The 57,671-nt window shown below is 25.8% G+C and carries 48 protein-coding genes and 3 tRNA genes (2 of these 51 cut by a window edge); 17 read left to right on the top strand and 34 right to left on the bottom strand.

Annotated features, from left to right (window positions below; all coding sequences use genetic code 11):
* A protein-coding gene (locus H0H68_RS00290; protein WP_202983693.1) for a M16 family metallopeptidase crosses the window boundary here: on the top strand, window positions 1-5 show its end. 1,294 nt of this gene lie to the left of the window's left edge; only the last 5 of its 1,299 coding nucleotides appear in the window; its start codon lies beyond the left edge, outside the window; the stop codon is at window positions 3-5.
* Window positions 1-1,440: the 3' portion of a M16 family metallopeptidase gene (locus tag H0H68_RS00285; protein ID WP_185853385.1), read on the top strand. The gene continues 15 nt to the left of window position 1, outside the view; 1,440 of the gene's 1,455 nt are visible here — the last part of the coding sequence; its start codon lies beyond the left edge, outside the window; it ends in the stop codon at window positions 1,438-1,440. The genes H0H68_RS00290 and H0H68_RS00285 overlap by 20 nt, the downstream gene beginning before the upstream one ends.
* Complete coding sequence (locus tag H0H68_RS00280; protein WP_185853384.1) at window positions 1,437-1,751, top strand: iron-sulfur cluster assembly protein; 315 nt, start codon at window positions 1,437-1,439, stop codon at window positions 1,749-1,751. The genes H0H68_RS00285 and H0H68_RS00280 overlap by 4 nt, the downstream gene beginning before the upstream one ends.
* 14 nt (window positions 1,752-1,765) lie before the next feature.
* Window positions 1,766-2,707 carry an SPFH domain-containing protein gene (locus tag H0H68_RS00275; protein WP_185853383.1) on the top strand — a complete coding sequence of 314 codons (942 nt, stop codon included), beginning with the start codon at window positions 1,766-1,768 and terminating at the stop codon, window positions 2,705-2,707.
* 6 nt (window positions 2,708-2,713) lie between these two features.
* A complete protein-coding gene (locus H0H68_RS00270; protein ID WP_185853382.1) occupies window positions 2,714-3,064 on the top strand; it encodes a DUF3127 domain-containing protein in 351 nt (116 codons plus the stop codon).
* A 7-nt stretch (window positions 3,065-3,071) separates the two neighbouring features.
* On the opposite strand, the gene H0H68_RS00265 is transcribed toward H0H68_RS00270, so the two are convergent.
* The 4 genes from H0H68_RS00265 to sucC all read right to left on the bottom strand — a co-directional run bounded on the left by H0H68_RS00265 (window position 3,072) and on the right by sucC (window position 8,624).
* Window positions 3,072-3,707 carry an endonuclease III domain-containing protein gene (locus tag H0H68_RS00265; protein WP_394366743.1) on the bottom strand — a complete coding sequence of 212 codons (636 nt, stop codon included), beginning with the start codon at window positions 3,705-3,707 and terminating at the stop codon, window positions 3,072-3,074.
* On the bottom strand, window positions 3,704-5,821 hold the full coding sequence (locus H0H68_RS00260) for an ATP-dependent Clp protease ATP-binding subunit (protein ID WP_185853380.1): 2,118 nt from the start codon (window positions 5,819-5,821) through the stop codon (window positions 3,704-3,706). Before H0H68_RS00260 ends, H0H68_RS00265 begins: the two co-directional genes overlap by 4 nt.
* Window positions 5,822-5,924: 103 nt before the next feature.
* Complete coding sequence (locus H0H68_RS00255) at window positions 5,925-7,418, bottom strand: AAA family ATPase (protein ID WP_185853379.1); 1,494 nt, start codon at window positions 7,416-7,418, stop codon at window positions 5,925-5,927.
* Window positions 7,419-7,424: 6 nt separating this feature from the next.
* Window positions 7,425-8,624, bottom strand: a complete 1,200-nt coding sequence (gene sucC, locus H0H68_RS00250; RefSeq protein WP_185853378.1) for an ADP-forming succinate--CoA ligase subunit beta — start codon at window positions 8,622-8,624, stop codon at window positions 7,425-7,427.
* A gap of 136 nt (window positions 8,625-8,760) precedes the next feature.
* On the opposite strand from sucC, the gene H0H68_RS00245 reads away from it, so the two are divergent.
* The 3 genes from H0H68_RS00245 to H0H68_RS00235 are packed head-to-tail and all read left to right on the top strand — an operon-like array spanning window position 8,761 to window position 10,678.
* Window positions 8,761-9,438, top strand: coding sequence for an ABC transporter ATP-binding protein (locus H0H68_RS00245; RefSeq protein ID WP_185853377.1), 678 nt, complete (start codon window positions 8,761-8,763; stop codon window positions 9,436-9,438).
* Between the two features lie 8 nt (window positions 9,439-9,446).
* A complete protein-coding gene (locus tag H0H68_RS00240) occupies window positions 9,447-10,118 on the top strand; it encodes an alpha/beta hydrolase (protein ID WP_185853376.1) in 672 nt (223 codons plus the stop codon).
* An 11-nt stretch (window positions 10,119-10,129) separates the two neighbouring features.
* Complete coding sequence (locus H0H68_RS00235; RefSeq protein ID WP_185853375.1) at window positions 10,130-10,678, top strand: hypothetical protein; 549 nt, start codon at window positions 10,130-10,132, stop codon at window positions 10,676-10,678.
* Here the strand turns inward: H0H68_RS00235 and H0H68_RS03175 are convergent.
* The 14 genes from H0H68_RS03175 to H0H68_RS00170 form a co-directional block, all read right to left on the bottom strand.
* Window positions 10,675-11,196 (bottom strand): hypothetical protein, encoded by a 522-nt coding sequence (locus H0H68_RS03175; RefSeq protein ID WP_238783959.1) that lies wholly within the window; start codon window positions 11,194-11,196, stop codon window positions 10,675-10,677. The two genes, H0H68_RS00235 and H0H68_RS03175, sit on opposite strands and share 4 nt — an antisense overlap.
* Window positions 11,197-11,513: 317 nt before the next feature.
* A complete protein-coding gene (locus H0H68_RS03170; RefSeq protein WP_238783958.1) occupies window positions 11,514-11,783 on the bottom strand; it encodes a hypothetical protein in 270 nt (89 codons plus the stop codon).
* A 16-nt stretch (window positions 11,784-11,799) separates the two neighbouring features.
* Window positions 11,800-12,993 carry a 2-oxoglutarate dehydrogenase complex dihydrolipoyllysine-residue succinyltransferase gene (odhB, locus tag H0H68_RS00225; protein ID WP_185853374.1) on the bottom strand — a complete coding sequence of 398 codons (1,194 nt, stop codon included), beginning with the start codon at window positions 12,991-12,993 and terminating at the stop codon, window positions 11,800-11,802.
* 25 nt (window positions 12,994-13,018) lie between these two features.
* On the bottom strand, window positions 13,019-15,790 hold the full coding sequence (locus tag H0H68_RS00220; RefSeq protein ID WP_185853373.1) for a 2-oxoglutarate dehydrogenase E1 component: 2,772 nt from the start codon (window positions 15,788-15,790) through the stop codon (window positions 13,019-13,021).
* Window positions 15,791-15,800: 10 nt separating this feature from the next.
* On the bottom strand, window positions 15,801-18,497 hold the full coding sequence (gene alaS, locus H0H68_RS00215; RefSeq protein WP_185853372.1) for an alanine--tRNA ligase: 2,697 nt from the start codon (window positions 18,495-18,497) through the stop codon (window positions 15,801-15,803).
* 20 nt (window positions 18,498-18,517) lie between these two features.
* On the bottom strand, window positions 18,518-19,321 hold the full coding sequence (locus H0H68_RS00210; RefSeq protein WP_185853371.1) for a lysophospholipid acyltransferase family protein: 804 nt from the start codon (window positions 19,319-19,321) through the stop codon (window positions 18,518-18,520).
* 3 nt (window positions 19,322-19,324) lie between these two features.
* Window positions 19,325-22,492 (bottom strand): cytochrome c biogenesis protein CcsA, encoded by a 3,168-nt coding sequence (ccsA, locus tag H0H68_RS00205; protein WP_185853370.1) that lies wholly within the window; start codon window positions 22,490-22,492, stop codon window positions 19,325-19,327.
* Between the two features lie 102 nt (window positions 22,493-22,594).
* Window positions 22,595-23,368, bottom strand: coding sequence for an MBL fold metallo-hydrolase (locus H0H68_RS00200; RefSeq protein ID WP_185853369.1), 774 nt, complete (start codon window positions 23,366-23,368; stop codon window positions 22,595-22,597).
* A gap of 8 nt (window positions 23,369-23,376) precedes the next feature.
* Window positions 23,377-24,372, bottom strand: coding sequence for a recombinase RecA (gene recA, locus H0H68_RS00195; protein WP_185853368.1), 996 nt, complete (start codon window positions 24,370-24,372; stop codon window positions 23,377-23,379).
* A 54-nt stretch (window positions 24,373-24,426) separates the two neighbouring features.
* Window positions 24,427-25,497, bottom strand: coding sequence for a lytic transglycosylase domain-containing protein (locus tag H0H68_RS00190; RefSeq protein ID WP_185853367.1), 1,071 nt, complete (start codon window positions 25,495-25,497; stop codon window positions 24,427-24,429).
* A gap of 104 nt (window positions 25,498-25,601) precedes the next feature.
* On the bottom strand, window positions 25,602-25,793 hold the full coding sequence (locus H0H68_RS00185) for a Sec-independent protein translocase subunit TatA/TatB (protein ID WP_185853366.1): 192 nt from the start codon (window positions 25,791-25,793) through the stop codon (window positions 25,602-25,604).
* Between the two features lie 52 nt (window positions 25,794-25,845).
* On the bottom strand, window positions 25,846-26,865 hold the full coding sequence (locus tag H0H68_RS00180) for a sugar phosphate nucleotidyltransferase (protein ID WP_185853365.1): 1,020 nt from the start codon (window positions 26,863-26,865) through the stop codon (window positions 25,846-25,848).
* Window positions 26,866-26,883: 18 nt separating this feature from the next.
* Window positions 26,884-27,198 carry a dCTP deaminase/dUTPase family protein gene (locus H0H68_RS00175; RefSeq protein WP_238783956.1) on the bottom strand — a complete coding sequence of 105 codons (315 nt, stop codon included), beginning with the start codon at window positions 27,196-27,198 and terminating at the stop codon, window positions 26,884-26,886.
* Between the two features lie 80 nt (window positions 27,199-27,278).
* Window positions 27,279-28,739 (bottom strand): lipopolysaccharide biosynthesis protein, encoded by a 1,461-nt coding sequence (locus H0H68_RS00170; RefSeq protein WP_394366741.1) that lies wholly within the window; start codon window positions 28,737-28,739, stop codon window positions 27,279-27,281.
* A 136-nt stretch (window positions 28,740-28,875) separates the two neighbouring features.
* Between H0H68_RS00170 and clpP the strand changes: the two genes are divergently transcribed.
* Window positions 28,876-29,559, top strand: coding sequence for an ATP-dependent Clp endopeptidase proteolytic subunit ClpP (gene clpP, locus H0H68_RS00165; RefSeq protein WP_185853605.1), 684 nt, complete (start codon window positions 28,876-28,878; stop codon window positions 29,557-29,559).
* Here clpP and H0H68_RS00160 read toward each other — a convergent pair.
* The 6 genes from H0H68_RS00160 to H0H68_RS00135 form a co-directional block, all read right to left on the bottom strand.
* Window positions 29,557-29,630, bottom strand: a tRNA-Arg gene (locus tag H0H68_RS00160). The genes clpP and H0H68_RS00160 overlap by 3 nt on opposite strands.
* Before the next feature lie 10 nt (window positions 29,631-29,640).
* A tRNA-Pro gene (locus H0H68_RS00155) sits at window positions 29,641-29,715 on the bottom strand.
* Window positions 29,716-29,721: 6 nt separating this feature from the next.
* Window positions 29,722-29,806 (bottom strand) — tRNA-Ser (locus H0H68_RS00150).
* A 44-nt stretch (window positions 29,807-29,850) separates the two neighbouring features.
* On the bottom strand, window positions 29,851-31,869 hold the full coding sequence (locus H0H68_RS00145) for an HD family phosphohydrolase (RefSeq protein ID WP_185853362.1): 2,019 nt from the start codon (window positions 31,867-31,869) through the stop codon (window positions 29,851-29,853).
* Window positions 31,870-31,987: 118 nt separating this feature from the next.
* Window positions 31,988-32,506: an Lrp/AsnC family transcriptional regulator gene (locus H0H68_RS00140; RefSeq protein WP_185853361.1), complete on the bottom strand. Its 519-nt coding sequence runs from the start codon at window positions 32,504-32,506 to the stop codon at window positions 31,988-31,990.
* A 130-nt stretch (window positions 32,507-32,636) separates the two neighbouring features.
* Window positions 32,637-36,587 (bottom strand): translocation/assembly module TamB domain-containing protein, encoded by a 3,951-nt coding sequence (locus tag H0H68_RS00135; RefSeq protein WP_185853360.1) that lies wholly within the window; start codon window positions 36,585-36,587, stop codon window positions 32,637-32,639.
* A 28-nt stretch (window positions 36,588-36,615) separates the two neighbouring features.
* Between H0H68_RS00135 and tsaD the strand changes: the two genes are divergently transcribed.
* Complete coding sequence (gene tsaD / locus H0H68_RS00130; protein WP_185853604.1) at window positions 36,616-37,647, top strand: tRNA (adenosine(37)-N6)-threonylcarbamoyltransferase complex transferase subunit TsaD; 1,032 nt, start codon at window positions 36,616-36,618, stop codon at window positions 37,645-37,647.
* A 10-nt stretch (window positions 37,648-37,657) separates the two neighbouring features.
* Here the strand turns inward: tsaD and gcvP are convergent, their stop codons facing one another.
* Complete coding sequence (gene gcvP / locus H0H68_RS00125) at window positions 37,658-40,531, bottom strand: aminomethyl-transferring glycine dehydrogenase (protein WP_185853359.1); 2,874 nt, start codon at window positions 40,529-40,531, stop codon at window positions 37,658-37,660.
* A gap of 74 nt (window positions 40,532-40,605) precedes the next feature.
* Here gcvP and mdh point away from each other — a divergent pair, with 74 nt between their 5' ends.
* Window positions 40,606-41,526 carry a malate dehydrogenase gene (gene mdh / locus H0H68_RS00120; protein WP_185853358.1) on the top strand — a complete coding sequence of 307 codons (921 nt, stop codon included), beginning with the start codon at window positions 40,606-40,608 and terminating at the stop codon, window positions 41,524-41,526.
* 26 nt (window positions 41,527-41,552) lie between these two features.
* On the opposite strand, the gene H0H68_RS00115 is transcribed toward mdh, so the two are convergent.
* Window positions 41,553-42,179, bottom strand: a complete 627-nt coding sequence (locus H0H68_RS00115; RefSeq protein ID WP_185853357.1) for a thiamine diphosphokinase — start codon at window positions 42,177-42,179, stop codon at window positions 41,553-41,555.
* A gap of 12 nt (window positions 42,180-42,191) precedes the next feature.
* Window positions 42,192-42,908: an LPS export ABC transporter ATP-binding protein gene (gene lptB / locus H0H68_RS00110; RefSeq protein WP_185853356.1), complete on the bottom strand. Its 717-nt coding sequence runs from the start codon at window positions 42,906-42,908 to the stop codon at window positions 42,192-42,194.
* 54 nt (window positions 42,909-42,962) lie between these two features.
* Here lptB and H0H68_RS00105 point away from each other — a divergent pair, with 54 nt between their 5' ends.
* Window positions 42,963-44,195 carry a peptidylprolyl isomerase gene (locus tag H0H68_RS00105; protein WP_185853355.1) on the top strand — a complete coding sequence of 411 codons (1,233 nt, stop codon included), beginning with the start codon at window positions 42,963-42,965 and terminating at the stop codon, window positions 44,193-44,195.
* Here H0H68_RS00105 and H0H68_RS00100 read toward each other — a convergent pair.
* The 7 genes from H0H68_RS00100 to folK all read right to left on the bottom strand — a co-directional run bounded on the left by H0H68_RS00100 (window position 44,192) and on the right by folK (window position 52,780).
* Window positions 44,192-45,943 (bottom strand): ABC transporter ATP-binding protein, encoded by a 1,752-nt coding sequence (locus H0H68_RS00100; protein WP_185853354.1) that lies wholly within the window; start codon window positions 45,941-45,943, stop codon window positions 44,192-44,194. The genes H0H68_RS00105 and H0H68_RS00100 overlap by 4 nt on opposite strands.
* Complete coding sequence (truA, locus tag H0H68_RS00095) at window positions 45,940-46,683, bottom strand: tRNA pseudouridine(38-40) synthase TruA (RefSeq protein WP_185853353.1); 744 nt, start codon at window positions 46,681-46,683, stop codon at window positions 45,940-45,942. Before truA ends, H0H68_RS00100 begins: the two co-directional genes overlap by 4 nt.
* A 5-nt stretch (window positions 46,684-46,688) precedes the next feature.
* Window positions 46,689-47,885: an aspartate aminotransferase family protein gene (locus H0H68_RS00090; protein ID WP_185853352.1), complete on the bottom strand. Its 1,197-nt coding sequence runs from the start codon at window positions 47,883-47,885 to the stop codon at window positions 46,689-46,691.
* A gap of 12 nt (window positions 47,886-47,897) precedes the next feature.
* A complete protein-coding gene (locus tag H0H68_RS00085) occupies window positions 47,898-49,544 on the bottom strand; it encodes an OstA-like protein (protein WP_238783954.1) in 1,647 nt (548 codons plus the stop codon).
* A gap of 22 nt (window positions 49,545-49,566) precedes the next feature.
* Window positions 49,567-49,950, bottom strand: coding sequence for a Rid family detoxifying hydrolase (locus H0H68_RS00080; protein ID WP_185853351.1), 384 nt, complete (start codon window positions 49,948-49,950; stop codon window positions 49,567-49,569).
* Window positions 49,951-49,962: 12 nt separating this feature from the next.
* Window positions 49,963-52,206, bottom strand: coding sequence for a putative LPS assembly protein LptD (locus tag H0H68_RS00075; RefSeq protein ID WP_238783952.1), 2,244 nt, complete (start codon window positions 52,204-52,206; stop codon window positions 49,963-49,965).
* A gap of 64 nt (window positions 52,207-52,270) precedes the next feature.
* Window positions 52,271-52,780, bottom strand: coding sequence for a 2-amino-4-hydroxy-6-hydroxymethyldihydropteridine diphosphokinase (folK, locus tag H0H68_RS00070; RefSeq protein WP_185853350.1), 510 nt, complete (start codon window positions 52,778-52,780; stop codon window positions 52,271-52,273).
* 80 nt (window positions 52,781-52,860) lie between these two features.
* On the opposite strand from folK, the gene H0H68_RS00065 reads away from it, so the two are divergent.
* The 5 genes from H0H68_RS00065 to H0H68_RS03165 all read left to right on the top strand — a co-directional run.
* Window positions 52,861-53,901, top strand: a complete 1,041-nt coding sequence (locus H0H68_RS00065) for a rod shape-determining protein (protein WP_185853349.1) — start codon at window positions 52,861-52,863, stop codon at window positions 53,899-53,901.
* Window positions 53,902-53,920: 19 nt separating this feature from the next.
* Window positions 53,921-54,754, top strand: coding sequence for a rod shape-determining protein MreC (gene mreC, locus H0H68_RS00060; RefSeq protein WP_185853348.1), 834 nt, complete (start codon window positions 53,921-53,923; stop codon window positions 54,752-54,754).
* The gene (locus H0H68_RS00055) at window positions 54,754-55,263 is read left to right on the top strand and encodes a hypothetical protein (protein WP_185853347.1); all 510 of its coding nucleotides are present in this window, start codon (window positions 54,754-54,756) and stop codon (window positions 55,261-55,263) included. Before mreC ends, H0H68_RS00055 begins: the two co-directional genes overlap by 1 nt.
* The gene (gene mrdA, locus H0H68_RS00050) at window positions 55,260-57,170 is read left to right on the top strand and encodes a penicillin-binding protein 2 (RefSeq protein WP_185853346.1); all 1,911 of its coding nucleotides are present in this window, start codon (window positions 55,260-55,262) and stop codon (window positions 57,168-57,170) included. Before H0H68_RS00055 ends, mrdA begins: the two co-directional genes overlap by 4 nt.
* Window positions 57,154-57,671: FtsW/RodA/SpoVE family cell cycle protein (locus H0H68_RS03165; RefSeq protein ID WP_238783950.1), on the top strand; the 518-nt coding region annotated here is incomplete at its 3' end. The genes mrdA and H0H68_RS03165, both read left to right, overlap by 17 nt.

Here is a 57,671-nt window from a genome sequence, read left to right as displayed (position 1 = left end):
AATAAATTTTTAAAAAAAATTATTCTTATTGCAACAATTTTTTTTTATACAACAATTATGTTTGCTCATACTGTTAATCGTAATATTCCCCCTAAATCTTTAAAAAGAAAAACTACTATCAATATTGAACAACCTGAATTTTTCCAAATGGAAAATGGATTGAAAGTTTTGGTTGTAGAAAATCATAAACTTCCTTTGGTTAGAGTTGGTTTAGAATTTGACTGTAAACCTTTTTTGGAAAAAGATAAAGCTGGAATAAAAAAAGTTTTTGGTCAAATGCTTCGTTCTGGGACAAAGAATTATTCCAAGGAAGAATTAGATGAAATGATTGATTATATGGGTTCTAATTTATACACTTCTTTTTTTGAAATATCTATTTCTACTTTAAAAAAGTATTTGAATAAATCCGTTTTTATCGTGAATGATATTTTAATGAATAGTAAATTTGATAATTCCAAAGAATTAGAAAAAATAATAAAACAAAGAATTATAGATCTTCATCTTTCAGAAAAAGATCCTAATTCTATTTTACAACGTGTTAAAAATGTTTTATACTTTGGAAAAGATCATCCTTATGGAGAGTATGAAACTTATGACACCATTAAAAATATAACTCTTGATGATTTAAAAAAATTATACGAAAAATATTATATTCCAAATATATCTTATCTTTCTTTTATAGGAGATATTTCAAAAAAAGAAGCAGAAAAATTATGTAATCTTTATTTTTCCAAATGGAAGAAAAAATCATATTTGGATGAATTCTCTAAAGAAAAATATTCAGTTCCTTCTGAAACTGAAATTGATATAGTGGATCTTCCAACTCTCACACAATCTACTATTTGTTTTGGTGCACCTGTTTGTTTTAAGAAAAATGATCCTTTATATTTTTCTTCTGTATTAGCAAACGGAATTTTAGGTGGAGGAGCTCAAAGTCGTTTGTTTTTAAATCTTAGAGAGAAAAAAGCTTATACATATGGAGCATATTCTGTTTTAAAATCTGATAGAAGTATAGGTTATTTTTCAGTTTATACTCAGGTGAGAAATGAAGTGACAGAAGAAGCAATCAAAGATATTTTAAAAGAAATTGTAAAAATAAAAAAGTATAAAGTTCCTTATGAAGAATTAAATATTAAGAAAAAAGAAATAAATGGCCAATTTATTCTTGATTTAGAAGATCCAAACAGAATTAGTGATCTTTTTATCTGCGAATTAATAAATAATCTTCCAAGTGGATTTTATAGAAATTACTTAAAAAAAATACAATCAGTTACTACAGATGATATCCATCAATCATGTAAAAAATTCTTTCCTATTAAGAATAGTAGAATTATAATTGTTGGAAATGCTAATGATATTTTACCCAGTCTAAAGAAGTTAGGTTATCCTATTCGTTATTTTGATCAATTTGGATCTTTATTAAAAAAAAATGAAAAATGAGTAAAGATCATTCTTTGGAAGATCGTATTGTTTTCGTGTTGAAAAGTATATATGATCCGGAAATTTCAGTAGATATTTATGAACTAGGTCTTATTTATGACATTCAAGTTAATGATGAAAAAGAGGTTAAAATTGTAATGACTTTAACTTCGCCAAATTGTCCAGTAGCAGAGAGTTTACCTATAGAAGTAAAAAACAAAATAGAGTCTTTAAAAGAAATAAAAAATGTAGATGTAGTTTTAACATTTGATCCTCCTTGGAGTAGAGAATTTATGAGTGAGGAAGCTCGTTTAGAACTAGGTTTATTATAAAAAATTTTTTAATTATGAGTATTTTTAGTTTACTATTTTATGGAATATTAACTCTTTTAATTCTATCTCTTTTTTCCAGTTTCATCTTCATTGTTAATCAAGAAACGGCATCCATTATTGAAAGAATGGGAAAATTTCATAGTGTCCGTTATGCTGGATTAAATTTTAAAATTCCTATTTTGGATCATATAGTAGGAAAACTCACTTTAAAAATTCAACAACTAGATATTTTAGTAGACACAAAAACTAAAGATAATGTTTTTGTAAAAGTCAAAATATCAGTTCAATTTAAAGTGATTAAAGAAAAAGTATACGAAGCTTTTTATAAATTAGATAATTCTCATGCTCAAATTACTTCTTACATTTTTGATGTTGTTAGAGCAGAGGTACCAAAAATGCGTTTGGATGATGTTTTTGAGAGAAAAGATAACATTGCTCTTGCAGTAAAAGGAGAATTAGAAGGATCCATGTTAGATTATGGATATTCCATCATTAAAGCGTTAGTTACAGATCTTGACCCAGATGAACAAGTGAAACAAGCTATGAATCGTATCAATACAGCAGAAAGAGAAAAAGTAGCGGCTGAGTATAAAGCAGAAGCTGAAAGAATTAAAATTGTTGCTAAAGCTAAGGCAGAAGCTGAAAGCAAAAAATTACAGGGAAAAGGAACAGCCGATCAACGTAGAGAGATAGCTAGAGGGATATTGGAGTCCGTTGAAGTATTGAATAATGCAGGAATCAATTCACAAGAAGCATCTGCTTTGATTGTGGTCACACAACATTATGATACTCTTCAGTCTATGGGAGAAGGAAGTAATACCAATTTAATTTTATTGCCTAATTCACCAGGAGCAGCTAGTGAAATGTTAAATAATATGATTACTTCATTTAATATTTCTAATCAAATTGGAGAAACACTTAAAAAGAAAATCAATAGCAAAAAAAATAAATCATAAAATTTCATGGAAATTATAGGAAAAGTTAAAAAGATGTTTGAAACTCAGAAATTTGACAGTGGATTTAGAAAAAGAGAAATTGTTATCACTACTGAAGAGGCATATCCTCAAAATATATTAATTGAATTTATTCAAGATAAAGTAGATTTATTAGAAAATGTAAGACCAAAAAATAAAATAAAAGTTTTTATCAATATTCGTGGAAGAGAATGGACTAATCCTGAAGGAGTGATTAAATATTTTAATTCTATCCAAGGATGGAAAATAGAAGATTCCTCTACAGGTTATTCAAAAAAAACTTCTGCTGCTATATCTCCATCTTTATCCTCTGATGATTTTGATGATTTACCTTTCTGATCTAAAATTATAACAAATTGTTTCTTAATAATTCTTGATAAATTATGTCCTTCTTGACATTCCACTTTTGGGAAGGTGAATATTCTTTGGCATAAGAAATAATTTGAAGATGTAACTTTCTCCAATTTATTTTATTGAAAATATGTCTAGCATCTTTTTCCGTTTTTTTAACACTTTTTCCATCACTTAATTTCCAACGATACATCATTCTGTGGATATGAGTGTCTACAGGAAATACAGGAATGTCTGATACATGAGATAAAAAAACAGATGCTGTTTTATGTCCTACTCCTGGTAAAGACTTTAATTCTGAAATGTTTTTAGGAATAATACTATTGTATTTATTTATCAAAATAGTAGATAAATCATAAATATTCTTAGATTTCTTATTATAAAGTCCTATATTTTTTATATAGTTTTTTATTTTTCCAATAGAAAGATGAATCACATCTTTAGGATTTTGAATCTTTTTAAATAAATATTTTGTTACTTCATTTACTTTTTTTTCCTTACTTTTTGCAGTAAGAATAACAGCAATGAGGAGAGTATATTCATTGATATAATATAAAGTGCTAATTGGATTTGGATATAAAAAATCCAATATTTTTTCAATTATTTTTATTTTTTTAATCATAAAATTCATATTCTTTGAATAGAAACTTTCACATCGTTGTTTTTTTCATTCATCTTTAATAAGATTTGATTTCCTTTTTTTAACTTTTCACTAATTATACATTCTGATATAGGATTTTTAATAAATTTTTCTATTACTCTTTTTAAAGGACGAGCTCCATATTCATGATCAAATCCTTTATTTTTAATAAAATCTTCTACTTCAGGAAGAAAAATTAATTTATACCCTAGATTAGATACATGAAGTATTATTTTTTCTAATTCTATATGAGTGATTTTTGATATATCTTTTTGTGTTAGAGAATTAAAGATGATAACATCATCTATTCTATTTAAAAATTCTGGAGAAAAAGTTCTTTTTAAAGCTTTTTCTAACACATTTTTAATATAATTATTTGATTGTCTTGCTTGAGTATGGAATCCTATTCCTTGACCAAATTCTTTTAATTGTTGTGTCCCTGTATTTGACGTAAAAATAATTACGGTATTTTTAAAATTAATTTTTCTTCCAATACTATCTGTTACACATCCGTAATCTAAGATTTGCAACAAAATATTAAAGACTTCATGATGTGCTTTTTCTATTTCATCTAATAATATGACAGAATAAGGTCTACGACGTATAATTTCTGTTAATTGTCCTCCCTCTTCATAACCAACATAACCTGGAGGAGCTCCTATTAACCTAGAAATAGAGAATTTTTCCATATATTCACTCATGTCTAGACGTATTAATGATTCTTCTGAATCAAATAGTTCTCTTGTAAAAATTTTTGCTAAATAAGTTTTTCCAACACCTGTTTGTCCTAAAAACATAAAAGAACCTATTGGTGAATTAGGATCTTTTAATCCAGTTCGGTTTCTTTGAACTGATTTCACTATTTTTTCTACTGCTTCATCTTGCCCTACTATTTTTTCTTTTAATATATCTATCATTTTATTTAACTTATTCATTTCAGCTTGAGCTATTCTGTTGACTGGAACTCCACTCATCATAGATACCACTTCTTCAACATTTTCTTCGGATACGATTTCTTTATTTTCCTTAGAAGATTCTTCCCACTCTTTTTGAGCTTTTATTAATTGTTTTTCTATACGTTTTTCCGTATCACGCAAACGTGCAGCTTCTTCGTATTTTTGGCTTTTGACTACTTTGGATTTTTCTTCACGAATATTTTCCAATTCTTTTTCTAGAAAAACTATTTCTTGTGGCACTTTTATATTTTTGATATAAACGCGAGATCCTGCTTCATCTAAAGCATCAATTGCTTTGTCTGGCAAATAACGATCGACTATGTATCGTACAGTAAGATTTACGCAAGCTTTTATAGCTTCTTCTGTATAAAGTACATTGTGATGACTTTCATATTTTCCTTTTATTTTTTTTAAAATTTCTATAGTCTCTTCTTCAGAAGAAGGTTGCACTATAATTTTTTGAAATCTTCGCTCTAAAGCTCCATCTTTTTCTATATATTGTCTATATTCGTTTAACGTAGTAGCACCAATACATTGAATATCTCCTCTTGCTAAAGCAGGTTTAAATATGTTAGACGCATCTAATGATCCAGTGGTTCCTCCTGCACCAATTATAGTGTGAATTTCATCTATAAAAAGGATTAAATCTGCATTTTTTTCTGATTCATTTATAATTGCCTTAATTCTTTCTTCAAATTGACCTCTATATTTAGTTCCAGCAACTAAGCTGGCTAAATCCAAAACAACTACTCTTTTATTGTATAGGACTCTAGAAACTTTTTTTTGCACAATACGTAATGATAATCCTTCAGCTATGGCAGACTTTCCTACTCCAGGTTCTCCTATGAGTAAAGGATTATTTTTTTTCCTTCTACTCAATATTTGAGAAACTCGTTCTACTTCTTTGTCTCTCCCTACTACAGGATCTAATTTTCCTTTTATTGCTATAGCATTCAAATCTCTCCCAAAATTATCCAAAACAGGAGTTTTGCTTCTGATTGAAGCTCCTCCATAATAACCGGAACCTGTTCCACTTCCTCCAGATCCGTAAGGAGATGAAGTAGAACTATCATTTTCAATGTCTTCATCTGAATAAGCAGAAGATAAAAAAATTTTTTTTCTACTGTTTGACGAGTAATGATGAATCATAAATTAAAATCATTAAAAGTGTTTAGTATTCATATTATCGATTTTCTTAGAAAATGAATAGAAATTTTTTTCTAAAAATTTTAACATAAAGTTTGTTAATTAATTATAAAAGATTTTTTTCTTCTTGTGAAGAAGATATTCTTAAATTTAATCGTTCTATTAATGTTTTTACTAATTTATTTTTTTGAGACAAGAAATTGTACTTTTCTATTGGATATTCTTTTGATTCTTTTTTTATTACTTTAAATTCCAAATGTGGATTATTTAATTTTTTCTTGAAATATTTTTCAAAATTGGTTTGAATGAATAAAAAATCTCTATTTTCCAATTTACAAGGAATCATAAAAAATATTTTATTTTTTATAATTTTAAATTGTATTTCATTTTTCAAAAAATCTAAATAAATAGGATTTATCTTTTCTGAAAATTTTTGTACAAATTTGATCCAATTTTTTTGTAAGAAATTAATTTTTTCATTCTCTTTATAAGAGGAAAATTCTTTACTCTTTTTTAGAAAGTTTTCATGATTTTTTTTATGAATGAAAAAAAAATGTGCTAATTGAATTAAATGTATTTCTATTGACAATCTGAAATTTTGATTGTTTAATCTGTATTCTTTTTCCAAACGATGAAAAATGCTCAAAGCATGAATTAAAAAAAAGAAAGATATTTTTTTTGATTGTTCGATATAAGATTGTATGATTTCCTTTTTAAATTTCAAAATGGAAATTGTTTCATTATTTTTAGAAAAAAATAAATTTCTGAAATGTTTGGTTAATCCAACTACCAAATTATGAGAGTCAATTTTTTTTTGTAAAATTTGATTTAACAGAGTTAATGTTTTATAAACATTTTTATCTAAAAGAGAATCTACTATTTCAAAATAAAACTTGACATCAATTATTCCCAATTTATTCATTATATAACATTTGGATATTTTTATTCCATTGGATATGAATCTATCAAATAAATGAATCGCTTTGCTAAGAGATCCTTCTACATGCTTAGAAATAATCAATAAAGCTTCATTTTCTACTTCTATATTTTCTTTTTCCGCAATCATTTTTAAATGAAAAAAAATGTCTTTTACAGAAAGACTTTTAAATTCAAAAATTTGACAACGTGACAGAATAAATTCCGGAACTATTTTTTCTTCTATTCCGAAAAAAATGAATAATATATGCGTATTTTTTTCTTCTATAAATTTTAAGAAAAAATCAAAAAAATCTTTAGAAAATTTATGTATTTCCTTAATAATAAGAATATTGTACTTCCCTTTTTTAGGGAAAGAGCGAGATTTATGAATAATTTTATAAATATCCTCCAAGGAATTGTGAAAAAAACCATTAATCTCAAATGTATTTAAAGAAAAATCTTTGAATTCTGAAAAAGAATTCAATTCATTCGCTAAAATATGTGCACATGCATTTTTTCCTACTCCTTTTGGTCCAAAAAAAAATAAAACTTTAGATAAACGATTTTCTTGTATTGCCTTTTTTAAAGTTCTAGAAATATTATCTTGTCCCACTAAATCATTCCATTTTAATGGTTTATATTTATCGGTTAATACAATTTTATTAGAAAAAACTTTATTCATAAGCATCTATCTTATCTGCAAAATTTCTTGAATTTTATCAGCAGCATCTTTCAATGTATCTGTCGAATAAATGGGCAATAAACTCTTTTGAAGGATTTTTTTTGCAATTTCCTCATTTGTACCTTGTAAACGAACAACCACCGGAATTTTAATATCATGATTAATTTTAGAATATGAATTAATTATTCCTTTTGCTACTGTATCACAACGGACTATTCCACCAAATATATTGATTAATATTGTTTTAACAGATTGATCTTTCAATATAAGATAAAAAGCTTTTTCTACACGTTCTTTATCCGCAGAACCTCCTATATCTAAAAAGTTAGCAGGTTCTCCACCACAAAATTTAATCATATCCATAGTTGCCATAGCTAATCCAGCTCCGTTGACCATACATCCTACGTTTCCTTCCAATTTCAAAAAATTTAACTTAGCTTCATTCGCTTCTTTTTCAATGAGATCAAGATCTTCTTGATCATACATCATGGCATATTTCTTATGACGAAACAAAGCATTATCATCTAATACAATTTTTATATCTACAGGAATAATTTTGTTATCAAATGTTTTTATTAAAGGGTTGATTTCTAATAGTAAAGCATCGCAAGTTTTATAAGCTTCATAAAGAGAAATCAAAAAAGAACTAAAATTTTTTAAGGAATCATTATTCATCCCCAGATTAAAAGCTATTTTTCTAGTTTGAAATAATTGTAATCCAAATATTGGATCTATTTCTTCTGTATATATTTTATCTGGTTTTTTTTTTGAAAGATCTTCTATATTGACTCCTCCTTCTTTGGAATAGATTATCATATTTTTTTCTATGTCACGATTAAGTAATATAGATAGATAATATTCTCTAGGAGGATTAAACTCGTAAGAATAAATATCTTCAGATAATAATATTTTTCTAACTAATTTTCCTTTTTTAGAAGTTTGTGGAGTGACTAAAAATTTTCCTAATATATTTTTCGATTTTTCATAAACTTCATCTAAAGTTTTCGCTATTTGAATACCACCAGCTTTTCCACGTCCACCTGCATGGATTTGAGCTTTAATCACCAAAGATTTTCTTCCAGTTCTTTTAAAAATAATTTTTGCTGCTTCCACAGCTTCTTCTGAAGAAGAAGCAAGTATTCCATATGGAACTTGAATTGAAAAAGAATTCAATATTTCTCGACCTTGGTATTCATGTAAATTCATTGAAAATAATTTTATTTACAAGTAAATTTAAACTAAAATTCGTTTATTTTTGAAATGTTCCTTTAACTTGTTGATTTGGTTTATTAAGAGTTTTAAATTTACGGAAAAGAGTTTTAAATTTACGGAAAACGGAAAGATGATTCAGGCTGAAAATATTTACAAGTCTTTTGGAAAAGACGAAGTGATCAAAGGAGTGAATCTTTTTGTGAAAGAAGGGAAGATGGTGTGTATTCTGGGGGAATCTGGCGCAGGAAAAAGTACACTTTTACATATATTAGGAACTTTGGAAAAACCTACTCCAAAGAAAAAAATAAAAACTGTCCTAAAAATCAATGGAAAAGAAGTCTTATCTCTTTCAGACAAAGAACTTTCTATTTTAAGAAATCAAACAATAGGTTTTATTTTTCAAACACCTCAACTTCTTCCTGAATTTACTGCATTAGAAAACATTTGTTTGCCGGGTTTTATAAACAGGAAAAATAAAAACGATGTGAAAAAAAAGGCTAAAAATTTATTAAATCAATTAAATCTTTCTAAATATGAAGATTCAAAACCAGAAGAACTATCTGGAGGACAAAAACAAAGACTAGCTGTAGCAAGAGCTTTAATTAACAATCCTAAAATCATTTTTGCAGATGAACCTTCTGGAAATTTAGATAAAAAAAATGCGGAAAAATTACATAATTTTTTTTTCTTTAGAAAGAAACTAAAACAAACTTTTTTAATTGTCACTCACAATATGCAATTAGCAGATATGGCTGATGAAAAACTAAAAATAGAAAATGGAATAGTATATCAAATGAATAAAAAATAAAATATTTTATGCTTTTAAAAAATCAACTTTCTATTAAACATATTATAAAAAAACCGAACAATGAAAAAGAAACTGCTCTTTTTTTGATGATTCACGGATATGGAAGCAATGAAAGAGATCTTTTTTTTCTCAAAAAAGATCTTCCTGAAAATTTTTTCATAATTAGTATTCAAGGAATTTATTCCATTGGAATAGATAAATATTCTTGGTATGATATTGATTTTTCTAATGAAAAAAAATTTATTAATATTTTGCAAGCTCAAAAAACTATTGAAAAAATATCTTTTTTTATAGATGAAGCTATTCAAGAGTATCAATTAAAAGAAAATCAAGTTTGGTTATGTGGTTTTAGTCAAGGTGCTATTTTGAGTTATGTTTTAGCCTTAAAAAAACCTAATAAGATAAAAAAAGTAATTGCTTTAAGTGGATATTTGGAAAAAAGTCTTTTGCCGGAAAAAATGAATACAAATCTTTATACTGATTTAGAATTTTTTATATCTCATGGAAAATATGATACAGTAATTCCTTTGAATTGGACAAAAAGAGGATTAAAATTTCTTAAGAAAAAGAAAATACTTTCTTTACATTACAAAGAATATGAATCTGGACATACTTTAAATAGTTTAAATTACCAAGATCTTATGAATTGGATTAAAGAAAAACATATTTATTCTGAATAAAAAATTAAATCATGAGTAAATATTCGAAAGTAATATTATTTTTATTAATTTTTTTGGGATCTATTTTTCTCCTTTTTAAGGAGAATTATTTTTATGGAAGTATTCTAATTTTATTAAGTTTGATTCCTATTTTTTTTATTTTTAGAAATGAATTTTTATTATTGGCTTTTTTAAAAATACGTAAAAAAGATATGAAGGGATTAAAAAAGTATTTAGAATATGTCAAAAACCCTGAATTACAACTTACTAAAAATCAAATAGCTTATTATTATTTCTTAAATGGAATTTTGTATTCAGAAAAGAATATACTTCAATCAGAAAATTATATGCAGAAGGCTTTAGATTTTGGACTTAAATTTAAACAAAACATAGCCATTGCAAAATTAAACCTTGCAATAGCCTCTTTATCAAAAGGAGATAAAAAGAGAGCTGATCTTTTACTCTTGGAAGCAAAAAAAACGGATATTTCTGGATTGTTACATGATCAAATTCAAATTATAAAAATGCAAATGAAAAAAATGAATATTGGAAACAGACAAAATCCTTACATTAGAAATTAAAAACGTATAACCCACAAACCCTTATTTATATATCCTCCTTTATCAGATATTTTATGATATTTATATTTTCTGACTAATCCTGAAAAAGATTTTTGGTCTATTGTTTTAAATAAATTTTTGTTTTCAAAAAGTTTTTCTAATATGTCATAAGTTAAATCAAATCCCAATAATTGGTATTTATTTAAGTGATTTACAAATTTACTTTTCATAAAAGAAAACATTTCCCTTTTATTTTCATCGTTTTTATTTAAATGATATTTTGTTGTGAATAGAAATTTATATTTTCTGAATAAGGAAATATTTTTATAATAAATATTATGATAACCTACTCCAAAAGGGATTATTTTTTCATTTTTATTAATAAAATCAATAAACTCTTTTCCTAGGAAAGAATTTCCTCCTAAGAAAATAGCAAAAAAAGGAAGATGTTGACTGATATGAACAAAATTATTTCTAAAATAATAAATTTGAAAATGAATATTCCATTGCAATAGCTTTTTTCTTATAAAACTTATCATTTTTTTAGATGGATTCTCACCTAGCAAATACAAAGTTTTTATTTTATTTTTTTGATAAATAAATTTTATTTCTTCTAAAATAGGCTCTACAAGATAAACATCTTTCGTTTCGGCTTGAATAACATTTGGATAAACATTTAAAGAATCAGAAGCAGTCAGTGGAGAAATAATAGGCGTATTTTTGTTATTTTTAGCAATTTCTTCTAAAGAAGAACGAAAAAAAGGACCTATAATAGCATGAGTATTGGATAAATTATATGAATGGATAAAATTTGTTATCCTCTTTTTTTCATTTTTTGTATCAAAAACTTGAAAAGTTATTTTTTTTTTTTAAATAAAAGAAAATCAATAGCACTTTTAGCTCCAAGATAAAAATATAAAGCATTAACACTCAATCTTTTACTTTCTTGATTTATTTTTTCTTCTTTGACGAAATTAAAAAACAAAGGCAACATAAAAATTATATGAATGGAAGCTGTAGAGTTATATGTTTGATCTTCTTTTTTTTTTGTGATAACCGGATTATTGATTCCTTCTGAAAAAAACAAAATAACAAGAGAAAAAAAAACAAGAAAAATATTTTTCATACCATTTGATTTTTTTTTATAATTCTAATATTTTATGAATGTTTTTTTCACTTCCTCTCATTAAAAATTTTATTGGATTTTCTATAGATTCTTTGACAGCTTTTAAAAATCCAACAGATTCCCGTCCATCGATTATTCTATGATCGTAAGATAAAGCTAAATACATAATAGGACGTATTTCAACAGATCCATTAATCGCTACAGGTCTTTCCATAATTTTATGCATTCCCAATATGGCACTTTGTGGTGGATTTATAATTGGAGTAGATAACATGGATCCAAAAACTCCGCCATTAGTAATGGTAAAAGTTCCTCCTGTCATTTCATCTATGGATATTGTTCCATTTTGAATGCGTGTTGATAATTTATTGATTTCCTGTTCTATTCCACGAAATGATAAATGTTCCGCATTTCGTATGACAGGAACCATTAACCCTTTAGGGCCAGATATAGCGATACTAATGTCACAATATTCAAAATTTATTTTTTCTTCTCCACTAATCATAGCATTAACATCTGGATACATTTTCAATGCTCTAACACAAGAAAGAGTAAAAAAAGACATGAAACCTAAATGTACTCCATGTCTTTCTTGAAAAATTTCTTTATATTTTTTTCTTATAAGAAAAACTTCTTGCATATCAACTTCATTGAATGTAGTTAGTGAAGCCGTTTCATTTTTTATAGATACTAATCTTTCAGCAAGCTTTCTTCTTAGAGAAGAAAGAAGTGTTCTTGTTTTTGATCTATATATTGTAATAGATCTCTCTACAGACGATGAAAAAGTTTGATTTTCAATAAAAACACAATCTGCTTTTGTAATTCTTCCATCTTTACCTGTCCCTTGAACAGATTCTATAGGAATATTCTTTTCTTTTAAAATTTTTTTTGAAGCTGGAGAAAGAATTTTCGCATTTACGGAATGAAACTCTTTTTCATCATTTTTATTTTGATGAAATTCTTTTTTGCATTCTTTAGAAGTATCGATAAGGCATAAAACATCTCCAACTTGTATTTTTTCTCCTTTTTTTACCATTAAGTTTATCACCCCATTCTCTTCTGCAGAAATTTCTAAAGTAGCCTTATCTGAATCTATTTCTGCTATTGTTTGACCTTTAGAAACATAATCACCATCTTTAACAAACCATGTTGAAATCTCTACTTCCGTTATTGATTCTCCTGGCGAAGGGACTTTGACCTTTGTTATCATAATTAAAATTTTAAATATTACAAAATCAAAAAAAAGCTTTTTTTAATATTTTATTTTGAATTTTCAAAAAATCTAGATAAGATCCTGTAGATGGACTAGAACTCTCAGATGGAGCAATTAAATTAAATGAAATTATATTTTCTAATTTTCTTAAAATAAAACTCCACAATCCCATATTTTCTGGTTCTTCCTGTACCCAAATAACTTCTCTTTTATTTTTGTATTTAGCAAGTAATTCTTTAATTTTTTCCATTTTCAATGGATAGATTTGTTCTATACGAATCAATGCTGTTTTTTCATCTTTCAGGGCTTCTTTTTTATTAAGTAATTCATAATATATTTTTCCAGAACAAAAAATTAATCTAGTAATTTGATTAATATCTATCACTGAAGTATCATCCAAAATTTCTTGAAATTTTCCTTTAGAAAGATCTTCTATTGTAGACAGGCATTTTGCATTTCTAAGTAAACTTTTAGGAGTAAAAACTATAAGAGGTTTGCGATATTTTAACTTCATTTGTCTTCTTAAAAGATGATAGAAATTAGCTGGAGTTGTGCAATTCACCACAAACAAATTGTTATTGGCACAAAGTTGCAAATAACGTTCTACACGTGCAGAGGAATGTTCCGGTCCTTGTCCTTCATATCCATGGGGAAGTAATAATACAATTCCATTGCTAATTTTCCATTTATTTTCTCCAGAGGAAATATATTGATCTATGATGATTTGTCCTCCATTTCCAAAATCTCCAAATTGAGCTTCCCATAAAGTTAAAACATGAGGAGAATACATAGCATATCCATAATCAAAACCCAATACCCCATATTCTGAAAGAGGAGAATTATATACCTGCATTTTTCCTTGTCCCATACGTATCTGATTTAGAAGAATAATTTCTTCTTCTTCTTCTGTTTTTATAATAGAATGACGCTGAGAGAATGTTCCTCTTGCCACATCTTCACCTGATAAACGAATATGAACTCCTTCATCCAAAAGTGTTCCATAAGCCAGTAATTCTGCCATACTCCAATCCACTAATTTTTTTCCAATCATTTCTAATCTTTGTTGAAAAATGGATTCCGTTTTTTTAAAGAATTTTTTCTTTTTGGGAAGAGAAAAAATTTTATTGGATATATCTATAATTTTTTTCGTTGGAATTTGTGTATCTACTCTTTTAAAAATATCTTCATCACTAGATACTATAGGAAAACTTTTCCATTCTTCTTCTAGAAAAGAATTCAACACATTCCATTTAATGTTTCTTGCATCATTATATCCTCCATTCAGAATCTGTTCATATTCTTTTTCCATATTGATTATATCATCATTATTAATGATTCCTTCTTTTTCTAATTTTTGTTTATACAGATTATAAGAATTTGTATGTTTTGAAATAGCTTTGTATAAAGAAGGTTGAGTGAATCGAGGTTCATCCCCCTCATTATGTCCATATTTTCTATATCCAAGTAGATCTATAAAAACATCTTCATGATATTCCATTCTAAAATCTACAGCAAAATGAATTGCTCGTATAACAGATTCAACATCATCTGCATTAACATGCAATACTGGAGAAAGTACGACTTTTGCTACATCAGTGCAATAAATACTAGAACGTCCTTCAGTATAATTTGTGGTAAAACCTATTTGATTATTAAGTACAATATGAATTGTTCCTCCAGTTTTATATCCTTTTAATTTAGATAATTGTATCACTTCATATACAATTCCCTGACCTGACAATGCTGCATCTCCATGAATTAAAATAGGAATAATTTTTTCGGAATTACTATTTTGATTATAAATAATATCTATTTTTGCACGTGCAATTCCTTCTACAATGGCATCTACAGATTCTAAATGTGAAGGATTTGGAACCAAATTCATTTTAATGCATCGTCCTTGACGATTTTTTCTAACTTTAGAAAATCCTAGGTGATATTTTACATCACCAGAAAAGGTTTTTTCTTTGTACTCTTTCCCTTGAAATTCACTAAATATTTGAGAATAATTTTTTTGAAAAAAATTAGAAAGAAGATTTAAACGTCCCCTATGTGACATTCCAATTATAAAATCTTCTGTTAAATATTTTCTTGATGTATATTCAATGATCTCTTCTAATGCAGGTAATGCTGATTCATTTCCTTCTATAGAAAACCTTTTTTGACCTACAAATTTGGTGTGAATAAAATTTTCAAATGCAACTGCTTCATTTAATTTTCTCAAAAAAAACTTTTTCTCTTCTGCAGAAAATTGCAGTTTTTCTTTTTGAAACCATTTTTCAATCCATTGAATTTTTTTGGAATCAGAAATATACATGTATTCTATTCCTATAGAACCACAATAAATATTTTTTAGATAATTGATTATATTTCTCAATGAAGTCTTTCCAATACCTATTAATTTTCCAGCTTCAAAAAAAACGTCAAGTTCTTTTTCAGATAATCCGAAATTTTTTAAATCCAAAGAAGGAAAATATTTTCTTCTTTCTCGTATAGGATTCGTGTGAGTAAAAAAATGACCTCTTTTTTTATAAGCATGAATCAAATTCAATACTAAAAATTCCTTGTGGATAATCCCAATCCCGTTATCATTCTTAAAATTGAAAAATTTTTTCTGATTTTCTTGATTGATTGATTGACGAACGGTTTTATAGTTTTCTTCTCCAAAATCAAATCCATGAAAAAAAGCACTCCAACTTTTTTCTATTGAATTAGGATCTTTTTTATACTTGTTATATAGAAATTCTAAATCTTTAAAATGAATGGTATTTAGAAAAGAAAATCTATCACTCATATACTATTTTTTACTTCAAATTTAAACATTTTAAATATCTATCAAAGTTTATTTGATTTTTTATAGCTATTGTATCTTTTAAAATCAAGCTCAATCCGCTTTTTTCAGTTCCTATAGCTGTAGCGAAAAAAGACTTTCCCCAATATTGTCCATGTATAGAAGATGCCATTTTACATATTATTTTATGAGCATGAATATTTTTGCTTTGAATGACAGAATCTGAAATAGATATAAAAATAACTGGTTTTTTTTCTTTTAGAAATCCCACAATCATGAATAAATTAGATATTTCATGTCTTAAATCCAAAACGATTTTCTTGATAAGATTCATATCTTTTTCTTGAAATGGATCAATATCACATATATAGTTAATTGAAGATAGTTGAATAGCTTTTGAAGAATATTCTTTTTTGAGTGCTTTAATTTTATGCAAACGTATTTCTGATATTTCTTTCTTTAATTCTTTATTTTCATTTTGTAAAATGATAAAATTCCTCAAAGGAGATTCCGGATATTTCATCATCTTTTTTAAAGATTGATATTGATCATGAATTGATTTCAAGTATTGTATTGCTTTTTTTGAAGTGATTGCCTTAATTCTTCGTATTCCATATGATACAGAAGATTCTGATATAATTTTAAAAATTTGAATTAATCCAGTATGTTTCACATGGGTCCCAATACATAATTCAGACGACTTTCCAAAAGTGATTACTCGCACTTTTTGTTTGTATTTATTTTCGAATATTTCACTCTTATAAAAAGAAGTGTTTTTTTTAGCTTCTTGCAAGGAAGTAAATCTTTCTTCTTTTAGAAGAAGATCAAAAAAAATTAATTCTTGGACTAGATTTTCTATTTTATGCAATTCTTCAATAGTTATTTTTTGATAATGAGAAAAATCAAATCGTAAATAATCATCTCCTACATAAGAACCTTTTTGTTGAATATGATTTCCTAAAACTTGTTTTAAAGAAAAATGTAATAAATGAGTAGAAGTATGATTTTTTTCAATTTCTGATCTTCTATTTTTATCAACTATAGCTCTAAAAGAAGAATAAACATCTGAAGGCAATTTTTTAGAAGAATGTATGATAATGGAATTTTCTTTTTTAGTATTGAAAATAAAAATTTCATCCGTTTTACTTTTTATTAATCCAGTATCTCCCAACTGGCCTCCTCCTTCAGGATAAAAAGGAGTTTTTGAAAAGACTAACTCATAATGATGAGTTTTCTCTAATTGGTTTTCTATTTTTCTGTATTTCAAAATTGAAATATCACATTCTATCATATCATATCCTACAAAATTTACATTTTCGTGAATAAATTGATGATGATGTACTTTTATCCAATCTGTTTTTTCTATTGTATTATTTTCTTTTCTGGATCTATTTTTTTGTTCTAACAATTTTTTATAAAATAAATTTTCATCAATTGATAAATTATTTTTTTCAACTAAAATTTTAGATAACTGTATAGGGAAACCATAAGTATCATATAATTGAAAAATGGTTTTTCCATCAATAATTTTTTCATTTTTTTCTTTAGTTTGTTCTATGATATATTGAATTTTATGACTTCCTTTGTCAATAACTTTTAAAAAAGATAATTCTTCTTCATAAATCACATTTTTTATGTATTTCATTTTCTCTTTCAATTCTGGAAAAGAACTTTTCATTTCTTTCACTAAAGAGTCTACAAATTGATAAATAAAAGGCTCCTTTTTATATAAAAAACGGGTAACATAAATGACGGCTCTTCTTAAAATTCGTCTTATAACATAACCAGCTCCATTGTTTGATGGCAATTGACCATCTGAAATAGAGAAAACAATGGCCCTCAAATGATCTGCTATTATATGTATGGATACTTTTTGGTTAAAATCTTCTTTATAAATTTTTCCCAAAGATTCTTTTATATTCTGAATAATTGGAAAGAAAATATCAGTTTCATAGCTAGAAAATTTTCCTTGCAATACCATACATAATCTCTCCAAACCCATCCCCGTGTCAACATGTTTTATCGGAAGTTTTTCTAATGTTCCATCTGATTTACGTAAGAACTCTATAAAAACAAGATTCCAAATTTCTATCACCTTTGGATGTTTCTTGTTAATGAGATATTTTCCAGGCAGGGTTTGTTTTTCTTTTTCATTGCGTAAATCTATATGAATTTCTGAACAAGGGCCACAAGGCCCTGTCAATCCCATTTCCCAAAAATTTTCTTTTTTTCCAAAAAAAATAATATGATCTTTGTTTATTAAAGTTTGCCAATACTTTAAAGTTTCATGATCTATGGATAATCCTTCTTTTTCGTCTCCAATAAAAACAGATATGTAAATGTTTTTTTTTGGTATATTATAGACTTCAACTAATAACTCCCAAGCCCATTCTATTGTTTCTTTTCTGGAATAATCTCCAAAAGACCAATTTCCTAACATTTCAAACATGGTGTGATGATAATTATCATATCCCACATTTTTCAAATCATTGTGCTTACCAGTTACTCTAAGACATTTTTGAATATTGACTATTCTTGAATAATCAGGTTTGACATGTCCTAAAAAATAATCTTTAAAAGGATTCATCCCCGCATTGATAAAAAAAAGAGTAGGGTCATTTTTTGAATGAATAGGAAAAGAAGAAATAATTTTATGTTTTTTTTTTTGAAAAAAATCAAGAAAAGTATCTCTTATCAATTTGTATTTCATAATACATCATTATTGTTTTTTTAGTTTTTCTTATAATATTTAGGCGACTGTTCTATAGCATCCATTATTTTTTCCATAATATTCTCAGTGGAGTCTTTTTTTAAATCTAATTGAATAGGTTCTTTAAATTTCATTTTCTGTAATACTCCCTTTTTCTTAATTCGAATTCCTTTTTTATCATAAGCTTTTTGAAATCCATCAATTACAATAGGAACAACAATAGGATTATATTTTCTGATCACATGAACAATCCCTCTTCGTCCAGGTGCAAAAGCCTGAGTTGTCCCTTGTGGAAAAGTAATTAACCATCCATCATTAAGAGCTATTCCCATACGAGTTATCTCAGATATATTCACAGAACGATTTACTTTTTTATCTCCTTCTTTCCATGTTCTTTTCACAGTAATTCCTCCAGAATAAGTAAATAATTTTGTTAAAAAACCTTGATCCATGGTTTCTTTAGCCGCCACATAGTAGAGATTCACTTTTGGATTCAAAAGATAAATAGGATTCTTAATGCTATTTATAAATCCATTTTTTACACTACAAAATACATGAAACATAGCAAAAACATCTGCAAAATAAGTTTGATGATTTGAAACAAATAAAACTCTTTTGTCAGGTAGATCTTTAAGATATTCCGTTCCTTTCAATTGTAATTGATTAAATCCATTATAACGATTATAAGAAATGCAACCAAAAGTGAAAATTAAAAAACGTTTTATAAAATGTAAATTTCCAAATGCATCTCTAAATAGAGTGCTTTCTTTTTTTTTAAAATGTTTCTTTTTTGCTTTCTTAAAAAAAGATGAATGAAAATTCACTGTTTATTTATCTATTTTTGTAATGTTATGATATTTTGCAGAATAATAAGCGAAACCTGTGACAATGAACAAAATTAATAAACTATAATATATCCAAAAAGGAACAGAAACAGGATCTCCCTTAGCATAAGAATGTAATCCAGACAAGTAATAATTGACTCCAAAATAAGTCATAATAATAGAACTTATTGACAATATGCTGTAAAAATTAAAAGCAAATATACTTCTCATACATGGAATCAAACGAATATGCAATACAAAAGCATAAATCATAATACTAATCAGAGCCCAAGTTTCTTTTGGATCCCAACTCCAATAACGTCCCCAACTGTTATTTGCCCAGACTGAACCTAAAAAAGTTCCTATTGTTAATAAAAAAAGTCCTATGGTAAGACACATTTCATTAATAATAGTTAATTTTTCAATATGAATTTGAATTATTTTACTATAATAATGAAAATATGCTTTTAATATATATAAGAGTAACACAAAAAATCCTAAAAAGGATCCTGTTAAAAAAAAACCATAACTGGTTGTTATTGTTGCTACATGTATAATCAACCAATGAGATTTTAAAACTGGGACCAAATTTGTTATTTCTGGATCCATTGTATTTCCATGTGCAATCATTAATAAAATAGATGCTATTAAGGTTGTCATTCCTGAAACCAATTGATTTTTATAAAATAAAAAACCTATTCCAACTAAACAAAAACTAATAAAAATGGCAGATTCATATCCATTAGTCCATGGAGCATGTTCAGAAATATACCATCTAAAAATTAAACCTAAAAAATTTGAAACAAATAGAACAGATAAAATGAAAAAAAATACTTTAGAAAAAAAATACATGTATTTTTTTTGAAAAAAAATTATCAAAAAAGAATTAAGAATAATAATTATTCCCAAAAAAGCATATAAGAAAGATAAAACATAAAATATATTGAGTTTATTATAAATAATTTCTATGGATATTTTGTTTTCCGAAGGCAAAATAGATTTAGCATGTTTTATTTGATAGAGTCGTATTTTTTTGATTTCATTATCTGCAATTCGCCAATTTTTTTCATTTTGAGCATCAAATAAAGATTTTAGGTAATTATTAAACATAGAAAAACCTGAAGGATTTAATCTGTTTGAATCTGATATCATCCAACTAGACCAAGTATGATTCCTATCATTTGGGATAGGAAAAATTCGAATATATTTTCCTTGAAAAATCTCATGAATAATTCCTACACGTTCACTAAGACTGAGTACCGCTTTATCATATTCGTCTCTTTGCATAGGATTTTTAGAAAAAGCTTTTTCATAGTCTTCTTGAAGGACAAACTTTAATTTTGATGTTTTTGGATCTAAAATATAAAGATCTATCAGAGAAACATAATATTCTGGATTTGCTTTTACTTTATTTAAAAATTTATATCCTCCTTTTTTATCTACTTTAATAAAAGGTATTTTTGTCCAAAATATATTATCTTGAAGTATGGAGATAAACCATTGATTAGCATCTATATTTTCTATAAAATTTCTTTTATGTATTTTTCTAAGAAGTTCAATAGCTATAGTATTGACAGGTTTTATTCTTCCTTTATGATCTTGTACTAATAAACGTCCAAAATTTTCACTATGTTTTTTAGGAATATGGATAGCTTCAGAAACATTTTCTAAAGGAATTTTTTTAAATTCATGTACTTGATTATGTGTTTGAGTAAAAGAAACATAATTATTTCCTAACAATAGAAATAATGTGAAAAATAACATTGAATGATTTTTAGAATATAAATTTCTCAATTTATTTTTCAAATAATTAAATCTAGTTCCTTTCCAAAATAAAGTAAAAAACATCCCTATACTCATCAAAAAATAACCTACATAGGAAAAATAGGTTCCTAAATAATCATTATTAACAGAAAAATGAGTTCCTTTTCCATCTGGATCATATCCAGATTGAAAAAACCTATATCCCTTATAATTGAGAACATTGTTCATGTAAATCAAATAATTTTTTTTCTTTTTTTTGTCTATGAGCGTGATATGACTCATAAAAGATGAAGGGAATCCAGACCCTGGATAATTTTCTATTTTAAAATTATTTAATCGCAATAAAAAAGGAAGATTCCAAAATATAGATCCATATCCAATGGATATTTGATAATCCTTAAATAATAAAGGATCACTCATTTTTGTTGTATTTTTTCCTCCTAAAAAGGTCACTAATTTGGATTGATTTAGAAAAGATATTTCTGCCGTAATAGCACTTAATAAATTATTATTTTCTTCTTTTTCACATGATTTGATATACTCTAATTTTCCTTTCATAATTCCTTCGGGAATAACCCACTGCATCATTCCATGATCTGTTTTTATTCGATATAAATGTTTTATTTTTAAAATATCAAAAGTATTTTTGAGTAAAGAATGGTTTTTTTTATTAATCATGTTTATATATTCTCCTGAAAAAGAAGAATTTAAAAACAGATTATTATTTTTTTCAACAATTTGTATCCCTAAAGGTATTTTCTTATTTAAAGAAAATATTACCCCATTGATTTTCGTTATATTTCCATCTTTAAGAAAATTTTCCGTTCTTCCTTTTTGATTGTTTGAAATAATCTTTATAATTTTTTCTTCTGGTTCTTTTTTAGAAAAAATAACTTTAGCACATGGAATGTAATCTATAATTTTTATTTTTAAAGGATTATCCTTAAAAAAAAATTTTCTTTTATATTTCTTATGATAAGAAGAAAGAATATAAGGATCATGATAGAATCTGGTATAGTTTTCTTGACTAATTCTTAATTTTATGTAATTTTTTCTAGAAATGATTTTTCTATTAATTTCTCCTTCTCTTATAGACATGATTCCTTCAAAACTATAATACCTAGAAAAAATTCCTCCAATAAAGAGAAATACAAATGATAAATGAAAAATAAAAAGAGGGAATTTTTCATAATTCCATAATTTATATTTCCATATATTTCCTATCAAATTGATTGTAATTAATAACATTATAATTTCAAACCAAGTAGATTCATAAACAAATATTTTGGCAAAATCAGTAGAATATTTCTGTTCCAGAACAGTAGCTATAGCCATAGATATAGCCAACAATAAAAATAAAAAAGAAGTTATTTTTGTTGAAAAAAAAATTTTTTTTAACGTTTGCATATTAATTGTATTTAATAAATATAAAAACGAGTTATTCGAAATAAATCAATAGTAAATAAATTGTATTTAAATGAGATCCAAATCTTAATATGCAAAAATATTTTATGTTTCATATATGATTAATCCATCATAAGCTAGGTAAACATTTTTTGGTAATTGTGTATCGATTTCTTCGTGAAAACCAAGCATATGACTAATGTGAGTAAGATAAGTTTTTTTAGGACGAATTTTTTGAATTGCATTCAGAGATTTGGAAAGCGTAAACTGAGAAGAATGTTTAGGTGCTTTTCTTAAAACATTTAAAACTAAAATCTCTAATCCTTTTAACTGTTGAATTGTTTGAAGAGGAATGCTGCTTGCGTCTGTAATGTACGCAAAATTTTCTATACGAAAACCTAAAATAGGAAGATCTCCATGCCATATGGATAAAGGAAAAATTTTAAAATATTCTACAAAAAAGAAATCTTTATAACTATCTAACTCATGTATGGATATTTTTGATGTATTCGATTTATGATTTTTTGAAAAAAAATAAAAAAATCTTTTTTTTAAATTCTCTAAAACTCTACGTAATCCATAAACAGGTATGGTTTTATTCATATTAAAATAAAACGGTCTTATATCATCAAATCCTCCTATATGATCATGATGTTCATGTGTCAGAAAAATAGCATCCAATTTTTCATGATTGTTTCGCAACATTTGATAACGAAAATCTGGACCACAATCGATTAAAAAACATTTTTTATCTTTCTCAATTAAAACCGAACTTCTAAGTCTTTTATCTTTTGGATTTTTAGATAAACACACTGGATGTTTAGATCCAATAATAGGAACACCTAGAGAAGTTCCAGTTCCTAAAAAAGTAATTTTCATATCACTTTCTATTTTTGAATATATTGATTTATTATATTTTTTTGTATTTCATTTATAATGTTTTTCTTTTCTTTTAAAAATTCTTTTACAGAATCTCTTCCTTGACCTAATTTCATATCTCCATAACTAAACCAAGATGCATTTTTTTTAATAATTCCTAAATCAACTCCTAAATCCAGGATTTCCCCTATTTTTGAAATTCCTTCCCCGTACATAATATCAAATTCAGCAATTTTAAAAGGAGGAGAAAGTTTATTTTTCACTACTTTTACCTTTGTCCTATTTCCTAATATTTTTTCTCCATTCTTGATTTGATTTCCTTTTCGAATGTCTAATCGAATTGATGAATAAAATTTCAAAGCATTTCCGCCTGTTGTCACTTCCGGATTTCCATACACCCCGATCTTTTCTCTTAATTGATTAATAAATATGAGTATGCTTTTTGATTTACCTATACTAGAAGTTAGCTTTCTCAAAGCTTGAGACATTAATCTAGCTTGTAATCCTATTTTAGAATCACCCATTTCTCCTTCTATTTCACTTTTAGGAGTTAAAGCTGCCACAGAATCAACCACGATCATATCAATAACACCAGATCTAATTAAATTATCTACTATTTCAAGCGCTTGTTCCCCATTATCTGGTTGAGATATTATTAACTCTTTGATGTTAACTCCTATTTTTTGAGCATAAATACAGTCAAAAGCATGTTCCGCATCAATAAAACCAGCGAAACCTCCTTTTTTTTGAGATTGAGTTATTGCATGTAAAGCTAAAGTAGTTTTTCCTGAAGATTCTGGTCCAAATATTTCAATAATGCGACCTTTTGGAAATCCTTTTATTCCCAAAGCTATATCTAAGCTTAAAGATCCAGAAGAAATAATTTCTAAATTTTCTATATGAGAATCTCCCATTCGCATAACAGTTCCTTTCCCATATATTTTATCCATTTTTTCTAGAACAAGTTCTAAGGATTTTCTTTTTTGTTCAATTTTTTCGTTCATAATTTTGAAAATGTTAAGGAAACTTTAGTTATCACATATATAATATATGCTTCACTATTTTTTTTTTAAAAAGAAAACTTTGTTTTTTGGTAATCTCAAAAAAAACTTATTTCCAGGAGGAATAAGATCCACAAGATATTGTGGATTTAGAAGAATTAAATCTTGATAAGGCATATTTAAACTATAGGCAAAAAATTTCAAAGAAATTTTTTCTTTGATAGGGATTAGGGCTGTTTCTTTATATTTATATTTGTAGGGAGAGGAGCGATATGTGTAAATATTATGTTCTTTATAGTAATTCATGACATAATTAATGGCAATAAATTTTGGAACATAATTTTGAGTTTCTTTTGGAAAAAATTCCCATAACCCCCAGAAATCTTTTCTGTTTTGATGATGTTGCAATATTTTATCTACAGTGCCTGGACCAGCATTATAAGCAGCTAAGACTAATTCCCAATTTCCTATTTTTTTATATAAAAATTTTAAATAACGGCAAGCTGCTTCTGTTGATTTGACAGGATCATTTCTTTCATCATAAATATTATTAATGTTGAGATCATATATTTTACCAGTTTCAGGCATGAATTGCCAAATTCCTTGAGCTCCTGCCTTGGAGGTTACAACAGGATTTAAATTTGATTCTATAATAGCTAAATATTTTAATTCTTTTGGAAGACGGTAGTTTTCAAGTTTTTCTTCAAACATAGGAAAATAAAATTCTGACAATGAAATAATTCTTCCTATATATTTTCCCATACGAAGATAACTTTCTACGGAAGCATGCACTATGCTGTTGTATTTAAGTATTTTAGTTTGAGATCTTTGATTTAAAAAATTTAATCTTAATTGAAGTTCTTCAGAATCTATATTAGTATTAGTAAGAACAATATTTTTTTTATGAGATAATTTTTTACCAGATAAAGATTTTTTCTTCCCTCCAAGCATTTTTTTCCATAATTTCTCTATATAAATATTATTTAAATCTAATTTTTGATCGAAAACATCTTTATGAAAGTTGATTACATTTTTTTGTTCCAAAAAGGGCTTTGATGCAGATTGAACAATCAAACTTTTTAATATGAGCATAAAAAACATAATATTTCTTATCTTTATCGTTGCCATTATCTCAAATTGTAGAAAAAAAGTACTAACGAACAATCGTTGCCATTATCTCAAATTGTAGAAAAAAAGTACTAACGAACAAACGCAAAATGAAAGAAATTTTTTTATTCTTTTTCAGATTCTGAATCTTTTCCTTCAGAAGCCTTTTTGAATTCTTTCAATCCTGTCCCTAATCCTTTCATTAATTCCGGTATTTTTTTACCACCGAAAAGTAAAAGTGCAAGAATGACAATCACCACAATTTCTGTGGTACCAAAAGTTCCAAGTAGTATTAAAAAAATAGAAATGAAATCCATTCGACGGGATTTTTTATCAAATATAAAAAAAAAATTATGAATTTGGATCTGATCAATTATAAACAGAATAATCGCCTAAACTAATTTCTTTTGCTTTTCCGATATAAAAGATGTGATTTCCTATCATAGAATTATGCCAATTTGCATATTGGATTTTTGTATAGTCCTGAATCAAAGATCTTTTTATATTACTATTTTTTATTTTTGTATTTTTACCTATTGAAACATAAGGACCTATGATGCTATTCTCAATGCTTGTATTTTCTCCGATCGAACAAGGTTTTAGAATTAAACTATCTCTTATGATTGCTTTTTCATGAATCAATTGCGAATGATTGTGTTCTATAGACAATATTTTTGAATTAGAAGAAATAGTTCTTTTTTTATTTCCAAAATCCATCCATTCTTGAACTTGTTTGCTAATAAATTTTTCTCCTTTTTTTCTCATGTTTTCTAAAACAGATGTTAATTGATATTCTTCTTCATTTTTAATTTTGTTATTATCTAAAGATTGAAGTTCTTTTCTTAAACAAAGACTATTTCTAAAATAATAAAGACCGATGATTGCTAGATTAGATACATAATTATTTGGTTTTTCTATAAAATGAGTAATAACTCCCGAAGAATCACATTTGACCACTCCAAATAAATGAGGATTTTTAACTTTTTTTGTCCATATAATGTTGTCTACTTTGTTAGTAATTTCCTTTTCCAAAGAAGTGTTATAAAATAAAGTATCGGAAAAAACAATGATTATCGGTCCTCCATTCAATGAATCTTTAGCTTTTAACAAAGCATCTGCCGTTCCAAGCGGAGTAATTTGATAATAAATAATAGGATGAACTCCTATATCATTAGCTAATTTGATTAATTTTTTTTCAATGTTTTCTCCGTTATTTCCTATTATGAAAACAATTTCTTGGACAGAAAAAATTTTTATGACTTCGGATAAACTTTCCACCAATCTTCTCAAAATTGTTTTTCCTGCTATATGGATTAATGGTTTGGGTGTGTTTAAAGTGTGCGGATACAAACGCAATCCTTTTCCAGCCATAGGAATTATAATTTTCATATCACATCATTTGTTATGTTATATACCAGTACTTCCAAAACTATTGCATCCTCTCATACTTGTATTTAAAATAGAACATTTATCCCATTTTATTTGGGGCCCTTGAAATATGTTTAGTATAGCTAGTTTTTCATTGGATTGAATTGTCATAGTTTCAAACAAAACGTTTGTTATGATCATTTTAATTTCTTGACATAAAACCGTATTTTCTTTATTTTTTGTGATATGAATGACGCAAACAGCTTCAATTAATTTTTTTTTCAAAAAAAAATGATACTTAATTTTTTTGGAAAATTGAATAAAAATGCCTGTTGATATCAATTTTCTTTCCATAAAATTAATGGAAATAGATTTCTCTATATTGGCAATTAAAGTTAATTGGTATCCATTCTTTATCACACTATAATCTACTTTTAATATTTGATTAAATTAATCAATCTTTTTTTTTCAATAAAGAAAACAATTATCAAATACAGGAATTGAAAAAAAAAGCTAAACATTATTTCTTTCTTGTTATTGATCATAAAAACTAAAAAAATTGCAAATAAAAAATGAATTATGATATTTCTTATTTTTCTAAAAAATTTAAAAAATTTTTCCTTCCCCCAAATATATAAAATGATTAACATGCATCCATACGATGCTAAAGTTCCCCAAGCAGGGATCATAAAACTACTATTAGGAATTAAAATAAAAATAATATTAAATAAAAAAGTGATTAATACCCCTATTAAGGAAATATAAGTTCCTATAATAGGTTTATCTATCACTTTATAAAATATGGATAAATTTGTATAAATTCCTAAAAATAAATTTCCCATCATTATTATAGGAATAATGGACATTGCAAAGTGATATTTTTGATCAATAAAAAATTCTATAAACATGGGGATATTTCCACATATTAATACATAAAAAATTAATCCGAAAAGAATAAACATATAATTAATTTCTTCATAATAATATTTTGCATCAGAATCCCCGTATTTTTTAAAAAAAAAAGGTTCAATTCCCAATCTAAAAACTCTGATATACAAACTCATAAAAGCTGCTATTTTATAACAAGCAGAATAAGATCCGTTAATTTCATCGGACCCCCATCTTTTGATCAAGATTTTATCAAGATTTTCATTAATAGAAAAAGCTATAGTTCCTAACATAATAGGAATTCCATAATTTAACATTTCTTTGGCAATAATTTTGTTAAATTTTTTTAGAATTACTTTTTTTAAAAGAATAGGAAGCACTAAAAATAAATTGCTTAAGGACGATATCATGTTTGCAAAAAATATATAACCAGTTCTGTCTGTGAAAGAATTTATCCATTCAAAAATAAAAAATAAAAAAGTTCCTTTGATGTAAAGATTGTTAGGACTAAAAAACATATATATTATTAAAAATGATTGGATGAGTATATTTATTATATTTATAACAGTGTGTTTGAATGGTTTTTCATTTGCACGAAGCCAAGCCATAGGAAGAATACAAATCGTGTCAAAAAATATGATTAAGAAGAACATAAAAAAATATTCTGGATGATCCTGATATCCAGCGATAGAAATTAAATATTTGATCGAGTTCACAGAAATAATTAAAAAAAAAGAGGTAATGAATAATTGTATTATAACACCTGTTGAAAAAATAGTTTCTTGGTTATAATTTTTTTTATATAAAAATCTAAAATAAGTATTTTCTAATCCGAAAGAAAGAAATCCTATAACCAGAAAAGATAAAGCATACATATCTGTATAAAGAGAAAATTCTTCTCTTTTTAAAGAAATAGTAAAAAATTTTAAAAAAGCATAATTAATAATTTTTGGTAAAATTGATCCGATAGAATAGATAATTGTTTGTTTCGCTAATTTTTTGTACAAATTCAATGCTTTTTTTAAATTAAAAGTTCCTAATTTCTGTATTTTTTTATGTATGTATAAATTTTTTTTACAAAATATTGCATAGAAATAGAGATGAATTATGAGTAACTTTGATCAAATTTTTCAACATAATAAAATGGATTATAAAAAAAATTCAAAAGAATTTATGCTGTATGCAACTAAGCATAAAAAAATCAATAGTTTAACGATAGATGAATATATTATTCAATCAATGACTCCTTATATTGTTGAAGAAAGAAAACTCAATGTGGCTCAAATGGATGTTTTTTCTCGTTTAATGATGGATCGAGTTATTTTTTTAGGAACTCCTATAGAAGACCAAGTAGCTAATATAGTGCAAGCTCAATTACTGTTTTTACAGTCTTCAGATTCTGTGAAAGACATTCAAATCTATGTTAATTCTCCAGGAGGAGATGTTTATGCAGGATTAGGCATATATGACACCATGCAAATAATAGAACCAGATGTAGCTACCATTTGTACTGGAATGGCGGCATCTATGGCCGCTGTTTTACTTTGTGCAGGAGTCAAAAATAAAAGATCTGCATTAAAACATTCAAGAATAATGATCCATCAACCTATAGGGGGAACACAAGGACAAGCTTCAGATATTGAAATCACAGTTCGTGAAATTTTAAAGTTGAAAAAGGAACTTTACGAAATTATATCGAAACATTCTGGAGTTTCTATTGAAAAAATAGAAAATGACTCAGATAGAGATTATTGGATGACTTCTAAAGAAGCTAAAGAATACGGAATGATAGATGAAGTTCTAGAAGGAAAAAAAGGAAAAAAATGATCACAACAGGACTCGAACCTGTAACCTACTGCTTAGAAGGCAGTTGCTCTATCCATTTGAGCTACGTGATCTAATTGCATATCGGGGTAGCAGGATTTGAACCTACGATCTCCTGGTCCCAAACCAGGCGCGATAACCAAACTACGCTATACCCCGTTGTTGCGGAGAATGTGGGATTCGAACCCACGCGGTATTTTAATACCGACAGTTTAGCAAACTGTTCCGTTAACCACTCCGGCAACTCTCCGAAAGAATACAAATCTAAAGTAGATCTATTAAATAAACAAATAATTAAGCTTTAGGATATTCTATTCTAGTATGATAAATATTTCTTAATTTCTTTTTAAGAACTTTTTTGACTTTTTCTATTTCTTTTAAAGTAATGTCCGCATTAGAAAACTGGTTTTCTTTTTTTTGTTTATTAATAACATTTTCTACCAAGTCTTCCAAATCTTTAGAAGATGGATTTTTAATACTTTTCGAAGCTGCTTCTACAGAGTCAGCTATCATAACAATAGCCGTTTCTTTGGAAAAAGGCTTAGGACCAGAATATTGGAATTGTTTTTTATCCACTTTTGGACATTTTTCTTTTTGTTTTTCGTAAAAATAATGAATAATACTATTTCCATGATGAGTGCGTATAAAATCAGTAACAGAATCAGGTAAATAATATTTTTTTGCTATCTCAATTCCAATTGGAACATGTTCTAAAATAATTTTTGCACTTTCTTTTGGACTTAATTTTTCATGTGGATTTATTATATTATACTGATTTTCAGTAAAAAATGATGAATTTTTGATTTTTCCTATATCATGATAAATAGCTCCTATCCTTACTAATAATGAATGAGCCCCAATAGAAACAGCTGCTTCTTCTGCAAGGTTTGCTACTGTTAAAACATGTTGTAAAGTTCCTGGAGCTTTTTGAGATAATAATCTTAATATAGGAGTGTTAGTATCCGATAATTCTAATAATGAAATATCAGAAGTAAGATTTAATAATTTTTCAAAAAGAAATATTAATGGATGAACAAATAAAGTTAAAATTCCACTAAAAAAGAATAATGAAAAAGTATGCCAAGAAATTTTTTCTAAAGAACCTTCACGAATCAAAGTGAGTGAACTAAAAATAATTATATAAGTAATAGTTATTTTTCCCACAGCAATAAAAAGGTTAGCCATTTTATAAATATTTTTGTTTGTTAACATGACTAAAAATCCTGTAGTGACTTGAATAAAAAAAAATTCAAAACTATTTGGTGTAATTAAAGACAATAATAAAATAGTTGTTAAGTGAATAATGATGCTTAAGTGAAAATTGAAAAAAGCGCGAATGCTTATAGGAAGTATACAAAAAGGAATTATATATAATATTTTTGAATGATATTTTAAAATTATAATAGTAATCAATGATATGAGTAATATATTAATAATTAAAAAATTCATTTCTCTATTATTGTGAAATATTTTATTTTGAAAATAAAAAAGATATAATATAAATAGAGTGAATATTATACTAATTATGAAAAAATATCCTATAATAAGACAATAATCTTTTTTTTTATTCCATACTTTATTCTCATATTCTTTTTTGAAAGAAGATAAGACTTGAAATTTATTTTCATCTATCATTTCATTATTTCTGATGATTTTATCTCCTTTTGCAAAAGAATATTTTATTTTACTGATAGATTTAATTTTTTCATGAGAAAAAAATTCAGTATAACTTTGGTTATAAAAAAAGTTTGGAACGATAATTTTTTTTAAAATTCTTTTTAAAATTTTTGCACGATGACTATTATTTTTCAAAAAATTTTTCTTAATAATATTATTTACCTTTTTGTGAGTACAAATTTTTTTGTATAAAAAGGGAATCCATTTTTTGTTTTTTTGAAGAAAAATTATAGAAATTTTATTTTTTTCAGGAAAAAAATCTATATATCCATATTTATATACAGTATTTACTGTTTTATAAACAATTCTGGAATAATACTTGTTTTTTTTTAGATATTTAATTTTTTTTAGCTTTTTTTTTATATTCTTAACTATCTTTTCGTTTTGAATAAAAAATATTTTCTGATCTTTTTTCAATTTTTTTATTTCTAAATCTAGATCTTGACTATTTTTTTGAACAATAAAGCCAAACGGAGAAAACAAATCTCTGTAAGTCCAATTTTTTCCCTTTGAAAATTCATATTGAAAAATTTCTTTTTTTGGGAAAAAAAACGTCAATGATAAGACTGCTATAATTGGAACTAAAATCTTATCTACAATATTTTTATATGTATAAAACTTTAAGAAGTTAGCCATTGCCTAAAAAATTGAAACGATGCAATTTTTTCGGGATGCAATTTTTTCGGAAGGATGAAATTCTGATTTCAAGAAGAAGTATTAAATAATTATAATAATTATCAATATGATAATATCATTATGTTTTTTTTTTATAAGATGATTGATGTTTTTGTAAAATATTGGATAATAATCTATTTTCATCATTAATGCTTTCTTCCAAACAAATAGTAGATTCCGTTCTAAGAACTCCTTTTATCTCTCCAATTTTAGAAATAACATCTCTAGCATCTGAAGGATCTCTAGCAATAATTCTGCAAAAAAGATTATATTTTCCTGAAGTAATATATAATTGGACTACATTAGGAATTTTTCTTAATTCTTCTTTTACTAATTTAGATTCGCGGGAATCTGATAAAATTCCTACAAAAGCTATTAAATGAAAACCCAAAGATTCATATCCAATAATCAAAGTACTTCCCTTTATAATACCTGCATCTTCTAATTTTTTTACTCTAACATGAACAGTTCCAACGGACAGTGGTTTGATTTCTTTGCTAATCTGTTTACTGATCTCAGTATATGGAGTTCTAGCGTTTATATTTAATTTTCTGACAATAGTATTGTCTATTTCATCTGTATTATATCTAAGAATCATTGTTTTATTTTTTTTTGAATAAAGGTATTAAAAATACCAAGATACAAAACTTTCTTTTGAAGAAATAGGTTCTTGTTTTTCAATAAGTAATCTGTCGATATAGATTTTGATTTTTTTTTTTGTCAATAAACTAACTATAATTAATTTTTAAACAAAAGAAGGGAAGGAGACAATGATTCTTCTCATTTGAGAGATTTTTGTTATTTAAAGAAAGAAAATAATTGGACGTTTCTTTTTTTTGAAAAAAATCAAAATGTAAAGATTGATTGATATCTGAATCTAATAATATTTTCTTTAGTTTTTTCAAAAAAATTTCGAAAACAGAAAAGTATAAAAAATTTTTTATGGTCTCATTTTTTAGAAAAAATTTACCTAATATTAGAATGGATAAAAATTGTATTGTCTTTTCCTCAAAAGAGTTTAATTTACTAAATAATTTTTGTTGAGTTTCTTCATCACTTTTAGGAAATAAAATTTCCATATTAATATTAGGCTTTTGTATTTTACCATAAATATTAATTCTTAATTCTGTAAATATCATTCCTTTATGAAGTTTTTCAGATTCTGTAAAATTTATGTACTCAGTAATTTTTGAGACAGACTTGGTCTCATAAGCAATTAAATTGATATTAGATTGATCAAAATTCTTTTTCCAAGTAATAAATCCTCCTGGTTTTATTTTAAATTCTTTTTCCAATTTTAGAATTGGTATTTTTTCTTGGTTAGAAAAATGATAGAATCCATCTATTACAAAATATTTTCCACTGGTTTCAACATTTTTTTTATATGTTTTTCTTAAAAAAAGATAACCTTCTCCTTTTAACTCAATAAAATTTTCTAAATTTTTGTCTAAAAATATTGATACTTTTGTGTTTTTTTTCACATTTGTTTTAATATCTATTAATAAAAAATCATTATTTTCTTTGTAATTTCTGTTTGGCTTTTTTTTATTTTGAAATTTTGGATTAATGTATAAATGAGAAGAATTTAAAATTTTTCCATTGTTCATAGAAACGTGAACTTTATTTTCTTTTTTCGTTATTTGAATTTTTCCATGAGTCAATATTTTTCCAAATAAAAAACGATTTCGTTCTTCATTTGTATCTAAAACAAGCAAATTTTTTGTGTTTATGGATAATTCAAAATTCCATTTAAGAAAATTTTTGTGCAAAAAACACCCGTTTATATACCCTTGAGTATTATATTTAGTATCCTTAAAAGAAGAATAAGATAATGATATGCAGGAATCAGAAACAATATTGACATAAGCTCGACTTGTGATTTCATAATCTGTATTTATAGAATTTATTTTGAGCCCAAACTTTTTAAGTTCTAATTTTCCAAAATAATGAGGATTGTCTATATTTCCAAATATTTTTATTTTTCCTGTCAAAAAACCTCTTGCTTCACTATTCATTTTTTTCCAAAAAAAGGAAAAATTATCCATTTTTAAATTTTTAACATTGATATTGAAATCGAGTTTTGATTGATTTTTTGATTCGTTGTTAATATTTCCATCTATTTTTAAGATGTCATGATAATTTTTTTTAAGAACTCCATTAATTTTATAATTTTTATCCTTATGAAAGGAATTAACATAAAAGTTTCCTAAAATTGTTTTTTCAATTGAAAAATCTGTGATTTTTACATGTATATTAGGTTCAATTTGATTATGGTTACTTTTATATGAAAAAAAACCGTTTACAAAACCATCTAGATTTTTTTTAAATATGATTTTTTTTAACTGCACATTTTTTAAATAAAATTGAAATGTTTTTTCTTTTTTTTCAATAAAATCCGCGTCTACAATAATCTCTTGTTTTTCTGAAGATAAAATAATATTATTTATGGTATATCTTCTTTTAATGAGGTCTATTTTTATTATTCCCAAATTATTATCAATCTTCCAATCATATCCATTGATATTTAATTTAGAAAGTAAAGGAAAAAAAATGAGGAAATTTTTTTTCTTTTGACAAAGAAAATTCAAGATTTGTTCTTTGTACTCTTGTTTTTTTAATTTTAATAAAAATTTAGAATTAATCATCCAAAAATTTTCCCGACTCAAAATAGACACATTTATTTTCTTTGATAAAAAATTTTTGTAAGTAATTTTCTCTGTATCAATTTGTATCCCTTTTCTGAAAAAAGTTATAAATAATTTATCAAAAAAAATTTCATTCCATTGGACTGATTCTGTAAAAAAAATTGTTTTAAATGAGTTCTCCTCTTTTTTTCCGGAAATTCGAATATCAGAAAAAGGATTTCTGTCTTTTTTCTGTTTCATCAAACAAAAAAAGGATTTCTTTATCAGAAAGTTAAAATTCACGTATTCTATTTCTTTTTTATAGGAATTTTTTAAATCAAAAATTTCTTTTTGTAGAATAGTTAATAAATGTTCCCATTTAAAATGTCCATAAATCTGACCAATGATCATATCATATACATTGATACTAATTTTTTTAAATTTTTGATCATTGATTAACATTACTTTGATTCCTTTGTGAACTTGATTTTGATCGTCATCTATTCTTAGATAGATTTTCTGAAAGTGTGAATGAATTTTTCCTTTTAAACTAATTTGATATCCTGAATGAGAGAAAAACAGAGTTACAAAAAATTTTGATAAATTTCCTTTGAAATTCATAAAAATACACAAATCAGATAATGAATATCTACTTATAAAAAGTGAAATTCTTGATGGAATTAAAAAAAAACTTTTTTTCTTGTCTTTGAATAAAACTTTGAACAAAAAAAGAAGATATTTTTTTTCAATTGAAATTTTACTTACATGTTTAACATCATGATTATGATTCAAAAAATTAATAAAAGTTGATACTTTAGCTATCAAAAAATGATTTTGAATAGTTCCTTCTACTTTTAAACTTCTTTTTTTTTCTCCAATTTTTTCTATAAAAATTAAATTTCCTTTGTATATCCATTGTTTAAAATTCAAATTAACTTTTTTTAGAAAATTGAATTTTGAATGGAAGTTGTATGGAATTATACGACTTATTTTATGAGGATAAAATCGAATAAAAGCTTTAAAAAATTTAATTTCTTTCCATTCTCGATTTAAATGAATATAAATTGCCTTTGCAAACAACCTATTTTCTTGTAAATCCTTTATAAAAATATTAGATAGAAAAAATTTTTTATTCCGACCATTAAATTTTCCGTTGATATTTCCTTGAACAAATAATCTAAGATTAGAAGACCATTTTTTGGAAAAAAATATCCCTAAATCGGGTCCTAATTTTGATCCTTTAAAAATTTCACATCGTATGTTTTTTCTGTAAAAAAAATTTTCATTTTTTTCATATTTATCGCCATTGAAAATAGAAATGGATCCTCTTAGAAAACTATTGGATGTTTTTATAAAAAAATCATGAATTTCTAATTTGGCAGGATAATCATATGTTAAATTACAAAACAAATTTTTGATGCAAAAATTTGTTTTATTTATAAATTCTTGAGATTGAAAAGAAAAAATAGAAGCTTTTATTTTTCTATTTTTGATTTGAATATTTTTTATATAACTAGAAAAAAAATGATTGAATTTTTTTTTGGAATCTATATAGATCAAATGAGATTTGTTTATCCTTAGCTTAGAACAAGTAATTCTGTTCATTTTATTTGATTCTTGATTCATCAAGACATTTTTGATAAAAAAAAGGATATTATTTTCTTTTTCTTTGAAATATTTTCTTATAAAAAAAGAAGAATTTTCAACGATTATACTTTTTATATTTAAATGTCTAGAGTTTATGAAAATCAGGAAAAATAAATTATTAATGGATATTTTACATTGAGATAAATGAATAAAAGAAAAATGATGATGATCTCTAATTTTTACATCATAAAAAATAAGTTCTTTTTTGAAAAAATTAAATGAAATATGTTTTATAGAAATTTTATTACCTAATTGTTTTCTTATTTTTTTCAAAAAAAAGGTTGATACTTTTTTTTGGACTTTCTTTTGATCATAAATATTTACAATCAATAATCCCAATAAGAAAAAAAACAAAAGAAGAATTATTTTTTTTCTGGTAAAAAATTTATGCAAAAAAACATTGTTCATTTTCAAAGATATTGTTTGTTATTTTATTATGAAAAAAAAACCTATTATTCTCGGTATAGAATCATCATGTGACGAAACGGCTGTTTCTATTATTAAAAATAGAGATGTATTATCTAATATTATTATTCATCAATATATCCATAAAAAATATGGAGGAGTAGTTCCAGAATTAGCTTCAAGACTACATGATAGAAATATTATAACAGCTGTCAATCAAGCTATTGATTCAGCAAAAATTAAAAAAAATCAAATTGATGCTGTATCCTTTACTTTAGGACCAGGATTGATAGGATCTTTATTAGTCGGGGCTTCTTTTGCAAAATCTTTTTCAATGGGATTAGAGATTCCTTTATTAACTGTCAATCATGTACAAGCCCATATACTTGTTCATTTTATAAAAAATGCTAACATAAACAATTCTTATCCTAAATTTCCATTTTTAGGTTTAGTCATAAGTGGGGGACATACTCAAATCGTGAAAGTGAATGATTTTTTTCAAATGGAAATATTGGGATCGACTTTAGATGATTCTATAGGGGATACTTTGGATAAAGTAGCTAGAATATTGGGTTTTCATTATCCTGGAGGACCTATGATAGAACTTTTTTCTAAAAATGGAAATTGTAATAAATTTGTTTTTTCAAAACCATCAGTAAATGGGCTAAATTTCAGTTTTAGTGGATTTAAAAGTCATGTTTTGCAATTTGTCAGAAAAGAATTAAAAAAAAATTCATTTTTCATAAAACAAAACTTATCTGATATTTGTGCTTCTATCCAGAGAATAATAGCAGAAATTCTTTTAGAAAAAGTACAAAAAGCTACTCTAAAAACTGGAATTTATAGAGTAGCTTTAGCAGGTGGAGTATCCGCAAATTGTGAAATTAGACGAATGTTTATATCTTTTGCAAAAGAAAACAAAAAATGGGAAATCTTTATTCCAAAGAAAAAATATACCACGGACAACGGAGCGATGATAGCCATTACAGGATTATTGAAATATGAAAAAAATTTATTTGATTCTATTCATGTTTCTCCATATTCTAAATTTAAAACATTTTAAAAAAACTATACTAAGTACATGTACATATCAAATTTCTATCCCCGTATCCATCATCAACACGACTGATTGATGGCCAGAATTTTCTTTTTCTAACCCAATATAATGGATATGCAGCTTTTTCTCTACTATAAGAATATTTCCAATCATTATTAGTTAGCAATTCTATACTGTGCGGAGCGTTTTTGAGGACATTTTCTTTTTTAGAAAATTTACCATCTTCAATTTCTTGAATTTCTTTACGTATATTGATAAGTGTTTCAATAAAACGATCTAATTCTTCTTTAGATTCACTTTCCGTAGGTTCTATCATCATACATCCTTCTACAGGAAAAGATATAGTCGGAGCATGATATCCATAATCCATCATTCTTTTTGCTATGTCTACAACCTCTATGTCTAGAGATTTGAACACCCTACAATCTATAATTAATTCGTGTGCGACTGCATTGTTTTCCCCTACATATAATATGTTATAAAATTTTTTTAATTTTTCTTTTATATAATTTGCATTCAGTATAGATATCTCTGTACACTTTCTAAGTCCATCTGGCCCTAATAAACGAATATAAGCATAGGAAATAGTAAGAATCAAAGAGGATCCATATGGAGAAGAGGATATCGTCAATTTATCTTTTTCTCCCTTTTCAAAAAAGGGATGACCAGGAAGAAAAGGTTTCAAATGTGAAGCGACACAAATAGGACCCATTCCAGGCCCACCCCCTCCATGAGGAATAGCAAAAGTTTTATGAAGATTTAAATGACAAACATCAACTCCCAAATGTGCTGGTTTGATTAAACCAACTTGAGCATTCATATTTGCTCCATCCATGTATACTTGACCTCCATTCTCATGAATCATATCTATGATTTCCTGAATATGTCTTTCATATACACCGTGAGTAGAAGGATAAGTAATCATAAAGACAGATAAAAAATCTTTATATTCTTTTACTTTTTTGAATAAATCATTTCTATCAATAGATCCATCATTTTTTGTAGCAATTAAAATGACTTTCATTCCTGCCATGTTTGCTGAAGCAGGATTAGTTCCATGAGAAGAAGAAGGAATTAATGCTATATTTCTTTTGGACTCTTGTAATGAATGATGATAAGATTTTATAACCATCAGTCCAGCATATTCTCCCTGAGCTCCTGAATTAGGTTGTAAAGATATACCATAAAATCCAGTTATTTCTTTTAAATATTTTTTTAAATTATGAATGACAAAGTGATATCCCATTGATTGTTGATCAGGAACAAAAGGATGAACATTCCTCCATTCATATTGGCTTAAAGAAAATAATTCCGTAGAAGCATTCAGTTTCATAGTGCATGAACCAAGCGGAATCATAGAATGATTTAAAGAAAGATCTTTTTTTTCTAGTCGTTTTATATAACGCATCAATTCATTTTCTGAATAAAATTTATGAAAAACTTCATGTTTCAAAAAATCAGAAGTTCTTTTTAAAGAATTAGGAATTTTATATTCTTCATGAATTTTTTTCAAATCATCATATTTTTTTCTTTTTTTATAAACCTCATGAAATATAGATAAAATATGATCTATATCTTCTTTACATGTGGTTTCATCTAAAGTAATAGTTAGATGATTTTTATCTACATATCTGAAATTAGTTTTTTTTCGCTCTGAAACTTTTTTTAGTTTGTCTATATAATCAGTTTTGATTCTAATAGTATCAAAATAAAATGTGTTCACTTGATAAAGATTGTTTATACTATTAACTAATAAGAGTTCTAATTTTTTAGCATATTTATGAATACTTTTAGCTATTTCTATTAATCCTTCTTTTCCATGATATAAAGCATACATAGAAGCCATGATAGCTGGCAAAACTTGTGATGTACAAATATTTGAGGTCGCTCTTTCTCTTTTGATATGTTGTTCTCTAGTTTGTAAAGCCATGCGAAATGCTTTTCTGTTTTTCCTATCTACAGATATTCCAATTATTCTACCAGGAATAAAACGTTTATATCTTTCATGAGTAGAAAAAAAAGCAGCGTGAGGCCCCCCATATCCCATAGGAACCCCAAAAGATTGGCTAGATCCTACAACAACATCAGCTCCCCATTCTCCAGGAGGTTTTAACAAGGATAAAGACAAAATATCTGCAGAAACAATTACTGATATATTATTTTTTTTTGCATATTCAATTGTTTCACTGTAATCATATATTTCTCCTAAACAGGAAGGATAAGAAATGATCAATCCAAATATTTTTTTTTCTTTATACTTTTTTTGCAGCAAATTATTATGAGTATCTCTTATAATGTGTATTCCTAAACCAAAACATCTTGTTTTTAAAACTGCAAAAGTTTGTGGAAGTATTTCGTCTGAAACAAAAAAGGAATAGTTATTATTGATCTGTTTTTTTTTTATTTTTTCTTGATAAATCATAAACATTGCATCTGCAGCAGCTGTCGATTCATCTAACATGGATGCATTACTTATTTTCATTCCAGTCAGATCTGAAATCATAGTTTGAAAATTGATCAAAGCTTCTAAACGTCCTTGAGATATTTCTGATTGATAAGGAGTGTAAGGAGTATACCAACTTGGATTTTCTAAAATATTTCTTTGAATAACGCTTGGAGTAATGGTATTCCGATATCCTAATCCTATATAGGAACGGTAAATTTTATTTTTTTTACTGATTTTATAAATGTGGTTTAAATATTGATATTCAGAAATAGAATTGGGTAGATTTAATTTTTTTTTTAAACGTATTTCTTTAGGTATGGTTTTTTTGATAAAATCCTTAATAGAGGAACATTGCAATTCTTTCAACATATTGTTAATTTCATTACAAGACGGTCCTATATGTCTATAATAGAATTTTTTTCTTCTAATGTTATCCTCTTTCATAGAAATTGTGTTTATCTTTAAAGATTACAAATTTAGGCAAATATTTAAGCTTCCCTAAAATTAACATAAAGAACATGAAAGTTACTATTATTGGAGCGGGAAACGTAGGATCTTCTTGTGCTAGTCTGTTAGCTCAAAAAGATATAGTCAGAAAAATTATTTTATTAGATGTTAGAGAAAAATTTTCTGAAGGAAAAAGTTTGGATATTTCTCAGATGCTACCTCTTGTAAGATCAAATACTCAAGTAATTGGAATTACTAATGATTATTCAAAATCAAAAAATTCTGAAATAGTTGTTATCACTTGTGGGATTCCTAGAAAACCTGGAATGAGTCGCGATGATCTTGTTCAGATTAATGCAGAAATCATTCGTTCTGTCACTAAAGAATCTATTTTTTTTTCTCCAAAAGCTAAATTTATTATTGTATCAAATCCATTAGATGTCATGGCATACGTCAGTTATATAACTGCTAAAGTGGATTCTACTCGTGTAATTGGAATGGCAGGAATATTAGATTCTACAAGATATCGTTATTTTTTATCGAAGAAATTAAAATTATCACCTTACGATATACAATCATTATTATTAGGAGGACATGGCGATACAATGGTCCCTTTATATAGATACACTTCTATATCTGGAATTCCCATACAAGAATTTATATCAGAAGAAGAAAATAATGTTATTATTGAAAAAACAAAAAAAGGAGGAGAAGAAGTAGTTAATTTATTAGGCACATCTGCCTGGATGGCTCCTGGAGCTTCTGTTGTTCAAATGGTAGAAGCTATTTTAAAAGATTCTAAACGCATTTTTTCATGCTCATCTTTTTTGAAAGGAGAGTATGATTTGAGAAATATATATTTGGGAGTCCCAGTCATTTTAGGAAAATCTGGAATAGAAAAAATTATAGAATTGCAATTAAATGAAAAAGAAAAATATCTTTTAACTCAGTCTGCTAATCATATAAAAAGAATGATAGATAAGATAAATTGATAGATTTTTAGATATAGAAAAAATTTTTATTTTTCTATAAATATTAGCAATTCTCCTTTTTTGTAATTTATTTCTATTTTTTCTCCATCAGATTCGTTTCTGATGCCTATATTTTTACCTATTTTTAAAAAACCTTTGTTGATAGGATACTTAAGACCATGAGTATGTAAACCTTCTACTTCAGGAAATGGGAACAAAGATACCTTCTTATTTTTTTTCTGATAAAAAAAAGTTTTTTTATCAGAAAAAAAATAAGAATGATATCTATCATGAAATATAATAGACAATTTTTTTTTATATTTTAAAGCTGTAGATAAATTTCCCAAAAAATGATCTTGCTCTTTTCCACTTGCTCCCCAAACATTGATATTCAAAAATCCTTTCTGATAAATTATATTTAGAGCTTTTTCAAAATCAGTGTATTTTTGATCATAAGCAGCCAAAAAATTGTGACCCAAAGGAATGTTTTTTTTTAATATAGAGTCAAAATCTCCAATGATATAATCCACTGAAATTCCTGATTTATTTAAGTAATAAAAAGCTCCATCAACGGCAAATATTTTTTCATAAAAAGAAAATTTTTTCCATAAAAAAGGAGGAGGCTCTCCATTCAGAAAGACCCCCACTTCTGCCCCTTTAAAACGATGATTCATTTTCTTTATTTTTTATATAAAACGATTTCCTAAATAAACTTTTTTTACCAAAGAATCTTGCATAATTTCCATAGTTGATCCATGTTTTAAAATCTCTCCTTCAAACATTAAATAAATCCTATCTGTTATCGTAAAAATTTCTTTTACATTATGATCTGTAATTAATATCCCTATATTCTTTTTCTTCAGAGACAGAATAATTTTTTGCAATTCTTCTATAGCTATTGGATCAATTCCAGAAAAAGGTTCATCCAAAAGAATAAACTGAGGATTTATAGCCAGACATCTGGCAATTTCTGTACGTCTTCTTTCCCCTCCAGAAAGAAGATCCCCACGATGAGTTCGTATATGTTGTAATCCTAGTTCTTTAATTAGTTTCTCTGTTATTTTTATTCTTTCTTTATAAAATTTTTTTTGCATTTCTAATATGCACAAAATATTGTCTTCTACAGACAACTTTCTAAATATAGATGGTTCTTGCGACAAATATCCGATTCCTTTTTTAGAACGTTGATACATTGGTTTTTCTGTAATATTTTCTTCATGAAGAAAAATTTTTCCTTGATCCGGTTTAAGAAGTCCTACAACCATATAAAAAGAGGTTGTTTTTCCTGCTCCATTAGGCCCAATTAATCCCACTATTTCCCCTTGATTTAACTTAAAAGAAACATTTTTAACTACATATTTTTTTTTATATTTTTTATATAAATTTTTGGCCATTAAAGTCATAATATTATAATTTTTCTGTATTATTAGTTATTGGAATAAAAAATTCATATTTTGATGAAAGACAATCTCAAAAAATATTCTTTTTTTTTCTTATTTTTATTCATAATATATAGAAATCATTTTTCTTATTCTTTTGAAAAATTAGGAGGAATTCATGCTATAGTAGGAAATGAGATTATTTTAGATTCAGAAATAAAAACTAAAAACCAAAAAAACTGTTTAGACGATCTTTTGATTGAAAAACTAATGCTTTATCATGCAAAAAAAGATGAAAGTATACAAATCAGTGATCAAGAATTAAAATTGAAAACCCAAGCATTATTTTCAGAAATGAGTAAAAAATATGCAAATCAAGAAGAATTTTTAATACAGTTTAGAAAAAAAGAATTTATTCAAAAATTAACCGAAACAGTCAAAAATCATCAGTATATAGAAAAATTTTATCAAAAAATAACGGATAATGTAGAGATATCACCTAAAGAAGTGAAATATTTTTTTACTAAAAACAAAAATCAAATTCCTTTTGTTCCCAAACGAATGTGTATTTCTTATATAGTTTTTTATCCAAAATTAAGTCAAATTAATAGAAAAAAAATTATCGATTTTTTAAAAAAAATCAAAAAAGAGATCCATTCTGATATTGATTTTTCTATACAAGCTATTTTGTTCTCTGAAGAGAACTATTCAGCATGGAATGGCGGTTTAATTCAAGGAATTAAAATAAATCGTCTTTCAAAAGAATTTAAAAATGTAGTTCTCTCTTTATCAGAAGAGGAAATTTCTGAACCTTTTGAAACAGACTTAGGATTTCATCTGATCAAATTAGAAAAAAAAAGAAAGGATGAAGTTGATATAAGACATATTTTAATTAAACCTAAATATACAAAACATGAATTGATAAAAACAAAATCATTTGCAGATTCAATTAAAAAACAAATTTACAATCTAAATTTTGAAAATTTGATGGACAAAGAAAAAGACAATCAAATTGTAAATTACTCAATATGGAATAAAATTTGGGTTGAAGAAAATCAACTGTCAAAAAGCATGAAAAAAACATTAAATCTTTTAAAAAAAGGAAAAGTTTCTAACCCTTACCAAGAAATTGTAAATGGAAAAGAAGCATTTTTTATAGTCAAATTATTAGATAGCATTCCTTCTCATCCTATTTCTTTTGAAACAGATTATACAAGATTAAAAAATCTTGTAAAAGACATTAAAAAAAAAGATATAATAAGAAACTGGGTCAAAAAAACATTAAAAAGAACTTACATTCATTGTCCTTAATTTCTATTGTTAAAAGATTCTTGATATAATCCAGCATAATATCCATTAAGTTGAATTAATTCTTGATGAGTTCCTTTTTCTACAATAGATCCCTTATTGATAGCTAATATTTTATCAGCATTTTCTAATGTAGAAAGACGGTGAGTAATAATGATCGAAGTTTTATGTTTGGTTAGAAAATCTGTAGCATGATAAATCATTTTTTCTAACTCCTTATTTAAAGAAGCTGTAGCTTCATCTAAGATTAGGATAGAATAAGGATGCATTTGAACTCTTAAAAAAGAAATTAATTGTTTTTCTCCAAGTGATAGCAATCCTCCCCTTTCTTTTACGATATATTGATAACCATCAGGTAATGATGTAATAAAATTATGAATTCCTATCTTCTTTGCCATATTTTCTATTTGATCAATGCTAATTGAAGGATCTCCTAGTGTAATATTATTTATAATCGAATCATTAAATAAAAATGTGTCTTGTGTGACAACTCTTATATGATATCTTAAATTTTTTAATTCAATATCTTGAATAGGATGTCCATCAATCCAAATATTCCCTTTATTAATTTCATATAATCTGGAAATTAAATGAGTAATCGTAGATTTTCCGGAACCTGTAGATCCTACTATGGCTACCTTTTCTCCAGGTTGAATTTCAAAAGAAATCCCATTTAAAACCATTTCATTTTCAATATATGAAAAATGAACATTATTAAATACAATATGTCCTTTTAGATTCTTTAAACGCAAGTTTCCCTTATTAATAATGATTTCATCAGAATTTAATATAGAAAATATTCTTTCTATACCAGTTATTCCTCTTTGTATAATATTAAATCTATCTGCTATTTGTCGCATAGGACGAAAAAGAAGATAGATAAAAAAAATGAAAGCAATAATTTGCCCTGGTTTAATATTTCCTTTTTCGATTGCATGAAATCCTCCATAAAATATAACAATGCTTATTATCACTGCAGAAACAAGTTCTACGATAGGAAAGAAAATAGAAAAATAAAAAATAGTTTTAAAATGAGCATTCATCAATTTACAATTAATAGACTTGAATTTTAAGTATTCTTCTTTTTCTTTATGAAAAAGTTGAATAACAGACATCCCTATAATATTTTCTTGCAAAAAACTATTCAAACGTGAAGTTTGTACTCGTTCTTCATGAAAAGTTTTCTTTAGTGTTTTTTGAAAAAATCGAGTGATGATATACATAAAAGGAATAGTAAAAAAAACAATAAAAGATAATTTTTTATGTACTGTAAACATCATTATTATAATCATAACAATTCTTAAAACGTCTCCAGAAACAAGTAATATCCCATCATTAAATATAACAGTTATAGTTTCTATATCTGATACGGCATAAGATACTAGTTTTCCTATTGGAGTTTTATTAAAAAAAGAATTTTTGAAATGCAATAATTTTTCAAATAAAAGAATTCTAATTCTTTCAATGACATTTTGAGCTAATACATTAGACAGATATAATAAAATAAAATGAAATATACTTTCTAAGAAAAGAAGTAGAATAATCAACATCAATATATTTTTCAGTCCAAAGAAATCTTTATAAAGGATATGAATATCTATAGCTTTTTGGATTAACTTAGGACGATAAGCAGAAATAAAAGATATTAATACAGAAGTAACAATTGTTGCTATCAGTATTAATTTATAATCTAAACTAATTTTAATAAGCTGTTTTAAGGAAGATTTTTTTCTTTTCAAATTTTCTTTCATAAAAAAATGTCTTCTGGATAAAGAATTCTGGTAAGAAATAGTCCGCATGCAGGAACTATTGGTCTACAAAAATTAGAATTTTTAGATTCTATAATTTTAACAAATTCACTCACGCTAATTTTGTTTCTTCCAACCTCAATAAGTGTTCCAATAATGGATCTAACCATAGATCTTAGAAATCTATTAGCTTCAATAGTAAAACAGAAAATATCATTATTCACAGACCAATAAATATGACTGACTTGACATACATTATTTCCTTCTTCATTAGTTCTTTTTTTGCAAAAAGAACTAAAATCTTTATATTGCATTAATTCCTTAGAAGCTCTATTCATTAGATGAATATTTAATGGATAAAAACAATACCAAGAAAAATCTTGTAAAAATGGGTTTTTTTGACGTATTAAATAATATTTATACGTTCGTTTTATAGCATTAAATCTTGCATGAATATTTTTTTTTACTGGAAAAATATTTAATACTTTAATAGACTTGGGTAGAAAAATATTTAATTTTTCTATTAAGTTATTACTGATTATTCCTTCATAATCAAAATGCGCAAACATTTGCTTAGCATGTACTCCTTTATCCGTTCTTCCAGCACCTATAACATTGATAGACTTTTTTAATAATTTAGATAAACAATATTCTAAATTTCCCTCTACTGTGCTTACTTTTTTTTGGACTTGCCATCCATAAAAATATTTACCATTATAAGCTAATTCAATGAAGAATCTCAATTACATTATTTTTTTTTAAGTTGATTTAAACTTTCAATAATAATAGAACATCCTTTTTTGATTTCTTCTTCTGTGATAGTCAATGGAGGCGATATACGTAAAGAATGACTGTTAAATAAAAAACGAAATAAAATTAATCCTTTATTGATGCAATTTTCCAATAATTTTTCCACTGAATTTTTATCTCTTAATTCAAAAGACAAAAGAAGTCCTTTTCCATTAATACTTTCTATTTCATCATGAATTAAATATTTTCTAACCCACTCTTCTTTCATAGGCACTTGTTCCATTATATTAGAATTTATTAATTGATCTAAAGTAGCTAAAGAAGAAGAAGCAGCTACAGCATTTCCTCCAAAAGTAGTTAAATGTCCTAAGGCATAAGAGTCACAAAAAGTCTTCATAATTTTATCAGATGAAAGAAAACCACTAATAGGCATCCCTCCTCCCATTCCTTTTCCCATTATTAAAATATCAGGAACTATTCCATAATGTTCAAAAGCAAAAAGCTTTCCTGTTCTTCCAAATCCAGTTTGTACTTCATCAAGAATCATTAAAGCTTTCTTTTTACTACACTCTTCTCTTACTTTTTTTAAAAAAGAATCATCAGGCAATACAATTCCATTGGAACACTGAATGGTTTCTAAAATAACACAAGCTGTTTTTTCTGATATAGAATCAATCAGTTCTTCTATATGATTAAATGTTATAAATTTAACTAAAGGAAGTAATGGTCTAAAAGGTCTTTTATTTTTTTCATTTCCCATAATGCTCATAGATCCGTGAGTGCTTCCATGGTAAGCCCATTTGCAGGAAATAATTTCTTCTCTTCCAGTATAACATTTAGCTAATTTTAAAGACCCTTCTACTGCTTCTGTCCCAGAATTAACTAAATAAGTAGTAGTAAGTGGATTTGGAGTATTTTTTGCTATTTCTTTGCAAAGTATTACACAAGGGTTTTGTATAAATTCTCCATAGACCATAGTATGTAAATACTTGTCTACTTGTTTTTTTATAGCATCTTTTATTATTTTATTTCCATGTCCTAAAACATTGACAGAAACACCTGCCACAAAATCCAGATATTTTTTTCCATTCTTTCCATAAATATAGTTCCCATCAGCATAATCTACCATAATTTTCATTGGAAAAGGGTTCACTTGAGTTTGATATTGAAAAAAATCCTTTTCTAGTTCTTTCATAAGAATTTAGTTCTATTTTTTTATTATTTTTTTTATTTCTTCTTGTTCTAAATGATTTTCTTTTCTGTATTTTTTTATTTCTTTGTACACAAAAATGTTTTTATATCCATTGGGTTTTTCTTTTTCTTTCCAAGAAAATTTGGGAAGAAAAAGAAATTTATTGGGAGTTTTTTCAGATATAGGAATTAATTCTGAATAAGCCTGTTCTACACAAGAAATATCCCTTATTTTTTTTTCTCTATCTAAATATAATGAGAGGATACCACAAGAAGATTTATTTATTAACTTCTTAGGATAAAGAAAAATAATGCTATTAATATTTCCTTGAACGAAAATTTTTTCTAAAATATTTTTTTCATTAAAAAAACCAATCATGATATCTCCTTCTACTTGATTAAATTCTTTCGAATTTATTTTTTCTATATAAGAAGCATTTTTTATATTTATGGATTTCAAAAAATATTCATTTTTTTCTAGAAAAAAAATATGGATGGATTTACCGGTTATTTGGTAGTTTTGAAACCAAAAAATAGGATCTCCATCAAATTGAATGTAATCATTTGAAGATTCATAATTCAAAACACTGCATCTTCCTTGAATAGACTCATTCAAAAAAAAACTTTTAACAGAAAAAGCTTGAATTGAATATGCAGAATTTTTTTTTAAATTTATCTTTAAAATGTCTGAATAAATAAGAAAAGAATTTTTTTTTGATATTCTTACGATTTTTGGATTTTCTTTTAAAATCAAAGAATCATTATTAAAATCAAACTTTCCATATCCACCCATCAAAAAATATTTTTTCTTTAAATCTTCTAGTAAAAAATTTCTAATAAATCCATATTTTTTTTTTTGATCAAAAAACAAATATTTTCCTTTTATAATTTTTTCGTTATAATGAATACTAATATATTTTTCTAATAGAAATATTTTTTTTTGAATAAGAAACAATGCTTTTTTAACATAGATAAAGTTATCTGACTTATCATTTTGTCTGATAACAGCAGAACGATTAAAATTTATTTTATTTTGTTTAAAAAAATATTCCAACACCTCAGCATGTACAGTATAGTTTTTACTAACCAATTTAATTCCATCTTTTAATTCTGCCTTTTCTTCATTAGGAGAAAAAAAACCTTCTTTACTATGTATAGTATAATCATCATAGTAAATGATACTATTTTTTTTATAAAAAATTTTATTTCGGTTTAAATCATATTCTAACATATTTGTGGTTAGCTTTAACTTCTTAAAAAGAAAAACTACATTATTAACAGCTTTAAGTAATTTTTTTCTTAAATCATAGTTGATTGTATCAGCTATTAATTTGATCCTTTCTATAGATAAAATTACTCCACCTGATAGTTTGAAATGAGAGAAATTATCTTCTATATATATTTTTTTAGAAATTATTTTATTTTTTTCTGATTGTAATTGGACATTTCCAGAACCATACAATCTATTGTTTTTTTTATGATAAATAGCCTGATCACAAAAAAGATGATATTTTTTATATTTAAAATGAACATTTCCTATTAAAAAAATAAAATCATTATGATCATTTTTTTGTATTAAATCAGCATGAAAAAGCTGTATATTATCAGAATGTGCTTGATTTAGGAATAAAATAAAAAAAAAGAATAAAAAGCAATATTTCACAATTAATTTGACAATAAAATATCTAATTTTTGCATGCAATCAAAGATATTTCTATATTAGCATTTTTTGGTAATCCAGAAACTTGAATAGTTTCTCTAGCTGGGTAATTTCCTTCATGAAAAAAGTCGGAATATACATCATTTATTTTAGAAAGATGATTCATATTTTTTACAAAAATAGAAGTCTTAATAACATTTTGAAACCCTATTCCATTTTCTGAAAGAATAATTTTCAGATTTTCCATTATTTTCCTTGTTTCCATTTCTATAGAATCGGAAATTAATTTTCCAGTTTTTGGATCCACAGCTATTTGTCCAGAAACAAATAAAAAAAAACCCACAAGAACACATGTGCTATATGGTCCATAAGATGGAATTTTTTCTATTGAAAATTTTTTTGAGATCATATTTAATTTATTTTAGTTTTTTTCATTATACTGTATAATATTACTCAAATTTGGATCTTTAATCCCAATAAAAAAATGCCAAGAAGGATTTTCCATAGGAATCCAATTAAAACTCATCTTAAAACTTCTTAAATCTCTATAAAAAATAATATTAGCAAACATTACCTTTTTTTTAAATAGATCATAATCTGTATGAATATCAATTTTCCAATATTTTGTAATATTTATAGATCCATTTATGCTTAAAAAAGTGTTAAACAATTTTTTTTGATTGATATAGTTTTCATAATTAGAATGAAAGTCAATTTTAAAAGACAATGGAATTGAATACTTTGCATAATTTTTTTTATCAAAAAGAAAGTAATCATAACGATTTTTTCCTTTTTTTTTATATTCATTTTTTGCAGAGAAAAAATTAGTTTCATAATTCCAAAAAAAAGAAAAATCAAAATACTTCATTTTCTTCTTTTTTTCAACAAAATTTATGCCCCCTTTATATTTTATCCCTAAATTTTCTGTCAAATCAGCATGACCGACAATATGTAAATTGTCCCATTTGATAGAATTTTGATCGACAATAAATGATGAACTCAAATTTTTAAGCATTTTTATTTTTTTATATTCATTAAATGTGTTTTTTATTTGAAGATCCAAATCATTATTTAATATAAAGTTTATTTTTTTTTCAAAATGATTTTTTTCATTATGAAAAACAGGAGGAAAGTACCTAACATAGAAAGAAAACGCAGGTTCTATTTGATGTTTCAATAAAAAAACATTTTTTTTGATTTCTAAAGTCTTATTGAATGGGATAGATATCAGGTCTGCTAAAAAATCTATTTTTTGCAAATTTGAAACGCAGGAGTAAGGAAATTTCCATACATAAAATTCCTCATAAAAAATTTTAGGTGAAATTTTCAAATAAGAATCGAAAAAAGAAAAATAAGTAGAAAGATTCATTTTGTGATTGAATCCAGTATGAAAGGATGCTGTTTTATGACAACAATCCACAAAATTATGAATCAATATTTTATTTTCTATGCTTGTATGACGCAAAAATAAGTTTTTTTGATTATTGAAGAGCATATTTTTCATATGAAAAATCAATTCTGGAATTATAAATTTTATTCCCACCTTATTATTGTTTATTTTTTGTTGTACCATATAAGCATCCATAAACAATAAATAATTAGAAAATTTTTTTCTTATACTTAAATATGAAAGAGTTTCGTTGTCATTTTTGTCGGATAGTATATTTTTATTATAATGAATGTCTGCATTAAAATTTGTATCAGAATCTGATTTTGAATCTTGATTATGTTTCCATTGAAATTGATAATCATGTTGTTTATTTGAGATAGATTGATAATTGAAATCAAAAAAACCATCATAGGAATATTTCAATTTATATTCCATTCTTGTTTTAAATTTCCATTTATCTGTGTTATATATAGAACTTAATATTTGAAAATTAAATAAATTGTAAATTTGAAAAAATAATTCTATATCTTCCACATAAATCCTTTTATTTTGAATTCCAATTTTTGGATATTTCATTCCATAAGAATCCTTTTTTATATGTTCCTGATTAAACTCTTTTACAGGAACATATAAAAAAGGAAAAAATATGGGCATCGGAACTTTATACCAATAAAAAAAAACTGGACCAGAAAAAATATATTTCTTAAAATGAGAATATTTTAAAAAATTTGTTTTCAAATAAAAGTCAGGATCGCTGTCTTTCTTTTTTAGAAAAAAAGGATCTGATATATATGTAATTTTTTTCATTAAACTTATATTTTGATCATTTTTTTCAATGCTGCTTGCTGTAATCATGTGATTTTTACTTTTCATATAAAAATCTTTTGCTTCTATTTTTTTGCTCTTCAAATTGAAGTGAAAATTACTGAAAGTGGATTGATGATTTCCTTGTTGGAAAAGGACAAATTTTTCTTTTTGAATTGCGTGCAAATCTCCATTTTTCCAATTAAATTCAATCCAATCTGCTTGAATTTTTATATCATCATATTCTATAGAAGCTTTTCCTTTTAGATAGGATTTCCCTTCTTTTATATTATGTTCTTGTCTATCTGATTTATATTTTATAATGTTTTCAAAGTCTTTAAAAAAATTATTTTCTTGATAATCGTTATTTTCTATTTTTTCATTTTTTTCATTTGCATAAACAAAAAACGAAAAAATAGAAACGAATAACATGATAATGAAAATAGAAAACTGAGTCTTTTTATGAAACAAATTATTTTTGTTTTATTATGTGAAAATTATAGCCAGAACATACATACATCCATGGTGAAATAATTTAGTTCAGTAATTTTTTTTTTACATTTAACTTATCTGTGCACACTCCTAATATCTCTAAAATCGTCAAATTAAATATGGGATGACTTTTATTTGGGCTAATTTCACACATAGGTTCTAAAACAAATTTTCTCATATGCAATAGAGGATGTGGAATAGTCAAAATAGAACTAGATATAATGATATGATCATAAAATAAAATATCTATATCTATTTCTCTATTTTTATATTCTCCTGTATGATTATTATGATTCTTTTTTCTTCCTATTAGAAATTCTATATTCAAAATATTTTCTAAAAGACTAATAGGAGAATGACTAGTCTTTACATATAAAACTCTATTATAAAAAGAAGGCGAATTTTTCATGTTCCATGCTTCGCTTTCAAAATATGAAGATTTTTTAAGAACTTTTCCAATCTTTTGAGATATCAAAATTAAAGATTGATCCAAATATTCTTTACGATTTTTTTTATTACTACCTTGTAACAAAAAGACATGATGTTCCTTCAAAAGAAAAAATTTATATAAAATGTTTAATATACTGAAAAACTGTATTTTTTATTTAAATTACATGAAGAAATATTAATGTAATGGGATTAATAATAGATTTTATGAAAAACCTCTTTAGTCAAGAGATTGCCATAGATTTAGGAACAGCAAATACACTTATTATGCATAATAATAAAGTGATAGTGGATTTACCTTCAATAATAGCTATAGATGTAAGAACAAAAAAAGTATTAGCTGTCGGAGAGGAAGCAAAACAAATGCAAGGAAAAACACATGAAAACATTAAAATCTATAAACCATTAAAAGACGGAGTTATTGCGGATTATCAAGTAGCTGAACTTATGATAAGAGAATTTATAAAGAAAGTACCAGGTATAAATAATAGATTTTTTACTCCATCATTAACAATGGTAATTTGTATTCCATCCGGAATCACAGAAGTAGAAAAAAGAGCAGTCAAAGATTCTGCTCAACATCTAAATGCCAAAGAAGTTTATCTTATTGAAGAGCCTATGGCCGCTGCTATAGGTTCTGGAATTTCAGTTACCAAAGCAGAAGGAAATATGATTATTGATATAGGTGGAGGAACTACAGAATGTGGAGTCATTGCTCTAGGAGGAATTGTTTGTCAAAAATCCATAAAAACAGCTGGAGATGTTTTTACTAATGACATCGCTTATTTTCTTCGTTCCAAATACAATTTGTATATTGGTGAAAGAACTGCAGAAAAAATAAAAATAGATATAGGGGCAGCAATGGAATCAATTGAACCGCCTCCTGATGATATTCATATACAAGGTAGAGATCTACCTACAGGAAAACCAAAAGAAATGAATCTTTCTTATAAAGAAACTATTCCGGCTCTTGATAAATCAATTTTACGAATAGAGGATGCTGTGATGGAAACTCTTTCAAGAACGCCACCAGAACTTGCAGCAGATGTTTATAAAACAGGAATCTATATGGCTGGGGGGGGATCTCTTTTGAGAGGATTGGATAAAAGAATATCTAAAAAAACGGGACTTTCTGTCTCTTTAGTAGATGATCCTTTAAGAGCTGTAGTTAAAGGAACAGGTGTTGCATTGAAAAATATTGATAAATTTACATTCTTAATGAAATAGGATAGATAAGATAAATCTTATGCGTGAATTTTTTAGTTTTCTTTTGAAATGGCGTTTTTTTATTTTCTTTTTTCTACTAGAATGTACAGCTATTTTTCTTTCTTTTTCAAATTCCAAACTTCATCAATATATTTACGACGGTTCTTCCAATTTCATGATTGGAAAGATTTATGAAACCATTTACAAGTTACGTAGTTATTTTTTATTAGAAATTGAAAATAAAAAATTGTTAAATGAAAACAAGAAATTACGCAATGCTTACATATTTTATAAAATAAAAAAAATATCTAAAGATTTCAAAGAAGAAGATGTAAACTATTTACAACAATATATTTTTACTCCCGTAAAAATTATAAATAACAGTATTCATGAGCAGGAAAATTACATAACTATAAATAAAGGGAGTATAGATGGAATTAAACCTGATATGGGGATTATATTATCTGATGGAATTGCAGGAATTATTATAAAAACATCTCCCCATTTTAGTATCGCTATTTCTCTTTTAAATCCAAAAATTAAAGTAAATGCTAGACTGAAAAAAAATAAATATTTTGGAACTCTAAGTTGGGATGGACTAGATCACGAATATGTAGTTTTGTATGATATTCCTAGACACTCCACAATACATAAAGGAGATATAGTGGAAACAGATGGAAAATCTGCTACTTTTCCTGAAGGAATCGAACTTGGAAAAGTTTTCTCCTATAAATTTGATGAAGAACATGCTAATTATATTATAAAAGTAAAATTGATGGCTAATTTTTCTACTATAGAAAACGCTTATGTTGTAAAAAATTTATTTAAAAAAGAGTGGAATGATGTTCAACTTTATAAAGTTGAAAATAAATAATGAATTTTATCAGAAATTTTATTGTTTCCGTTTTTTTCATTTTTCTTCTTTGTTTAATTCAAATATCAATATTAAATCCATTATTTTTAGGATGCTATTCTTATATATATGTACTTTTTATATTAGTCTATCCCTACAACAGAAATAAATTTTTATTCTTATTTTTATCTTTTTTAATTGGATGGGTTATAGATCATTGTATGAATTCTGGAGGAATTCATGCTTTTTCTACTACTTTGTCTGCTTTTTTAAGATTAAATTTTTTACTATTTTTTGATGGAAAAAATGTCATAAACAGAAATGATTTTTCTATTTATGAATTGCCTTTTATTAGAAAAACTCTTTATATCTTTTCATTAGTTATTACACATCATTTTTCTTTGTTAATATTAGAAATATTGAAGGGGACAACTTTGAGTAGAATTATTTTATTTAGAGCAATATTCAGCAGTATTTTTACAACTATTTTATGTATTATATATTTTTTTTTCAGAAAAATTAAACATTGAAAAAATTATATAAGTTTTACATTTTATTAAGTTCTATAGGTTTGGTTTTTATAATTAGATTATTTTTTATACAAATATATACGGAAAAGTATATTCTGAATGCTTTTAATACTTCAATAAAACAAGAAATAATTATTCCTGAAAGAGGATCTATTTTTGATAGAAATGAAAATTTATTGGTTTTCAATAAATTTATTTATGAATTAATAGTTATTCCAATTTTTATAGATGAACATTTCAATATTATAGAATTTTGTAATCTTGTAGGAATTGAAAAAAAAACTTTTTCTAAAAATTTAGAAAAAGCAAAAGCTTATTCTAAATATTTACCATCTGTTTTTCTTCCTTTTATATCAAAAGAAAAATTTGCGACCATACAAGAAAAACTTTATAAATATAAAGGATTTGATTGGACAAAACGTTCTCTTAGAGATTACAAAGTAGAAAGTTCAGCCAATGTTTTGGGATATATAGGAGAGGTGACTCAAAAAGATATTAAAAAAGAATCTAATTATTATCAAATGGGAGATTTTATTGGTTGGGCTGGAGTGGAAAAATCTTATGAAAAAATTCTGAGAGGAAAAAAGGGAATAAAATATTGGGTTAGAGATAGAAAAGGTTGTATTATAGGGAATTACAATAATAGAAGAAATGATATCAAAGCTGTTAGTGGAAATGATATTTCTTTAACTATAGATTGGAATTTGCAAGAATACGCGGAACAACTTATGTATCAAAAAAAAGGAGGAATAGTCGCTATTAATCCTAAAAATGGAGAAATTTTATCATTGGTGTCTAGTCCTATTAATAATCCTAATTTATTTGTAGGAATTAATCGTTCTAAAGAATTTAAAAAATTAATGAGAGATACTATAGATAATCCTTTATTTGATAGAACTACACAAGCTCGTTATCCTCCAGCTTCTCCATTTAAATTACTTACAGAATTAGCTGGTCTTCAAATGGGAGTGGTGGATTCCAATACTACATTCATATGTTATAAAGGATTTAAGTATGGAAAAAAAAGAATTCATTGCCATTCTGGAATTCATGGATTACCTATAGGAGTAGAAACAGCTGTTGCTGTTTCTTGCAATAATTATTTTGCACAAGTTTATAAACGTGTTATTGAAAAATATCCTAAAAATTTAACAAGAGGAGTTAATGAATGGAGTGAGATTATCAAAAGTTTTGGTTTTGGAAATTATTTGTATAATGATTTAGCAACAGGAGAAAAAGGAGTCATCCCTTCAGGAGATTATTACAATAAAAAATATGGTGGAACTACAAAATGGAATGCTATTACTATTATTTCCAATAGTATAGGACAAGGAGAAATCAATGTTACTCCTATTCAATTAGCTAATATGGTTTGTGCTATAGCGAATAAGGGCTTTTTCTATACTCCACATATTGTAAAACGCATAAATCATCAACCTATATCTAATCCGAATTATACTAAAGCTAAACATACTAAAGTAAAAAGTAAATATTTTGATTTAATTATTAATGGAATGGAAAAAGTTTTTATAATTGGAACAGGAAAGAGTTTTAAATCATCTGATATTAGAATGGCTGGAAAAACAGGAACTGCTCAGAATTTCCTTAAAATTAATAACCATAAAATAGTTTCTTTACCTGATCATTCTGTTTTTATATTATTTGCTCCTGTAGAAGATCCTAAAATTGCTATTTCTGTTATAATAGAAAATGGAGGTTTTGGATCTCGTTGGGCTGGTCCTATTGCTAGTCTTATTGCGGAAAAGTACATAAATAATGATGTACATAGGAAAAATTTGGAAAAAAAAATAATGACTTCAGGATTGCAGAAAATATACGATTCCATAGCAAAAATGAAAAAATTCAATAATTCTTATACAAAAAGTTCTTTTGATAAAAAGAAATAAAATATTATTAAAAAATATAGACTGGGGAATCATAACAATTTATATTTTCATGATTTTTTTTGGATGTATGAATTTGTATTCCGTTTCTTCTGAAAAAGCAGAAAAACAATTAATATGGATTTTGTTAAGTTTTGTTTTCATATTTTTTGTTTTTTTATTTAAACCCATTCACTATAAATATTTTACCCCATTTTTCTTTTTATTTACGTTATTTCTTTTGGTTGGAGTGTTTTTTTTTGGAAAAAACGTAAATGGATCAAAATCTTGGTACGTTTTTGGACCTATTAGTTTTCAACCTTCTGAATTAGCTAAAATATCTACATCTTTAATGGTAGCTCATTTGATGAGTCAAGATAATATTAAAAATAAAAAAGTATTATTCTATACATGTATTATATTGATATTGCCTACTTTTTTAATATTTATCCAACCTGATCCAGGTTCTTCTATAGTTTTTTCTTCTTTTCTTTTAACTTTATATAGAGAAGGATTATCTATTTT

It is taken from the genome of Blattabacterium cuenoti, from assembly GCF_014251555.1.
Lineage (GTDB): Bacteria > Bacteroidota > Bacteroidia > Flavobacteriales > Blattabacteriaceae > Blattabacterium > Blattabacterium cuenoti_P.
Note: the sequence above shows the minus strand (reverse complement) of the source record. Positions and strands in the feature narration are given on the sequence as shown.

Excerpts from the sequence above, each read along its gene's own strand:
- H0H68_RS00265 (WP_394366743.1), bottom strand. The coding sequence starts at position 3,707 with ATGAATTTTATGATTAAAAAAATAAAAATAATTGAAAAAATATTGGAT.
- H0H68_RS00280 (WP_185853384.1), top strand. The coding sequence starts at position 1,437 with ATGAGTAAAGATCATTCTTTGGAAGATCGTATTGTTTTCGTGTTGAAA.
- H0H68_RS00255 (WP_185853379.1), bottom strand. The coding sequence starts at position 7,418 with ATGAATAAAGTTTTTTCTAATAAAATTGTATTAACCGATAAATATAAA.
- H0H68_RS00100 (WP_185853354.1), bottom strand. The coding sequence starts at position 45,943 with ATGAAAGAAAATTTGAAAAGAAAAAAATCTTCCTTAAAACAGCTTATT.
- mreC (WP_185853348.1), top strand. The coding sequence starts at position 53,921 with ATGCGTGAATTTTTTAGTTTTCTTTTGAAATGGCGTTTTTTTATTTTC.
- H0H68_RS00275 (WP_185853383.1), top strand. The coding sequence starts at position 1,766 with ATGAGTATTTTTAGTTTACTATTTTATGGAATATTAACTCTTTTAATT.
- H0H68_RS00190 (WP_185853367.1), bottom strand. The coding sequence starts at position 25,497 with ATGGCAACGATAAAGATAAGAAATATTATGTTTTTTATGCTCATATTA.
- lptB (WP_185853356.1), bottom strand. The coding sequence starts at position 42,908 with ATGACTTTAATGGCCAAAAATTTATATAAAAAATATAAAAAAAAATAT.
- H0H68_RS00135 (WP_185853360.1), bottom strand. The coding sequence starts at position 36,587 with ATGAACAATGTTTTTTTGCATAAATTTTTTACCAGAAAAAAAATAATT.
- H0H68_RS00185 (WP_185853366.1), bottom strand. The coding sequence starts at position 25,793 with ATGGATTTCATTTCTATTTTTTTAATACTACTTGGAACTTTTGGTACC.
- alaS (WP_185853372.1), bottom strand. The coding sequence starts at position 18,497 with ATGAAATACAAATTGATAAGAGATACTTTTCTTGATTTTTTTCAAAAA.
- H0H68_RS00115 (WP_185853357.1), bottom strand. The coding sequence starts at position 42,179 with ATGAATCATCGTTTTAAAGGGGCAGAAGTGGGGGTCTTTCTGAATGGA.
- mdh (WP_185853358.1), top strand. The coding sequence starts at position 40,606 with ATGAAAGTTACTATTATTGGAGCGGGAAACGTAGGATCTTCTTGTGCT.
- H0H68_RS00235 (WP_185853375.1), top strand. The coding sequence starts at position 10,130 with ATGAGTAAATATTCGAAAGTAATATTATTTTTATTAATTTTTTTGGGA.
- gcvP (WP_185853359.1), bottom strand. The coding sequence starts at position 40,531 with ATGAAAGAGGATAACATTAGAAGAAAAAAATTCTATTATAGACATATA.
- H0H68_RS00065 (WP_185853349.1), top strand. The coding sequence starts at position 52,861 with ATGGGATTAATAATAGATTTTATGAAAAACCTCTTTAGTCAAGAGATT.
- H0H68_RS00200 (WP_185853369.1), bottom strand. The coding sequence starts at position 23,368 with ATGAAAATTACTTTTTTAGGAACTGGAACTTCTCTAGGTGTTCCTATT.
- H0H68_RS00245 (WP_185853377.1), top strand. The coding sequence starts at position 8,761 with ATGATTCAGGCTGAAAATATTTACAAGTCTTTTGGAAAAGACGAAGTG.
- H0H68_RS00055 (WP_185853347.1), top strand. The coding sequence starts at position 54,754 with ATGAATTTTATCAGAAATTTTATTGTTTCCGTTTTTTTCATTTTTCTT.
- H0H68_RS00220 (WP_185853373.1), bottom strand. The coding sequence starts at position 15,790 with ATGAGTGATAGATTTTCTTTTCTAAATACCATTCATTTTAAAGATTTA.
- H0H68_RS00105 (WP_185853355.1), top strand. The coding sequence starts at position 42,963 with ATGAAAGACAATCTCAAAAAATATTCTTTTTTTTTCTTATTTTTATTC.
- H0H68_RS00175 (WP_238783956.1), bottom strand. The coding sequence starts at position 27,198 with ATGGAAAGAAAATTGATATCAACAGGCATTTTTATTCAATTTTCCAAA.
- H0H68_RS00180 (WP_185853365.1), bottom strand. The coding sequence starts at position 26,865 with ATGAAAATTATAATTCCTATGGCTGGAAAAGGATTGCGTTTGTATCCG.
- H0H68_RS00080 (WP_185853351.1), bottom strand. The coding sequence starts at position 49,950 with ATGATCTCAAAAAAATTTTCAATAGAAAAAATTCCATCTTATGGACCA.
- recA (WP_185853368.1), bottom strand. The coding sequence starts at position 24,372 with ATGAACGAAAAAATTGAACAAAAAAGAAAATCCTTAGAACTTGTTCTA.
- H0H68_RS03175 (WP_238783959.1), bottom strand. The coding sequence starts at position 11,196 with ATGATAAGTTTTATAAGAAAAAAGCTATTGCAATGGAATATTCATTTT.
- H0H68_RS03170 (WP_238783958.1), bottom strand. The coding sequence starts at position 11,783 with ATGAAAAATATTTTTCTTGTTTTTTTTTCTCTTGTTATTTTGTTTTTT.
- tsaD (WP_185853604.1), top strand. The coding sequence starts at position 36,616 with ATGAAAAAAAAACCTATTATTCTCGGTATAGAATCATCATGTGACGAA.
- sucC (WP_185853378.1), bottom strand. The coding sequence starts at position 8,624 with ATGAATTTACATGAATACCAAGGTCGAGAAATATTGAATTCTTTTTCA.
- H0H68_RS00090 (WP_185853352.1), bottom strand. The coding sequence starts at position 47,885 with ATGAAAGAACTAGAAAAGGATTTTTTTCAATATCAAACTCAAGTGAAC.
- odhB (WP_185853374.1), bottom strand. The coding sequence starts at position 12,993 with ATGATAACAAAGGTCAAAGTCCCTTCGCCAGGAGAATCAATAACGGAA.
- H0H68_RS00145 (WP_185853362.1), bottom strand. The coding sequence starts at position 31,869 with ATGGCTAACTTCTTAAAGTTTTATACATATAAAAATATTGTAGATAAG.
- H0H68_RS00140 (WP_185853361.1), bottom strand. The coding sequence starts at position 32,506 with ATGATTCTTAGATATAATACAGATGAAATAGACAATACTATTGTCAGA.
- ccsA (WP_185853370.1), bottom strand. The coding sequence starts at position 22,492 with ATGCAAACGTTAAAAAAAATTTTTTTTTCAACAAAAATAACTTCTTTT.
- H0H68_RS00240 (WP_185853376.1), top strand. The coding sequence starts at position 9,447 with ATGCTTTTAAAAAATCAACTTTCTATTAAACATATTATAAAAAAACCG.
- H0H68_RS00260 (WP_185853380.1), bottom strand. The coding sequence starts at position 5,821 with ATGATTCATCATTACTCGTCAAACAGTAGAAAAAAAATTTTTTTATCT.
- clpP (WP_185853605.1), top strand. The coding sequence starts at position 28,876 with ATGGATTATAAAAAAAATTCAAAAGAATTTATGCTGTATGCAACTAAG.
- H0H68_RS00270 (WP_185853382.1), top strand. The coding sequence starts at position 2,714 with ATGGAAATTATAGGAAAAGTTAAAAAGATGTTTGAAACTCAGAAATTT.